This is a genomic window from Geodermatophilus sp. SYSU D00965 (genome assembly GCF_054050075.1).
Genome location: NZ_JBJGYQ010000007.1, coordinates 115,344 through 173,014, shown reverse-complemented (window position 1 = coordinate 173,014; position 57,671 = coordinate 115,344). Strand labels below are relative to the sequence as shown.

48 protein-coding genes (2 of these 48 cut by a window edge) are annotated in these 57,671 nt (G+C 74.3%); 15 read left to right on the top strand and 33 right to left on the bottom strand.

Annotated elements, in window-relative coordinates; genetic code table 11:
• The 6 genes from ACI789_RS08980 to ACI789_RS08955 form a co-directional block, all read right to left on the bottom strand.
• Window positions 1–1,235, bottom strand: the 5' portion of a protein-coding gene (locus tag ACI789_RS08980) for a CocE/NonD family hydrolase (RefSeq protein ID WP_457008161.1). It extends 520 nt beyond the left edge of the window; only the first 1,235 of its 1,755 coding nucleotides appear in the window; it begins with the start codon at window positions 1,233–1,235; its stop codon lies beyond the left edge, outside the window.
• 55 nt (window positions 1,236–1,290) lie between these two features.
• Window positions 1,291–2,124 carry an ABC transporter ATP-binding protein gene (locus ACI789_RS08975; protein ID WP_457008159.1) on the bottom strand — a complete coding sequence of 278 codons (834 nt, stop codon included), beginning with the start codon at window positions 2,122–2,124 and terminating at the stop codon, window positions 1,291–1,293.
• A gap of 26 nt (window positions 2,125–2,150) precedes the next feature.
• Window positions 2,151–3,914 (bottom strand): CocE/NonD family hydrolase, encoded by a 1,764-nt coding sequence (locus ACI789_RS08970; protein ID WP_457008157.1) that lies wholly within the window; start codon window positions 3,912–3,914, stop codon window positions 2,151–2,153.
• 83 nt (window positions 3,915–3,997) lie between these two features.
• Entirely contained in the window at window positions 3,998–4,903 is a 906-nt protein-coding gene (locus ACI789_RS08965) for an ABC transporter permease (protein ID WP_457008155.1), read from the bottom strand.
• The gene (locus ACI789_RS08960; RefSeq protein WP_456917582.1) at window positions 4,900–5,661 is read right to left on the bottom strand and encodes an ABC transporter permease; all 762 of its coding nucleotides are present in this window, start codon (window positions 5,659–5,661) and stop codon (window positions 4,900–4,902) included. Before ACI789_RS08960 ends, ACI789_RS08965 begins: the two co-directional genes overlap by 4 nt.
• Window positions 5,662–5,691: 30 nt before the next feature.
• Window positions 5,692–6,729 (bottom strand): ABC transporter substrate-binding protein, encoded by a 1,038-nt coding sequence (locus ACI789_RS08955; RefSeq protein ID WP_457008153.1) that lies wholly within the window; start codon window positions 6,727–6,729, stop codon window positions 5,692–5,694.
• 274 nt (window positions 6,730–7,003) lie between these two features.
• Here ACI789_RS08955 and ACI789_RS08950 point away from each other — a divergent pair, with 274 nt between their 5' ends.
• Together ACI789_RS08950 and ACI789_RS08945 are read left to right on the top strand one after the other, a co-directional pair.
• Window positions 7,004–7,756: an SDR family oxidoreductase gene (locus ACI789_RS08950; protein WP_457008151.1), complete on the top strand. Its 753-nt coding sequence runs from the start codon at window positions 7,004–7,006 to the stop codon at window positions 7,754–7,756.
• Window positions 7,753–9,654 (top strand): oxidoreductase, encoded by a 1,902-nt coding sequence (locus tag ACI789_RS08945; RefSeq protein WP_457008149.1) that lies wholly within the window; start codon window positions 7,753–7,755, stop codon window positions 9,652–9,654. Before ACI789_RS08950 ends, ACI789_RS08945 begins: the two co-directional genes overlap by 4 nt.
• Before the next feature lie 98 nt (window positions 9,655–9,752).
• Here the strand turns inward: ACI789_RS08945 and ACI789_RS08940 are convergent, their stop codons facing one another.
• The 3 genes from ACI789_RS08940 to ACI789_RS08930 are packed head-to-tail and all read right to left on the bottom strand — an operon-like array spanning window position 9,753 to window position 12,810.
• Window positions 9,753–10,514 (bottom strand): SDR family NAD(P)-dependent oxidoreductase, encoded by a 762-nt coding sequence (locus tag ACI789_RS08940; RefSeq protein WP_457008213.1) that lies wholly within the window; start codon window positions 10,512–10,514, stop codon window positions 9,753–9,755.
• 26 nt (window positions 10,515–10,540) lie between these two features.
• Window positions 10,541–11,524, bottom strand: a complete 984-nt coding sequence (locus tag ACI789_RS08935) for a cyclase family protein (RefSeq protein ID WP_457008147.1) — start codon at window positions 11,522–11,524, stop codon at window positions 10,541–10,543.
• 59 nt (window positions 11,525–11,583) lie between these two features.
• Entirely contained in the window at window positions 11,584–12,810 is a 1,227-nt protein-coding gene (locus tag ACI789_RS08930) for an FAD binding domain-containing protein (RefSeq protein ID WP_457008145.1), read from the bottom strand.
• Between the two features lie 131 nt (window positions 12,811–12,941).
• Between ACI789_RS08930 and ACI789_RS08925 the strand changes: the two genes are divergently transcribed.
• Entirely contained in the window at window positions 12,942–14,180 is a 1,239-nt protein-coding gene (locus ACI789_RS08925) for a PucR family transcriptional regulator (protein ID WP_457008143.1), read from the top strand.
• Between the two features lie 65 nt (window positions 14,181–14,245).
• Here ACI789_RS08925 and ACI789_RS08920 read toward each other — a convergent pair whose 3' ends face one another.
• From ACI789_RS08920 to ACI789_RS08905, 4 genes are read right to left on the bottom strand one after another with little or no spacing between them, the layout of a single operon-like run.
• Window positions 14,246–15,214, bottom strand: coding sequence for an NAD(P)-dependent oxidoreductase (locus ACI789_RS08920; protein WP_457008141.1), 969 nt, complete (start codon window positions 15,212–15,214; stop codon window positions 14,246–14,248).
• Complete coding sequence (locus tag ACI789_RS08915) at window positions 15,118–15,897, bottom strand: alpha/beta fold hydrolase (protein WP_457008139.1); 780 nt, start codon at window positions 15,895–15,897, stop codon at window positions 15,118–15,120. The genes ACI789_RS08920 and ACI789_RS08915 overlap by 97 nt, the downstream gene beginning before the upstream one ends.
• The gene (locus ACI789_RS08910; RefSeq protein ID WP_457008137.1) at window positions 15,894–16,475 is read right to left on the bottom strand and encodes a carboxymuconolactone decarboxylase family protein; all 582 of its coding nucleotides are present in this window, start codon (window positions 16,473–16,475) and stop codon (window positions 15,894–15,896) included. The genes ACI789_RS08915 and ACI789_RS08910 overlap by 4 nt, the downstream gene beginning before the upstream one ends.
• Complete coding sequence (locus ACI789_RS08905) at window positions 16,472–17,602, bottom strand: LLM class flavin-dependent oxidoreductase (protein ID WP_457008135.1); 1,131 nt, start codon at window positions 17,600–17,602, stop codon at window positions 16,472–16,474. The genes ACI789_RS08910 and ACI789_RS08905 overlap by 4 nt, the downstream gene beginning before the upstream one ends.
• Before the next feature lie 260 nt (window positions 17,603–17,862).
• Here ACI789_RS08905 and ACI789_RS08900 point away from each other — a divergent pair, with 260 nt between their 5' ends.
• Complete coding sequence (locus tag ACI789_RS08900; RefSeq protein WP_457008133.1) at window positions 17,863–19,011, top strand: flavin reductase; 1,149 nt, start codon at window positions 17,863–17,865, stop codon at window positions 19,009–19,011.
• 14 nt (window positions 19,012–19,025) lie between these two features.
• Here the strand turns inward: ACI789_RS08900 and ACI789_RS08895 are convergent, their stop codons facing one another.
• Window positions 19,026–20,063, bottom strand: a complete 1,038-nt coding sequence (locus ACI789_RS08895; RefSeq protein WP_457008131.1) for an asparaginase — start codon at window positions 20,061–20,063, stop codon at window positions 19,026–19,028.
• 80 nt (window positions 20,064–20,143) lie between these two features.
• Between ACI789_RS08895 and ACI789_RS08890 the strand changes: the two genes are divergently transcribed.
• The 4 genes from ACI789_RS08890 (at window position 20,144) to ACI789_RS08875 (ending at window position 24,580) form a co-directional block, all read left to right on the top strand.
• Entirely contained in the window at window positions 20,144–21,511 is a 1,368-nt protein-coding gene (locus tag ACI789_RS08890) for a dihydroorotase (RefSeq protein ID WP_457008129.1), read from the top strand.
• Window positions 21,512–21,604: 93 nt separating this feature from the next.
• The gene (locus tag ACI789_RS08885; RefSeq protein ID WP_457008127.1) at window positions 21,605–23,143 is read left to right on the top strand and encodes an aldehyde dehydrogenase; all 1,539 of its coding nucleotides are present in this window, start codon (window positions 21,605–21,607) and stop codon (window positions 23,141–23,143) included.
• Window positions 23,143–23,853, top strand: a complete 711-nt coding sequence (locus ACI789_RS08880) for an enoyl-CoA hydratase/isomerase family protein (protein ID WP_457008125.1) — start codon at window positions 23,143–23,145, stop codon at window positions 23,851–23,853. The genes ACI789_RS08885 and ACI789_RS08880 overlap by 1 nt, the downstream gene beginning before the upstream one ends.
• A 61-nt stretch (window positions 23,854–23,914) precedes the next feature.
• Window positions 23,915–24,580: a GntR family transcriptional regulator gene (locus ACI789_RS08875; RefSeq protein WP_457008123.1), complete on the top strand. Its 666-nt coding sequence runs from the start codon at window positions 23,915–23,917 to the stop codon at window positions 24,578–24,580.
• Between the two features lie 6 nt (window positions 24,581–24,586).
• Here the strand turns inward: ACI789_RS08875 and ACI789_RS08870 are convergent, their stop codons facing one another.
• From ACI789_RS08870 to serA, 5 genes are all read right to left on the bottom strand, one after another.
• On the bottom strand, window positions 24,587–27,052 hold the full coding sequence (locus tag ACI789_RS08870; protein WP_457008121.1) for a xanthine dehydrogenase family protein molybdopterin-binding subunit: 2,466 nt from the start codon (window positions 27,050–27,052) through the stop codon (window positions 24,587–24,589).
• Window positions 27,049–27,567 (bottom strand): (2Fe-2S)-binding protein, encoded by a 519-nt coding sequence (locus ACI789_RS08865; protein ID WP_457008119.1) that lies wholly within the window; start codon window positions 27,565–27,567, stop codon window positions 27,049–27,051. The genes ACI789_RS08870 and ACI789_RS08865 overlap by 4 nt, the downstream gene beginning before the upstream one ends.
• Before the next feature lie 8 nt (window positions 27,568–27,575).
• Window positions 27,576–28,445, bottom strand: a complete 870-nt coding sequence (locus tag ACI789_RS08860; RefSeq protein WP_457008117.1) for an FAD binding domain-containing protein — start codon at window positions 28,443–28,445, stop codon at window positions 27,576–27,578.
• Between the two features lie 216 nt (window positions 28,446–28,661).
• On the bottom strand, window positions 28,662–29,684 hold the full coding sequence (locus tag ACI789_RS08855; RefSeq protein WP_457008115.1) for a 3-isopropylmalate dehydrogenase: 1,023 nt from the start codon (window positions 29,682–29,684) through the stop codon (window positions 28,662–28,664).
• Window positions 29,685–29,700: 16 nt separating this feature from the next.
• On the bottom strand, window positions 29,701–31,302 hold the full coding sequence (gene serA / locus ACI789_RS08850; protein WP_457008113.1) for a phosphoglycerate dehydrogenase: 1,602 nt from the start codon (window positions 31,300–31,302) through the stop codon (window positions 29,701–29,703).
• Window positions 31,303–31,486: 184 nt separating this feature from the next.
• Here serA and ACI789_RS08845 point away from each other — a divergent pair, with 184 nt between their 5' ends.
• Both ACI789_RS08845 and ACI789_RS08840 read left to right on the top strand, forming a co-directional pair.
• Window positions 31,487–32,284 carry a hypothetical protein gene (locus ACI789_RS08845; protein ID WP_457008111.1) on the top strand — a complete coding sequence of 266 codons (798 nt, stop codon included), beginning with the start codon at window positions 31,487–31,489 and terminating at the stop codon, window positions 32,282–32,284.
• A gap of 88 nt (window positions 32,285–32,372) precedes the next feature.
• Window positions 32,373–32,780 (top strand): hypothetical protein, encoded by a 408-nt coding sequence (locus ACI789_RS08840; RefSeq protein ID WP_457008109.1) that lies wholly within the window; start codon window positions 32,373–32,375, stop codon window positions 32,778–32,780.
• A gap of 115 nt (window positions 32,781–32,895) precedes the next feature.
• Here ACI789_RS08840 and ilvC read toward each other — a convergent pair whose 3' ends face one another.
• From ilvC to ilvD, 6 genes are all read right to left on the bottom strand, one after another.
• On the bottom strand, window positions 32,896–33,924 hold the full coding sequence (gene ilvC / locus ACI789_RS08835; RefSeq protein WP_456918584.1) for a ketol-acid reductoisomerase: 1,029 nt from the start codon (window positions 33,922–33,924) through the stop codon (window positions 32,896–32,898).
• Between the two features lie 91 nt (window positions 33,925–34,015).
• Window positions 34,016–34,543, bottom strand: coding sequence for an acetolactate synthase small subunit (gene ilvN / locus ACI789_RS08830; protein WP_456918583.1), 528 nt, complete (start codon window positions 34,541–34,543; stop codon window positions 34,016–34,018).
• A 96-nt stretch (window positions 34,544–34,639) separates the two neighbouring features.
• The gene (locus ACI789_RS08825; protein ID WP_457008107.1) at window positions 34,640–36,511 is read right to left on the bottom strand and encodes an acetolactate synthase large subunit; all 1,872 of its coding nucleotides are present in this window, start codon (window positions 36,509–36,511) and stop codon (window positions 34,640–34,642) included.
• Between the two features lie 283 nt (window positions 36,512–36,794).
• A complete protein-coding gene (locus ACI789_RS08820; protein ID WP_457008105.1) occupies window positions 36,795–39,497 on the bottom strand; it encodes a putative bifunctional diguanylate cyclase/phosphodiesterase in 2,703 nt (900 codons plus the stop codon).
• Window positions 39,497–42,121, bottom strand: coding sequence for a putative bifunctional diguanylate cyclase/phosphodiesterase (locus tag ACI789_RS08815; protein WP_457008103.1), 2,625 nt, complete (start codon window positions 42,119–42,121; stop codon window positions 39,497–39,499). The genes ACI789_RS08820 and ACI789_RS08815 overlap by 1 nt, the downstream gene beginning before the upstream one ends.
• Before the next feature lie 171 nt (window positions 42,122–42,292).
• Window positions 42,293–44,020 carry a dihydroxy-acid dehydratase gene (gene ilvD, locus ACI789_RS08810; RefSeq protein WP_457008101.1) on the bottom strand — a complete coding sequence of 576 codons (1,728 nt, stop codon included), beginning with the start codon at window positions 44,018–44,020 and terminating at the stop codon, window positions 42,293–42,295.
• 90 nt (window positions 44,021–44,110) lie between these two features.
• Between ilvD and ACI789_RS08805 the strand changes: the two genes are divergently transcribed.
• Genes ACI789_RS08805 through argG form a run of 3 tightly spaced genes read left to right on the top strand, consistent with a single transcriptional unit; the run spans window position 44,111 to window position 46,789 of the window.
• A complete protein-coding gene (locus tag ACI789_RS08805; RefSeq protein ID WP_457008099.1) occupies window positions 44,111–44,950 on the top strand; it encodes a helix-turn-helix transcriptional regulator in 840 nt (279 codons plus the stop codon).
• A gap of 6 nt (window positions 44,951–44,956) precedes the next feature.
• Complete coding sequence (locus tag ACI789_RS08800) at window positions 44,957–45,325, top strand: PH domain-containing protein (protein ID WP_457008097.1); 369 nt, start codon at window positions 44,957–44,959, stop codon at window positions 45,323–45,325.
• A 48-nt stretch (window positions 45,326–45,373) separates the two neighbouring features.
• A complete protein-coding gene (gene argG / locus ACI789_RS08795) occupies window positions 45,374–46,789 on the top strand; it encodes an argininosuccinate synthase (protein ID WP_457008095.1) in 1,416 nt (471 codons plus the stop codon).
• Window positions 46,790–46,793: 4 nt separating this feature from the next.
• Here argG and ACI789_RS08790 read toward each other — a convergent pair whose 3' ends face one another.
• The gene (locus ACI789_RS08790) at window positions 46,794–47,750 is read right to left on the bottom strand and encodes a 2-hydroxyacid dehydrogenase (protein WP_457008093.1); all 957 of its coding nucleotides are present in this window, start codon (window positions 47,748–47,750) and stop codon (window positions 46,794–46,796) included.
• A gap of 198 nt (window positions 47,751–47,948) precedes the next feature.
• Here ACI789_RS08790 and ACI789_RS08785 point away from each other — a divergent pair, with 198 nt between their 5' ends.
• Window positions 47,949–49,091 carry a PQQ-dependent sugar dehydrogenase gene (locus ACI789_RS08785; RefSeq protein WP_457008091.1) on the top strand — a complete coding sequence of 381 codons (1,143 nt, stop codon included), beginning with the start codon at window positions 47,949–47,951 and terminating at the stop codon, window positions 49,089–49,091.
• Window positions 49,092–49,376: 285 nt separating this feature from the next.
• Here the strand turns inward: ACI789_RS08785 and gatB are convergent, their stop codons facing one another.
• From gatB to gatC, 4 genes are read right to left on the bottom strand one after another with little or no spacing between them, the layout of a single operon-like run.
• Window positions 49,377–50,885 (bottom strand): Asp-tRNA(Asn)/Glu-tRNA(Gln) amidotransferase subunit GatB, encoded by a 1,509-nt coding sequence (gatB, locus tag ACI789_RS08780; RefSeq protein WP_457008089.1) that lies wholly within the window; start codon window positions 50,883–50,885, stop codon window positions 49,377–49,379.
• A complete protein-coding gene (locus tag ACI789_RS08775) occupies window positions 50,882–51,064 on the bottom strand; it encodes a hypothetical protein (protein WP_456918572.1) in 183 nt (60 codons plus the stop codon). Before ACI789_RS08775 ends, gatB begins: the two co-directional genes overlap by 4 nt.
• A complete protein-coding gene (gatA, locus tag ACI789_RS08770) occupies window positions 51,061–52,587 on the bottom strand; it encodes an Asp-tRNA(Asn)/Glu-tRNA(Gln) amidotransferase subunit GatA (protein ID WP_457008087.1) in 1,527 nt (508 codons plus the stop codon). The genes ACI789_RS08775 and gatA overlap by 4 nt, the downstream gene beginning before the upstream one ends.
• Window positions 52,588–52,589: 2 nt before the next feature.
• On the bottom strand, window positions 52,590–52,976 hold the full coding sequence (gene gatC / locus ACI789_RS08765; RefSeq protein ID WP_457008085.1) for an Asp-tRNA(Asn)/Glu-tRNA(Gln) amidotransferase subunit GatC: 387 nt from the start codon (window positions 52,974–52,976) through the stop codon (window positions 52,590–52,592).
• A gap of 206 nt (window positions 52,977–53,182) precedes the next feature.
• Here gatC and ACI789_RS08760 point away from each other — a divergent pair, with 206 nt between their 5' ends.
• Entirely contained in the window at window positions 53,183–53,854 is a 672-nt protein-coding gene (locus ACI789_RS08760; protein WP_457008083.1) for an ACT domain-containing protein, read from the top strand.
• 91 nt (window positions 53,855–53,945) lie between these two features.
• Here the strand turns inward: ACI789_RS08760 and ligA are convergent, their stop codons facing one another.
• The 3 genes from ligA to mnmA all read right to left on the bottom strand — a co-directional run.
• Entirely contained in the window at window positions 53,946–56,108 is a 2,163-nt protein-coding gene (gene ligA, locus ACI789_RS08755) for an NAD-dependent DNA ligase LigA (RefSeq protein WP_457008081.1), read from the bottom strand.
• Window positions 56,109–56,166: 58 nt separating this feature from the next.
• The gene (locus ACI789_RS08750) at window positions 56,167–57,204 is read right to left on the bottom strand and encodes a methionine synthase (protein ID WP_457008079.1); all 1,038 of its coding nucleotides are present in this window, start codon (window positions 57,202–57,204) and stop codon (window positions 56,167–56,169) included.
• A gap of 159 nt (window positions 57,205–57,363) precedes the next feature.
• Window positions 57,364–57,671, bottom strand: partial view of a tRNA 2-thiouridine(34) synthase MnmA gene (gene mnmA / locus ACI789_RS08745; RefSeq protein ID WP_457008078.1) — the end only. 781 nt of this gene lie beyond the right edge of the window; the window shows 308 of its 1,089 coding nt (coding positions 782–1,089); its start codon lies beyond the right edge, outside the window; it ends in the stop codon at window positions 57,364–57,366.

The window sequence follows — 57,671 nt, the reverse complement described above, 5'->3', positions numbered from 1 at the left end:
TCGGTCTCCTCCTGCACCGGCGGCAGCAGGAAGGTCACACCGTCGCCCATCCCGGCGTAGGTGACCGAGCCGGCCGCCTCCGGCGCCTCGGTCGAGAGGGTGAGGTCCCGGGCGTCGAGGTGGTACTCGGTCCACTGCGTCCGGGCCAGCGGCCACTCCTGCTCCCGCCGCTCGACGAACCGCTCCCCCGGGTGCCGCACCTGCAGCAGCACCGGCGGCTGGTCGGCCCAGCCGGTGTCCTCGCCCTTGAGGAAGTGGCCGAAGAACTTCTTCTGCAGGGCGACGCCGTAGTCGGTGTAGAACTCCGTCCAGTGCTCCAGCCCGTGCACCTCCAGCCACTTCTGCGAGCTGGCCGAGCGCACGAAGCCCTCGAAGTTGCCCCGCGGGTGCAGGCCCTGGCCGCCCCAGTTGGCCGAGGAGAGCAGCGGCGTCTCCACCTTGCTCCAGTCGGGCATGCGCGACTGCCAGTACTCGGCGGTGTCGAGCTTGTTGGCCAGACAGTCCTCGTAGAAGTCCCGCCGGTTGGCACCGAGCTGCTCGGGGGTCAGCGTCTCCGGCCCGGAGACCCAGTCACCGGTCAGCCGGCTGCGGTAGCCGTTGGTGCCCTTGCCGTTCTGGACGCTCCAGACCTGCGCCTCCGACCACGCCTTGGTGAACCCGTTGCAGAAGATCCCGCCGTGGTGGGCCATGTCCCGGTAGAAGTCGGCCGCGCCCTCCCAGGTGCAGATGGCGGCCAGGTGCTCCGGCTGCAGGGCCGCGGTCTGCCACTGGTTCTCCGCGAAGTAGGAGATGCCGTTGAGCCCGACCTTGCCGTTGGACCACGGCTGCACGCCGGCCCAGTCGACGCAGATCGCGAGGTCCTGGGCCTCCCGCAGCGACCAGATGTCGATGACGCCCTCGGAGGTGCCCGCACCCCGGCTGTCCACGCGGATGACGACGTAGCCGTCGGGCACCCACTTCTCCGGGTCGACGACCTCCCACACCTGGTACTTGTTCGTCGACCCCGTCGGCACGTCGGGGTGCTCGGCGCACATCAGGTGCCACTGGAAGGCGTAGCCGTCCTCGAAGTGCAGCTGCTTGCCGTAGGGCCCGAGGGTCATGATCACGGGGTAGCGGCCCTCGGCGGGCGGCCGGTAGATGTCGCACCGCAGCACGACCCCGTCGTCCATCACGATCGGCATGTCCCAGTCGATGAGCATGCCGTCGCGCAGTTCGGTCTTCTCCCGGTGGCGCATGGATCTCCCTCGTCGTCGGATGCGGGCCGCAGGGCGGCGGACCTGGTGGTGGGGCTCAGCCGACCTCGCGCTCGGCGGCGATCACGTCCTGCATGAGCAGGTCCCAGACGTGTGCGGTGACCTCCTGGAACCGCGCGGTCTTGAGCGTCGCGCGGGTGCGGGGGTGCGGGATGCCCACGTCGATGACCTCGTGGATGTGGCTGGGCCGGCCCTTGAGCACCACCACGCGGTCCCCCATGAGGACCGCCTCCTCGATCGAGTGGGTCACGAACATCATCGCGATCGGGCGGGTCTCCCAGATGCGCAGCATCTCGAACTGCAGGATCTCGCGCGTCTGGGCGTCGATGGCGCTGAAGGGCTCGTCCATGAGCAGGACGCGGGGTTCGACGGCCAGCGCCCGGGCCAGGCCCGCGCGCTGCTGCATGCCGCCGGAGAGCTGGTGCGGGAAGGCCTTCTCGAAGCCGGCGAGGCCGACCATCTTGATGTACTCCGGGACCACCTCGGCGATGCGCTCCTTGGGCGCCTTCGCCAGCTTCAACCCGTAGGCGACGTTGTTGTAGACGTTCTTCCACGGGAAGAGGCCGAAGTGCTGGAAGACCATGCTCACCCCGGGCGTCGGCCCGTCGACCGGCTTCCCGTCGATGGTCACCGAGCCCGAGTCGAGCCGGGTCAGCCCGTCGACGCTGCGCAGCAGGGTGGTCTTGCCGCAGCCGGACGGGCCCACGATCGAGACGATCTCGCGGTCCTGGATGGTCAGGTCGATGCCGTCGAAGACGGTCAGGTCGCCGTAGCGCACCGCCGCCCCCGAGACGACGACGCGGGGGGCGGTCGAGGGCCCGGTCGCGGCGCCGCCCGGGGCAGCGCCGGGGCCGGTGGTGGATCGGGTCATCGCTGCGCTCCTCGTCCTCGGGTCCCTCAGGCGCCCGGGATGATCGGGAGCAGGAGGGAGGACTGCCGCTCCCCGCCGGTGTGGACGGTGACCGTGCCCTCGAACAGCTCGGCGGGCCGGTCGACGGGGTCGTCGTGCACGAACGGGCCGCACCCGGTCATCGGGTTCTTCATGTTCGACAGGTGCTCGGCCGGGCCGGGGTAGACGTAGTCCTTGCCGCGGACGTCGAGCTGCAGGGTGTAGCCGGCCGGGATCACCAGGCAGGTCGGCCAGATCTCGACGTCGAGCTCGTACACCGTGCCCGGCTCGAGCGGCTGGATCTCGTCGTGGGAGTGGTAGGGCCGGTAGGGCCGGGACAGCTCCTCGTCGAGCTTGCGGTGCGAGGCCCGCAGCCAGCCCTGGGCGACCGGCGTGTGCGGGTCGAGGGCCCCGTGGAACACGACCTCCTCCCCCTCCGGCGAGAAGACGCGGACGACGAGGAACAGGTCGGCGTCGGCGGTGCTGGACTCCACGAAGAGCTTCGCGGCCAGCGGGCCGGTGATCTCGGTCTGCTCGGGGAACGGGCCGAAGGAGAACGTCGCGCCGTCGCCCGTGGTGTCGTAGGCGACAGAGGCCGCGGCGGCCGGCTGCTCCTCGCTGAGGGTCCCGGCGTCGGCGTCCAGGTACAGGCGCGTCCACCGGGTCCGCTCCAGCGGCCAGGACTGCTCGTGGCGCACCGCGAAGGTGCTGTCGACGTGCCGGATGTTCAGCTGCACCGGCGGCTGGTCGGTCCAGCCGTTGTCCTCGCCCTTGAGGAAGTGGTCGAAGAAGCGCAGCTGCAGCTCGCGCCCGTAGTCGGTGTAGAAGTGGCTCCAGTGCTCGAGGCCGTGCATCTCCAGCCACTTCTGCGACGCCGCCGACCGGCCGTAGCCCTCGACGTTGCCGCGCAGGTGCAGCCCCTGTCCGCCCCAGTTGCCGGTGGACAGCAGCGGCACCGTGATCTTCGAGAAGTCCGGCGTCCGCTCCCGGTAGACCTCGTCGTCGAGCGGGTGGCTGCGGTACCGCTCGTCGAGGTCGGTCAGGTTCTCGGCGAGCTCCTCCTTGCTGAGCTTCTCGTCGCCGCAGACCAGCAGGCCGGAGTTCGGGTCACGGGGGCCGTCCTCGCCGCGGCCGTACTGCACGGTGGTGACCTGCATGGGGATCCAGTTGGCGACGAAGGTGCAGAGGATCCCGCCGTGGTGGCTCATGTCCCGGTACCAGTCCGACGCGCCCTCCCACACGCAGATCGCCGCCAGGTGCGGAGGCTGCAGCGCGGCCACCTGCCACTGGTTCATGGCGTAGTAGGAGATGCCGTCGAGGCCGACCTTGCCGTTGCTGTACGGCAGGGTGCCCGCCCACTCGATGCAGTCGTAGAAGTCGCGGGTCTCGCGGGCCGACCAGAGGTCCATCTTGCCCGGCGAGCGGCCGGCGCCGCGGGAGTCGACCCGGATGCAGACGTAGTCGCGGGGCACCCACTTCTCCGGGTCGACGACCTCCCAGTTCTGGAAGCGGTTCGTCGAGCCGGCCGTGACGTCGGGGTGGTTCCTGGCCATGATCTCCCAGGAGGTCCGGTAGCCCTCCTGGAACGGCAGCCCCTTCCCGTACGGGCCGTAGGTGATCAGCACCGGGAAGCGGCCCTCCCGGGCGGGCCGGTAGACGTCGGCGCGCAGCAGCAAGCCGTCGTCCATCTCGATGGGCACGTCCCACTCGATGAAGATGTCCTCGGGCGTGGTCTCGCGGTGGTGTGCGCCGGGGGTCTCGGTCAGGGCCACGGGGGAACTCCTCCTCGACGGGGCCGCCGCGTCGCGGCGGGTGGGACGGGGGCGCACCGGCGGCGCACCCCGGGACGGAACGGTCAGCGGCCGTACCAGGGCAGGAACCGCCGCCGGGCCAGCGTCAGCAGGGCCCGGGCGGCGACGACGAAGAGGGTCAGCACGATGACCCCGACAAAGGCCTGGTTCTGCTGGAAGCTGCGGCTCTGCTGCAGGATCGAGTAGCCCAGGCCGGGGACGCCGGCGAGGAACTCGACGGCGACGGCGGTGACCAGCGCACGGGCGATGGCCAGCTGCAGACCGGCGATGAGGTACGGGATCGCGTTGCGCAGGGCGATCCCGAACCAGATGTTGTGCAGACGCGCCCGGAAGGTGCGGGCCACGTCCAGGTACTCCTTGGGGATGGCCCGCGACCCGTCGGCCGTCGTCACCACGATGGGCAGGAACGCCGACAGGGCGACGGCGACCAGCCGGGTCTCGGCCGTGTAGCCGAGCCAGATGGTCATCAGCGGGACCACCGCGACCATGGGCAGGGTGTAGAGGGCGCTCACGTAGGACGTGAAGAACCAGCGCACGAGTTTGATCCGGCCCATCGCCAGCCCCAGGACCAGCCCCGCGGCGGCGCCGATGAGGACGCCGTAGACGACCGAGCCGATGGTGGCCCAGGCGTCCTCCCAGAACTGCTCGCTGGCGAACACCTCCGGGACGGCCTGCGCCACACCCAGCGGGCGGGCGATGAACGGCGACTCCAGCATCCGCGCACCCAGGTCCCAGAGGACCAGGATCAGCACGCCGGTGATCACCCGGAGCAACCAGTTCGGCGGCCGACGGCGTTCCCGCCGCCGTCCCGGCGGGACCGCCTGGGGCGTGCCCGAGGGCTCGCCGGGCAGGGGTACCGCCTCGGTGGCCGTCGAGCCCTGACCCGCGGGTGCGCTCACCGGCCGGCCCGCGGCGGCCGGCTCCCTGGTGCCGGTTCGCTTCGTGGTCATCCGGACAGCCCCTCCCGCCAGCCGGCGAAGCGCCGCTCGACGACCCCGCTCACCCCCATCAGGCTCACCGCGATGACGGAGATGACCAGGGTCACCGCGAGCGCGCCGGCGGAGTCGAAGTTGGTCGACGCGCGGATGAGCAGGTCCCCGACGCCGGTGGCGTTGAGGAAGAGCTCGGCGATGATCGTGCCGACCAGCGCCCCCGCGATGCCCTGCTTGATGCCGGTCACCGCGTACGGGACCGTGTAGGGGATCACCACGTCGGCCCACAGCTGCCGCTCGGTGGAGCCGTAGGAGTGGGCGACGTCGAGCAGCCGGCCGGGGACGCTGCGGGCGCCCTCCATCGCGCTGATCAGGATGGGGAAGATCGCCGTCAGGACGACGACCAGGACCTTCGCCCGGAAGTCGAACCCGATGCCGGCCAGGATGAACGGCACCAGCGTGATCACCGGGATGGCGTAGAGCCCGTACACGTACGTCTCCACCGCCGCGGTGACCAGCGGGAACCGCGCGAAGACCAGCCCGAGCGGGAGCCCCAGCACGATCGACAGCACCAGGCCGGTGAGGAAGATCTTGCCGGAGGACACCAGTGCCGCCGGCAGCTCGCCGTTGCTGATGAGCTCACCCAGGCGCGCCATCGTCTCGGTGAAGCTCGCCAGCAGCAGCCCGCTCCCGGCGGCCGCGAGCTGCCACACGACCGCGAGCACCACCAGGCTGAGGGCGTAGACGCCCCAGCGCGCCCATCTCTCCGTCGCCATCCCGATCGCTCCCCCTCGGTGGCGTGCCGGTCAGTTGCTCGACTCGACCAGCTGCTGGGCCTCGTCGTAGATGCTGGGATCGATGAGGTCCTCGTAGGTCGGCGCGTTGGCCTCGGTGATGGCGCCGGCGTCGATCTGCTCCTGGATGACGCCCTCGACCTTCTCCTGGACCAGGCCCGAACCCTCCGGCCAGAACTCGAAGTCGAGGAAGAGGTCGACCGCCTCCTGGGCCACCTCGACCGGCTGCTGGTTGTACTTCGAGGCGATCTCGGCGAAGCGCTCGGAGTTGGCCGGGTCGCGGACGAACTCGTTGGCCTCGATGTAGGCCGCGGTCAGCCGGACGACGGCGTCCCGGTTCTGCTCGATGTAGTCGGTCGTCGCCACCTGGAGCACGTAGTGCGTGTTCGGGTTGACGTCCTTGACGAGGCTGATGACCTCCTCGACGTTGGTGTCGGTGGTCGCCTCGATGAACGCCTCCTCGTCGTAGTGCAGGTTGGCGATGGTCACCTGGCCCTGCACCAGGGCCTGGATGACCGGCGGCCCGGCGAAGTTGACGAACTCGACGTCGTCCACGGTCAGGCCGCAGGAGGCGAGCATCGTGACGGTGGAGTTGTAGCGGGCACCGCCGGTCTGGTCGACCGCGATGGTCTGGCCCCGGAGGTCCTCGCAGCTGGTGATGGCCGGGTCGGTGGTCCCGAGGTAGTAGTCGGGCTTGTCCATGCCGACCATGCCCTTGACCGGCGCGCCCTCGGCGACGACGTTCACCAGGCTCGACGTGGACGTCAGGGCGGCGTCGATCTGCCCGCCGATGACGGCGCGCACGGAGTCGGCACCGTTGGCGAAGTTCTGGAAGGTGACGTCCAGGCCGTACTTGTCGAGCATCCCCTCCTCGTCGGCCACGTGCATCATCAGGCTGCCGTAGACCACCGGCGTCCCGGCGGTGCCGAAGGTCAGGGCGATGGTGTCCCCTCCGCCTCCGCCACTGCCGCCTCCGGCGGACCCGGAGTCCGCGTCGTCCCCACCGCAGGCGGTGGCGGCCAGCAGCACGGCGAGGCAGGCGCCTGCCATCCGCGAGCGTCGAGTGGTGCGTCCAAGAGCGGTCACGGGCTTGCCTCCGGGCGTGGGAGGGACTGCGGACAGCGATCCGGTCACGCCCGGCACGTCCACGCAACCGTGGCTTGCGCCGGGCTCGGGCGACGAAGTTAGCGGCGATGTGACGCGCAGCACTCCACGATCCGGACAGATCGACGGCCGGGTTTTTGGGCCGCCACACAAAGCCCCCGGCTTGTGGCCGAACACAATGCAAAGACCGAGCCGACGGCAGCCGACGGGGGATGCGCCCATGGACGACCTGGACGGGCGGATCGCCGTCGTCACCGGTGGAGGGACCGGGATCGGCCGGGCGACGGCCGTGGCCCTCGCCGTCCGGGGGGCCCGGGTGGTCGTCGTCGGCCGGCGGCCCGAGCCGCTGGAGGAGACCGTCGACGCGGTGTCCGCCGCGGGCGGGTCCGCGACCGCCGCGACGGCCGACGTCGGGGACGCCGAGGCGGTGGAGCGACTGGTCGCGGACGTGACCGGCCGGCACGGCCGCCTGGACCTGCTGGTCAACAACGCCGGCGTGAACGTCGCGCGGCGCAGCCTGGCGGCCCTGTCGGTGGCCGATTGGAACGCGATCGTGCAGGTCAACCTGACCGGCACGTTCCTCATGACGCACGCGGCGCTGCCGACCATGCGGGCCCAGCGGTCGGGCACGGTGGTCAACGTGTCGTCGATGGCCGGCTACCGCGCCAGCGCGCTGACCGGACCGGCGTACAACGCCGCCAAGGCGGGGGTGAACTCCTTGACCGAGTCGGTCAACCTCGCCGAGCGGGTCAACGGCATCCGGGCCTGTGCGATCTGCCCGGGCGAGGTGGCCACCCCGATCCTGGAGAACCGGCCGGTGCCCCCGACGCCGGAGGCGCGGGCGACCATGCTGCAGCCGGAGGACATCGCGGACACCGTCGTGTTCGTGGCCGCGCTGCCCCAGCGGGCCAACGTCGAGCTGCTCACGATCTACCCGACCCAGCAGCGGGACTGGACCACGGAGCTGGGGTGACGCCGTCGCCGCCCGAGCGGTACCCGACCGTGCGCAGGCCCCTGACGATCGGGGGCATGCGGCTCCCCAACCGCCTGGTCATGTCGCCGCTGACGACCTACGGGCTCCCCGACCCCGACGGCTCCTCCAACGCCCGCCACCTCGCGTTCTACGAGCGCCGGGCGCGCAGCGGGCTCGGGCTGGTGCACGTGGAGTCCGCGCTGGTGCACCCGTCGGGCCAGTGCTGGCCGAACCACCTGGCCATCCACGACGACCGGTTCGTCCCGCGGCTGGCCGAGCTGGCGCGGGCCATCCAGCGGCACGGACCGCCGGCGGTCCTGCAGCTGCACCACGGCGGGCGGGTCGCCGTGGAGGCGCTCAGCGGCTGGCCGGTGCTCGCCCCCTCGCCGCTGCCCGCCCCGGGCCGCCCGGTGCCCAAGGAGATGACCCTCGACGAGATCGACCTGCTGGTCGAGGCCTTCGCCCAGGGCGCCCGGCGGGCGCGGGAGGCCGGGTTCGACGGCGTCGAGCTGCACATGGGCACCGCCTACCTGCTGCTGGGCTTCCTCTCCCCCGCGCAGAACCAGCGGCAGGACGAGTACGGCGGAGACCTCGCCGGCCGGATGCGGTTCCCGCTGCGGATCATCGAGCGGATCCGGGAGCTGGTGGGCGAGGACTACCCGGTCGGCGCCCGCATCGTCGGATCGGACTACCACGACGGCGGCGTGGACCTCGACGTCTGCCGTCGGGTGGCGGTCGGGCTGGAGCGGGCCGGGATCGCCTACCTCGACGTGTCGGCCGGGGTGGGCCCCAACGCCGTCCGGGACTCGCCGCTGGTGATGGGCGGCGGGTCGGCGGTCTTCGCCGGGTTCGCCGCCGCGGTCCGGGAGGTCGTCTCCGTCCCGGTGGTCTCCGTCGGCCGCTACTACACGATGGCCGCGGCCGAGCGGGCCGTCGCCGAGGGCAGCGCCGACCTGGTCGCGCTGGGCCGCGCACTGATCGCCGACCCGGACTTCGTGACCAAGTCGCTGTCGGGCCGGGAGGACGAGGTCGTCCCCTGCATCGCCTGCCAGGCCTGCCACGGCGGCATCACCACGGCCCTGGGCGTGTCCTGCCTGCTGCACCCGGAGACCGGCCGCGAACTGGACCTGCCGGTGGTGCCGGCCGGGCGGCCGCGCCGGGTCCTCGTGGCCGGCAGCGGCGTCGCGGGCCTGGAGCTGGCCCGGGTCGCCGCCCTGCGCGGCCACGACGTCACCGTGGCCACCGGCGCGCTCCCCTTCGGCGGGCTGCTGGCGCTGCGGGCGCGGGTGCCCGGCGCGGCCGAGGTCGGCGACGGCGTCAGGTACTTCCGGCGGGAGCTGGACCGGCTCGGGGTCCGGGTCGTGCCGGTCGCCGACCCGGCGCACCACGACGTGACCGTCGACGCGACGCCGGGCCCGCCGGTCCTGCCCGACCCGCCCGGCGACGGGAGCGTCCCGGTGGTCCCGGCGGACGACGTCCTGACCGGGCGCCTGGACCTCGACGCCGCCGGTGAGGTGGTGGCCGTGGTCGGCCCCGGCCTGCTCGCCGGGGAGACGGCGCTGCTCCTCGCCGCAGCGGGCAAGCAGGTCACGCTGGTCGTGCCCGGCGACCGGCCCATGGCCGACGCGCACCCGCTGGTCGCCGGGACCACGGCGCACCGGCTGGCCGGCCACGGCGGGCGGACGGTCACCGGGGTCGTCCCGGGCCGCGTCGCCGGCGCCCACCTCGGGCTCGGCGGCGCCGAGGGGCCCGGGTCGGTGGGTCCCCTGGACCTCGTGGTCTGGGCGGTCGGCTGGACGCCGGCAGAGCGGGGACCGCTGACCGTGGGCGACACCTGGGACGCGTTCGCCCAGCGCCTGCTGGTGCACGACGCCGCCCGGCTGGCCCGGCAGCTCTGAGCAGCGCCCGGTGGCGGGCCGTGCGGCACCGCCACCGGGCGACCCCCTCCCGGGTCCCGCCCCGAGCCTGCGAGGGGTGGGGAGGAGGGGGTCCTCTCTCAGTACATGACCAGCCCGTTGGACACGTTGAGGTCCTCCCCGGTGATCGCCGCGGCGCGGGGCGAGGCCAGGAAGGCGACCGCGTCGGCGACGTCCTGCGGGCTGACCAGCCGCTTGAGCGCCGCGCCGGACAGGAAGTCGGCCCGGGCCTCCTCCACGGTGATGCCCCGGGCGGCGGCCTGCTGCTCGAGCACCCACTCGATCCGGGCGCCCTCCACCGGGCCCGGCGAGATCAGGTTGACCCGCACCCCGGAGCCGCCCAGCTCGACGGCGAGGGTGCGGACCAGGCCGATCAGCGCGGTCTTCGACGCCGCGTAGGGCGTGCGGTTGACCAGCGGCCGCTTGCCGGTCATCGAGCCGATGACCACCACCGAGCCGGACCGGCGGGCGATCATGCCGGGCAGGAACGCCTTGCAGGCCAGCAGCGTGCCGGTCACGTTGACGCGGAAGGTGTCCTCCCACTCGTCGAGCGGCATCTCCACCAGCGGCGCGCTCGGCCCCCCGACCCCGCTGTTGTTGACCAGGACGTCCACCCGGCCGAACTCGGCGTCCGCGGCCTTGGCGGCGGCCGTGATCGAGTCCGGGTCGCGCAGGTCCATCGCGACCGGCAGCGCCCGCCGCCCGGCGGCCCGGATCTGCTCGGCGACCTCCTCCATCGCCTCCGTCGACCGCCCGGTCAGGACGACGTCGGCGCCCTCGGCGGCCAGCCGCAGGGAGATCGCCCGGCCGATGCCGGTCCCCGCCCCGGTCACCGCGGCCACCTGCCCCTCGAGGGGCGCGCCGGTCGTCACTTGACCGCGATCGCGTTCATCGGCGAGCCCGCCGCGCCGGTGATCGGCAGCGGGGCCGCGGAGAGCATGAACTCGTAGACGCCGTCCGCGGCGCAGTCCTCACCGATGGCCTGCAGGTCCCAGATCTCGCCGAAGAGGATCCCCATGTGCACCAGCGCGACGATGTGCAGCGGCTGGAAGAGGTCGACCTCGTTGGGCCGCACCTCGCAGCCCCACGTGTCGGTGGCGATGGCCGCGACGTCGTGCTCGTACAGCCACGGCGCGGTGTGCAGCGACAGGCCGGGTGCGTCCCCGCCGTTGTAGTCCCCCCAGTTGCCGCGGCGGGTCTCGGTCATACCCGTCCGCACGATGACCGCGTCGCCGGTGCGGACCTCCACGCCCTGGGCCGCGGCCGTGGCGTCGAGGTCCTCGACGGTGATCGCGTAGCCGGGCTCCAGGCACTCGACGCCCTTGTGCCGGGCGACGTCGAGCAGCACGCCCCGCATGACCAGCTTGTCCTTGGCGACCTGGATGCCGCAGGTCGCCGCGCCCTTGGCGGTGACGTTGCCGGCGTCGAAGCCGTTGTACATCTGCCCCTTCCAGAAGATGTGCGCCAGGCTGTCCCACTGGCTGCCCGACTGGTTGGGGGTGACCAGGACGTCGTCGGAGAAGCCGAACCCCTTCGACGGGCCGAACCCTCCCGGCAGCGGGTCCTGCTTGCCGGCCAGGTAGTCGGTGCCGGTCGCGGTCATCATGTTCAGCGGGTTGGCGCGGAAGCCGCCCGACTGCGGGCCGTTGAGGTCCAGCGGCAGCCCCATCGAGATGACCTGGCCCTGGCGGACCAGCCCGGCGGCCGCGACGACCTGCTCCGGGCCGACGTGGTTGAGGGCCCCGAGCTGGTCGTCGGCCCCCCAGCGGCCCCAGTTCGAGAACTTGCCGATGTAGTCGCGGATGACGTCGTCTCCCCGGAAGGGCACGTCATCGGCCGGCGAGCTGGCCATGGTTCCTCCTGACCTGGTGGGTGGACGCGCCCCGGGGCTGGGACGCGGGTCGGTTGGGGTCACCGCACGGGCATGTCCGCGGAGTCGCCCGGCGCGCGGAGACCGAAGGTGAGCGACGGGTCGCCCGGGACCCAGTCGCTGCGGAACTGCGCGCCCTCGCCCAGGTCGCGGGTGCGGGCGAGCAGCGCGCGGCCGAGGTCGAGCTGGGCGGGCTCCCACAGCCGCAGCGCCTCGGGGACGTCGCCGCCGGCGCGCAGCAGGGCCGCGGCGAGCGCCCACACGTCGTCGGCGCCCTTGGCGGTGGCCGCGGCCGCGTGGGGCCGGACGGCGAACGCGGCGTCGCCGACCAGCGCGACCCGGCCGAAGGCCATCCGGGGCACCTCGACGTCGACCATCACCTGCAGGAACGGGGCCGCCGCCCGGGCCGCGACCTCGGCCAGCGGCGGCGGCAGCTGGGCCTGCGCGGTGTCGCGGAAGTCGGCGAGGTGCTCGTCGCGCACCGCGCCGGGCGGGAGGGAGACGTCGCGCTGCCGGCCGGTGCGGTCGGTGAGCAGGTCGGCCAGCGCCGCGCCCTGGGCGACGTTGCGGTACCAGACCAGGTTCATCAGCCGGCGTCCCGGCTCGACCGCGCCGTCGTAGTTCGGGATCGGGTAGGTCAGCGCGTGGCTGTGCGGGCGGACGTAGTAGGTGAGCGAGTCGTCGAGCGCGGCGAACGTCGCCGGGCTCAGCTCGCGCTCGTCGACGACCCCGCGCCAGGCCACGTACCCGCCGTAGCGCGGCTGGACGTCGGGCAGCATCGTTCGGCGGGCGAACGAGGAGACGCCGTCGGCCCCGACCAGCAGGTCGCAGGTCGCGGTCCGGCCGTCGGCGAAGGCGATCTCCACCTCGTCGGGCGTCTGCCGGATGCCGGTCGCCTCGGAGTCGAGGTGGTAGCGGTCGCGGCCGAAGGCGCCCAGCAGCGTGCCGTAGAGCGTGTTGTAGCCGGTGAAGTGGTGCCGGCGGGCGTCCTCGCTGAGGACCGACCCGTCGTCGGCCAGGTAGCGGTGCCACCGCGCCGACGTGCTCACCGCCGACAGGTCCAGCAGCCGGTTGTCCAGCAGGTACCGAACCGTCGTGGGGTGCAGCACGATGCCCACCCCGCGGCCCTCCAGCGGTGCGCGGGAACGCTCGTAGACGTCGACGTCGCAGCCGATGTCGCGGAACACCAGCGCGGTGGTGAGCCCGATCAGCGAGCCGCCGAGCACGCCCACCCGCAGCGGCCGGTCGCCGGGCAGCACGCCGGTCACCGCGGCACCGGCCCGGTCGGCGTCCGCCCGGCGGCCCGCTCACCCGGGAGCGGGAGGCCACCCCCGCACGCTGGAACGTGCCCTGCGTCACGTGTAGCGTCGCGGCGGCCGTCGGCGGAGGGAGGGACCCGGTGCTCGACGCGGCCGACCCCGCGCTCACCGGTCGCGAGCCGCTGCCCGCCTGGGTGCGCGAGCTGGCCGCCGATGTCGACCTGGCCGCGCTGTGCGAGCGCGTGGTGGCCCGCGACGTCGCGGTGGCCTTCCCCGACCTCGCCGACGACGCCGGCTTCGCCGAGCACCTGCGGGCCAGCGTCCAGGAGAACCTGCGGCTGCTCCAGCAGGTCCTCTGCGGGCGGCTGCCGCTGGAGGCGGTCCGCCTGGAGCAGCCGCTGGTGTTCGCCCGCGTGCAGGCCGAGCTGCGGATCCCGCAGACCGCGCTGCAGCGCTCCTACCGCGTGGGGTTCGCCGAGATGTGGCAGGCCTGGGCCGACCGGCTGCAGGAGGTGGCCGAGGCCGCCGACGTCCCCCGCGCGGAGGCCGTGCGCGCCCTGGTCCGGCTGACCACCGCGATCTTCGACTACCAGGACCACGTCGCCTCCCTGGTCGCGGACAACCACGCGCGGGTGGACGAGGCGCTCAGCCGCACCCGAGCGCACGTCCGGCAGGGGCTGGTGCGCGAGATCCTGCGTGGCGACCGGACGTCGCTGGCTCCCTCGGACCTCATCACCCTCGACCACGACCTCGGCGGGGAGCACGTCGTCGTGCTGCTGCCCTCGGTCGCCGAGGGCGCGGCCGGCAGCCTGATGACCGGGGTGCGTGCCCGCACCGGCGTCCGGTCGACCCTGGTGCACCCCGTCGACCTGAGCCGGACGGCGGTCTGGCTGACCGTCCCCGGCTGGACGCCGGACGGACGGCGGCGCCTGCTCGCCGCGCTGGCCGACGCCGGGGTGGAGGCCTCCGTCTCCGAGCCGCTGGCGGGCCTGGTGGGCTTCCGCGAGGCCTACGCGCAGGCCCAGGACGTCGAGCGGGTGCGCGCCGCGTGGGGCCGCGCCGCCGCCCCGCGGGTGCTCGAGCACGCCGCCGTGGCTCTGGAGATCCTGCTCATGCGCGACCCCGAGCGGGCCCGCCGCTTCGTGCGCACCGAGCTCGGCCCGCTGGCCGAGGACACCGCCGAGGCCGCCCGGCTGCGCGAGACGCTGGAGGCCTCCTCCCGGCTCGGCAGCCACGTGGCCACCGCCGAGCACCTCCAGCTGCACGAGCACACCGTCCGCAACCGGCTGCACCGGGCCGAGGAGCACCTCGGGCACCCGCTGTCGGAGCGGCGCACCGAGCTGCAGGTCGCCCTGCGCCTGCAGCGGCTGCTCGCATAGCGGTACCGCAATCGGTGCTCCTGGTTCCCTCCCGCGCGGCGGAGCCGCCCGGACGGCAGAGCCGCTCACTGGCCGGCCAGCCGCTGGAGGACGCCGAACACGCAGGCGGTGTCCTCGGTGAGCCGGTCCTGCGCGACCGCGGCGTCGTAGAGCACCCGGGTGGCCGCGAACAGCGGCGTCGGGCTGGCCACCCCCTGCGCGAACTCGGCGATGAGCCCGTTGTCCTTCTGCATGGTCGCGACGGTGGCCGTGGCCGGCTGGTACCGCCCGGCGGCCATGAGCGGGCCGCGCACCTGCAGCATCCGCGAGCCGCCGGCGCCGTCCCCCACGGCGGAGAGCACCTGCTCCAGGTCCAGCCCGGCCCGCTGCGCGAGCAGCAGCGCCTCCGCGGCGGCGGCGTTGTGCACCGCCACCAGCAGGTTGGCCACCAGCTTCATGGCGGTGCCCTGGCCGAACGCGCCCAGGTCGTACTGGGCGCGGGTGAAGGTCTCGAGCACCGGCCGCGCCCGCGCCTTGGCCTGCTCGTCCCCGCTGAGGTAGGCGATCAGGTCGCCGTCGCGGGCCTGCTGGCCGGTGCCGCTCATCGGGCAGTCCAGCAGGGTGGCGCCGAACGCCCGCGCGCGCTCGGCCCCCTCCCGCTTGGTCTCCGGGGACAGCGTGCTGGTCTCCACCAGCACCAGCGTCTCGTGCACGCCGCCGGACAGCGCGTCCAGCACCGCGCGGAGGGCGGCGGCGCTGGGCAGCGAGGTCACCACGACCCCCGCGGCGCGGGCCACCTCGGCGGGGTCGGCGCAGACCGTGCCGCCGCGCTGCTCGTGCTCGGCCCGGCGGGCGGGGTCGGGGTCGAAGCCGAGGACGGGGTACCCGGCGGCGAGCAGGTGCCCGCTCATGGCCGAGCCCATGACGCCCAGGCCCAGGAACCCGACCGGCTCGCGGCTCACCGGGCCGCTCCGTCGCCGAGGAAGCCGGTGAGGGCGTCGACGAACGCGTCGCGCTGCTCCAGCACGCCGGCGTGCCGTGCCGGGGACAGCCACACCAGCCGGGCGTCGGGCAGCGTGGCGGCCAGCTCGCGGGCCGCCACGGTGAACGGCGGGGCGTCGTCCTCCCCGCAGACGAGCAGCGTGGGTGCGGTGATCCGCCCGACGAGGCCGGTCTGGTCCACCTCCTCCAGGGCGGCGCAGGCGGCCGCGTAGCCCCGGGGGTCGGCGTCGGCGACGGTGCGCCGGACCCGTTCGACGACCGGCCCCCCGGCGGCCAGCGTGTCCGCGGTGAACCACAGCGACAGCGTCGGGTCGACGAACGGCGCCATGCCCTGCGCGGGTGCGGCCGCCGCCCGGTCCCGCCACTGCTGCTTGAGCGGCGGCGGGTAGACCACGACGGCGTCGACCACGACCAGCCGGCGGACCAGCTCCGGGTGACAGGCGGCCAGCCGCTGCGCGACCAGCCCGCCGAGGGAGACGCCCACGACGTCGGCCGGGACGGCGCCGGCCTCGGTCAGCAGCGCCGCGGCCTGCTCGGTGAGGTCCTCGATCGTGTACGGCTGCTCGGGCACCGGCGTCGCCCCGTGGCCGGGGAAGTCGTAGGTGAGCACCTCGTGGCCGGACAGCGCCGGGACGACGTCGTCCCAGAAGCCGGCGTCGACGCCCAGCGGGTGCAGCAGCAGGACCGGCGAGCCCTCCCCGGTCCGGTGCAGGGCCGGGGTCGGCAGCGGGCTCACCGTCGCACCCCCTCGGCGCGCAGGTCGGGCAGGATCGAGCCGCCGGGCACCGGGGTGCGGGCCACGTTCATGACCATCGCCAGCGTCGTGTAGTAGCCGGCCGTGCCGACGACCTCGACCGCGCCGGCGTCCCCGAGGTGCTCCAGGGCCCGGGCCCAGGTGTCGTCGCCGACCCGCTTGGTCCGGTGCAGCTCGTCGAGCAGGTCCCAGACCGCCTCCGCGGCCGGGTCCATGCCCTCGGGTCGCCGTCCCTCGCCGATGGCGTCGGCGACCGCCGGGTCCAGGCCGGCCTCGAGGGCGAGCGGGTGGTGGTAGCTCCACTCGAAGTCCTGGTCCCACCAGCGGGAGACGAACAGGATGGTCATCTCGAACAGCCGGCGGTCCAGCGGGCTGGACCAGCGCAGGTGCTCGCCGACCTTCTGCAGCCGGGTCATCAGCTCGGGGCTGCGCAGCAGCGGCGCGAACGGGCCGATGACCGCGCCGCGCGGGCCCGAGCTGATCTCGGCGACCGCCGCCCGCTGGGCGTCGGTCAGCTGCTCGTCCGGGGGCAGCGGCAGCCGGTCCTCCTCCACCGTCACCGCCCCCCGTCGGCCGGGACGGGGCCGTCGTCGGCGCCCAGCGCCTCGTTGACCCGCGGCATGACCTTGGTGGCCATGAGCTCCATCGACCGCCGGGCCAACTCGGGGTCGACCCAGTCCAGACCGGCGTAGACCAGCTCGCCGAACTCCCCGGTCTGCTCGCGCAGCGCCAGGATCTGGTCGGCGACGGAGTCGGGGGTGCCGCAGATGACCAGGTCGCGCAGGACGCCCTCGAGGGTGACCTCCTCGTCGGGCTGCTCGCGGGAGGTCTTGAACAGCGCCAGGCGGCCCAGCGACCGCATCTTGCCGAGCATCTTCCCGTAGTAGTAGCGGTACGGGCTGCTCGCGTCGGCCCGCCCGTAGGCCTCGGCGACGTCGGCGTCGTCGGCGACGAAGACCGTGCGCGCGACCCGCCAGTCCGCCGGCGCCGCGGTGGCGCCGACCGACTCCTTGCCCTGCACGTAGTTGGGCCAGTGCGTGGCCACCCACTGCGGCAGCAGGAAGTTGGCCGACAGCGGGTGGAAGTCCTTGGCGCCCATGGCGACGACGCCCTTGGAGAACGGCGCGACGACGGTGCCGACGACCTCCGGGCGGGGCTGCTGCAGGGGCTTGCCGACGATCCCGACCCCGACGTCGCCGTCGAAGGTGTTGGCGGTGCTGACGGTGAACCGGTTGTCGGGGAAGTCGATGTCGTAGGGCGGCTCGCGCTCCCACAGCGCCGTGATGACGTCGATCGCCTCGGCGAAGATCTGGTTGCGGTCCTCCTTGAGGATGCCCAGCAGCTCGGCGTCCGACGGCAGCGCGCCCGGGCTGACGCCGAGGATGAACCGGCCGCCGGCGAGGTGGTCGAACATCGCGCTGTTCACCGCCACCAGCGCGGGGTGCATGTGCGAGAGGTTCGTCGTCCCGGTGCCGAGCCGGATGCGCTGGGTCTCCGGGATGAGGGTGGCGAGGAAGACCAGGCTGTTGGTGATGTTCTCGTGCCGGTCGGTGAGGTGCTCGCCGATGAACGCGTCGTGGAAGCCGAGGCGGTCGGCCAGGATGACCGCCTCGCGGTCCTCCTGCAGCGTCTCGGCCCACGTGCGCCCCTGCGGGTGCATCGGCATGGCGAAGTAGCCCAGTCTCACGACGTCTCCTCGGGGCTCGGCCGGTGGACGCCGCCAGTCAAGGCCCCGGACCGGTCCCCGGGCAGTGTCGGGACCGGACAAGTTGACCGCCGGCGGATGACAGCGGACGTGAGTCGGGACGCCGTGGTGACGGGCTCCGCCATCGCGGCGGCACCCGCATGACGCGCTCCGCCATCCCCCCGGGCCCGCGCCGCCGTTCTACTCGACGGACAGGACCGCGCCCGACCGGGGTGCGGCACGGCCTCCCGAGGAGGTCCCGCGTGACGACCCCCGAGCCGGCAGCTCCCCCGGCGTTCGACGCCCAGCGGTTCCGGCACGTCGTCGGCCACCTCGCCAGCGGGGTGACCCTGGTGACGACCCGCACCGCCGAGGGTGCGTTCGGCATGACGGCGAGCTCGGTGACCTCCCTGTCGCTGGACCCGCCGATGATGCTGGCCTGCCTGAACAGCTCCTCGGCCACCTGCGCCGCGGTGGCCGAGGCCGGCGCCTACGGCGTCAACGTGCTCGGCCAGGGCCAGGGCCACCTGGCGCAGCAGTTCGCGACGCCGTCGGCGGACAAGTTCGCCGGCGTCCAGGTCGCCGAGGGGGTCACCGGCGTGCCGCTGCTGACCGAGGCGCTGGCGCGGATCGAGTGCGAGGTCGTCGAGCAGGTCGACGCCGCCACCCACACGATCTTCCTCGGCCGGGTCCGCCAGGCCGAGGCCGACGAGGGCGCCCCGCTGACCTACTTCCGCGGCGGGTTCGGGCGCTTCGAGTTCGCCCGCGACGACGCCGTCTACCTGCGGGCCCGCCAGCAGGTGCTGGAGCGGCGGTACGCCGCCGACACCGTGCTGCTGCTCGACGACCTCGCCTACTCGCTGGACGTGGACAAGCCGGCGGCGTTCTACGCGCTCTCCCGGCTGGCCGCCGAGGGCCTGGTGCGCCGCGACCCGGAGCGCGGCTACGTCGTCGTCCCGTTCACGGCGCGGACGTCGGACGAGACCTTCGACGCCCGCTGCGCCATCGAGCTCGGCGTCATCGACATGGTGTGCGGCCGGGTGCCCGAGGCGGAGCTGGCCGGGCTGCGCACCCGGTTCGAGGCCATGGCCGCGCTCCTGGTGGGCGAGCGCTTCGTCGACTTCGACGGCTACCTCGACGCCAACTACGCCTTCCACGAGACGCTGGTCGCCCTGGCCCACAGCACCGCGCTGACCGCGGCCTTCAGCGAGCTGCACATCCGGTCGGTGATGACCCGCAGCTTCGGGGCGACGCCGGTGACCTCGCAGAGCTTCATCGAGGCGCAGCGCGGGATCACCGAGGGCCTGGAGCGCGGCGACGCGGAGACGGCCCGGGCTGCGGTCTACCGGTACACCGAGCTGGCCAAGCAGCGCGTGCGGGACATCCTCGAGCAGACCGGCGGCCGGCTCTGAGCCGCCGCCCCGGCCTAGGCGGGCCCGGCCTGGGCGGGCCCGCCCGGCGCCGCGCCGCGGGCGGTCACGGTGGCCCGCACGGTCGCCGCGTCGGCACCGGCGGCCAGGAGGGTCCACAGCAGCAGCCGCGCCTTGCGCGGGTCGAGCCACCCCGCGGGCAGGACGCCGCGGCCGAGCAGGTCCTCCTCGCTGCCGACGAACCCGTAGGTGGCCGACAGCACCGGGCCCCCGCCGGTGCGGGTCGCCAGCACGACGGGGCAGCGGCCCGCCACCGCACCGACCACCTCGGCCGCGGTCGCCGACACGTGCCCGGCGCCGAACCCGGCGACCACGACCCCGTCCCAGCCCGCCTCGGCGACCAGCGCCAGCAGCTCGCCGCGGTCCCCGAGGGCGGTCTCGAGGAGGGCCACCCGCGGGTCGCGGCCCTCCAGCGGGCGGGGCAGCGCCGGCCAGCGCGCCGCCCGCCCGGCGAAGGTCACCGCCTGCTCGTGCACCCGGCCGAGCGCGCCGAAGACGCCGGAGGTGAAGGCCTGCAGCGCGGTGCTGTCGGTCTTGCGCACCCGCGCCGCGGCGTGCACCTCGTCGGCGAACACCACCAGCGCGCCGCGGTCGCGCGCCCCGGGGTCGGCCGCGACCCGGACGGCGGCCAGCAGATTGGCCGGGCCGTCGGCGCCGGCCGACGACGGGTTGCGCATCGCGCCGGTGACGACGACCGGCTCGGGGCGGTCCCAGAGCAGGTCCAGCAGGTAGACCGTCTCCTCGATCGTGTCGGTGCCCTGGACCAGGACGACGCCGGCCGCGCCCGCCGCCACCTGCTCCCCGGCCCAGTCCGCGGCGGCGACCACGTCGGCCGGGGTGAGCCAGGCGCTCGGCACGGTCTGCAGCGTGGTGGCGGCGAGGTCGGCGACCTCGGCCAGCGCGGGGACGCCGGCGAGCAGGTCGGCCGCGGTCAGCGCCGGCTGCACCCCGCCGCCCGCCGCGGGTGCGGTCATCGTGATCGTGCCGCCGAGCGACCCCACGGCCACCCGCGGCCGCTGCGCCGAGCTCCCCATGCCCCTGCCCTCCCCTGCCCGGCCCCGGTCGGCGCCCGGCCGGCCCACCGTAGGGCCCACCCCGATCGAGAGGACCGCTGATGCCCGACCTGGACCTGCTCGTCGCGGGCGGCACCGTCGTCACGCCGTCCGGCCGCCGCCGCGCGCACGTCGGCGTGCGGGACGGCGTCGTCGTGCACGTCGGGCCGCCGGGCGCCGCGGACGCGCCGAGCGCCGCGCGCACGGTGGACGCCGCCGGCCTGGTCGTCCTGCCCGGCGGGATCGACACCCACGTGCACCTGATGGACCCCGGCAGCCCCGAGCGCGAGGACTTCCCGACCGGCACCGCGGCCGCCGCCGCCGCGGGGGTCACCACCATCGTCGAGCACACCCACGGCGCGCCGGTCCGCACCGTCGACGACCTCCGCGACAAGACGGCGTACCTGCGCGAGCGGTCCGAGGTCGACTTCGGGCTGGCCGCGCACGCCTGGCCGGGGGCGTCCGGGGAGGTCGGCGCGCTGTGGGCGGCGGGCGTGGCGTTCTTCAAGGTCTTCACCTGCACGACCCACGGCGTGCCCGGCCACGACCCGGCCCGGCTCAAGGAGCACCTGGAGGCTTCCGCTCGGGCGGGAGCGGTCAGCCTGCTGCACTGCGAGGACGAGTCGCTGACCGGCGCGGCGGAAGCGTTGCTGCGGGCCGGGGGCCGCACCGACGGCGGGTTGGTGCCCGAGTGGCGCAACCGGGACGCCGAGCTCGTGGCCGCCGCCGTCGCGGCGCTGCTCGTGCGGCGCACCGGCGCCCGGGCGACGATCGCCCACGTCAGCAACCCCGAGGTCGCCGCGTACCTGTCGGCCGAGCGCGCCCGCGGGGCGGGGCTGGCCGTGGAGGGCTGCCCGCAGTACTTCCTGCTCCGCGAGGACGAGGTGCTCGACGCCGGTGCGCTGCGCAAGTTCACCCCGCCGGCCCGGGCCCGCACCGACGCCGACGAGGCCGAGATGTGGCGGCTGCTGCGCTCCGGGGTGCTCACCCACATGTCCAGCGACCACGCACCGTCCACGCTCGAGCAGAAGCGCGCCGGCGACATCTGGAACGTCCACTTCGGCCTGCCCGGCCTGGACAGCACCATGCAGTTGCTCCTGGACGCCGTCGCCCGCGGCCACCTGGCCTACGAGGACGTCGCCCGCGTCTACGCCGAGCAGCCCGCCCGGACCTACGGCCTGTGGCCCCGCAAGGGCCGGATCGCCCCGGGCGCCGACGCCGACCTCGTGCTGGTCGACCCCGGCGGACGGCGGACGCTGCGCGACGCCGACGTCCTGTCCAAGGCCGGGTGGACGCCGTACGACGGACGGGCGGTGCAGGGGCGGGTGGTGCAGACCTGGCTGCGCGGGGAGCTGGTCGCCGAGGAGGGCCGCCCCGCCCGGGGCCGCTGCGGCCGCTTCCTCCCCGGCCCCGGTGCGTCCCCGGCCTGAGCCTTGCCAGGGCCGCGGAACCGCCCTAGGGTCGCCCGCAGCCCGTATACAGCCGCACACCTCCGGCATACGACCCCTCCCGGGAGGACACCCGTGACCCTGTCGAGCCCCGTCCCCGACGTCGTGGACCTGCCGGTCGCCTCGCTGCCGACCGGCCTGCGCATCGGCGGGGAGCTCTCCCCCGGCGGCGCCGAGCCGATCGAGGTGGTCAACCCCGCCACCGGCGAGGCCTTCGCCACCGTCGCCGCGGCCGACGCCGCCGACGTCGACCGCGCCGTGCGGGTGGCCGACGAGACGTTCCGCTCCGGGGTGTGGAGCCGGATGCCGATCCACGACCGGGCCGTGCTGCTGCACCGCTTCGCCGACGGCATCGAGGCCCGGATGGAGGACCTCTACAAGCTGGAGACGATGAACAACGGCCGGCCGATCACCGAGACGAAGGCGCAGATCACCCGCCTGTCGGAGTGGTACCGGTACAACGCCGCGCTGCTGCTGGCCGACCGCGACGCGGTGGTCCCGCTGCGCGGCGACTACCACGCCTACACCAGCCGCTTCCCGCTGGGCGTGGTCGGCATCCTGGCGCCGTTCAACCACCCGATGATGATCGCGTCGAAGAGCCTCGCGCCCGCGCTGGCGACCGGGAACAGCGTCGTCCTCAAGCCCTCGGAGCAGACCCCGCTCACCGCGATGCTCCTGGCCGACATCGCGGAGGCCGCGGGCATCCCCCCGGGTGTGCTCAACGTCATCAACGGCCTCGGGCACACCGCCGGGGCGGCGCTGACCGAGCACCCGCTGGTGAAGAAGGTGGTGTTCACCGGCGGGACCGAGGTGGGTCGCGCGATCTCGCTGGCCACCGCGGGACGGTTCGCCAAGGCGACCCTCGAGCTCGGCGGCAAGTCCCCCGTGCTGGTCTTCGACGACACCCCGGTCGACACCGCCGCCCGCGGCGCGGCCTTCGCCGGGTTCATCGGCGCCGGCCAGACCTGTATCGCCGGCAGCCGGCTCCTCGTCCAGCGCGGCATCTACGACGACGTCGTCGAGGGCCTCGCCACCCAGGCGCGGCAGATCCGCACCGGCGACCCGACGCTGCCGGAGACGCAGCTCGGTCCGGTGATCTCCGAGCGGGCCCGCACCCGCATCCTGCGGCACGTCGAGAGCGGGATCGCCGAGGGCGCCCGGCTGGTCACCGGCGGCCGGCCCGCCGACGTGCCGGACCTGCCCGGGGGCTTCTTCGTCGAGCCGACCGTGCTGGCCGACGTCCGCAACGACATGCGGATCGCCCAGGAGGAGGTCTTCGGGCCGGTCGTGGTCGTCATCCCCTTCGACGACGAGGACGAGGCGATCCGGCTGGCCAACGACTCCCCGTTCGCGCTGGGCTCGGCGATCTGGACCCGCGACGTCGCCCGCGCCCACCGCGTGGCGCAGCAGCTGGAGATGGGCATGGTCTGGGTCAACGACCACCACCGCCTCGACCCCTCCTCGCCGTGGGGCGGCCTCAAGGAGAGCGGCACCGGTCGCGAGGGCGGCTGGGAGTCCTTCCACGACTTCACCCACGTCCGCGCGATCACCGTCCGGACCGCGCCCGACGACGTCGACTGGTACGGCGGCCGCGCGACGGGACGGCTGAACTGATGGCCGGGCTGACGGTCTCGCCGGTCACCGACGGCGTCGTCGTCGCGGAGGTGGACCGGCCCGACGGCCTCTGGGCGCTGGCCGACCTGCGCGAGCTGACCGCGCTGCTGACGGACCCGCCCGAGGGCGCGCACGTGCTGCGGATCCGCTCGGCGGCCGAGGCGTTCTGCCTGGGCCGCGAGCGCGGCGGCACCAACGCCGCGCCGGGGGTGGTCCGCGGCGAGGCGGAGACGCTGGCCGCCACCACGCGGGCGTTCCGCCGGACCCGGCTGGTCACCGTCGCCGAGGTGCACGGCGACGCCGCCGGCTTCGGCGTCGGGGTGGTCGCGGCCTGCGACGTGTCGGTCGCCGTGGCCGACGCCCTCTTCTCCTTCCCGGAGGTCGGCATCGGCCTGGCCCCCGCGCTGGTGCTGGCCTGGCTGCCGCGCAAGGTCGGCGAGCGGCAGGCGTTCTGGCTGACCGCGACCGGCGAGCAGGTGCCGGCCTCGCGCGCCCTGGAGCTCGGCCTGCTCAACGCCGTCGTCGCCTCCCCCGAGGAGCTGCGCAAGGACGTCGACGACCGGGTGGCCGCGCTGCGCACGCGCAGCCCGCGCGTGCACGCCGAGATCAAGGACATGCTGCGGGCCTTCGGCGCGGTCGGCGACGACGCGGCCCTCGACATGAGCGTCGACCGGCTGGTGGTCGGCTCACTCCGCCGGGGCGAGAGCTGAGGCGGACGGCGGTGCCACGATGGACCGACCGGGAGCCGGACCCAGCCGAGGGAGGTCGCCGATGAGCGAGGAGTCAGCGGGCAGCCGCGTCGCGCGAGGGCTGCGCGACCGGCTGCGCACCGGCGCGATCCCCCCGGGGACGGTGCTGTCCCAGTCCGACATCGCCGCCGAGTACGGGGTCAGCCGCATCCCCGTCCGGGACGCGCTGCACGTGCTGTCCACCGAGGGCCTGGTCGACCTCGCGGTCACCGGGGCGGTCGTCACCGGGCTGTCCATCCCGGAGCTGCAGGAGCTCTACGAGCTGCGGGAGGCCGTCGAACCGGTGGTCACCGCGATCGCGGTGCCCAACGTCGGCCGTGCCGAGGTGGCCCGGATGGCGGCCCTGGCCGAGCGGATGGAGTCCGGCGAGATGACCCCGGGCGAGTGGCTGGAGGCCAACGCGCGCTTCCACGCGCTGGTCTACGAGCGCGCCGACCGCCCGCGGATGGTCGCCCTCACCGAGCAGCTGCGCCGGCTGACCGACCGCTACGTCTACCTGCACCTCGACGTCATCGGCGACGTCGAGCACCTGCACGAGGAGCACCGGCAGATCCTGGCCGCGGTGCGCCGCGGGGACCCGCGGGAGGTCGCCGAGCTGACCCGCCTGCACCTGGAGACGTCGCACGACTTCATCCTGCGGTACCTGCTGCGGACGGCGGCCGTCGAGGAGGGCGCCGCCACCGGCTGACCGCGGTCAGCGGGGGCGGGGCACCGCCCCCGCTGCCGCCGCGCGGATCGCCGCGCGCAGCCGGTCGGGCGTCATGGGCAGCTCGGTGACCCGCACCCCGAGCGGCGCCAGGGCGTCGTTGACCGCCGCGTTGAGCGCGGCCGGCGCCATCATCCGGCCGCCCTCGCCGCCGCCCTTGATGCCGTGCGGGGTGTACGGGGACGGCGTCTCGACGTGGCCGATCCGCAGCTCCGGTACCTCCATGGCGGTCGGGATCGAGTAGTCGAGGAAGCTGCTGGTGACCAGCTGCCCCTGCTCGTCGTAGACGAACTCCTCGTACAGCGCGGTGCCGATGCCCTGGGCGGTCCCGCCCACGATGTGGCCGGCCAGCGAGCGCGGGTTGACCAGCGTGCCGCAGTCGTGGACCGCCGCGTAGGCGAGGATCCGCACCTCCCCGGTGGCCCCGTCGACCTCCACCACGGGGACGTGGCAGGCGTTGCCCATGAACGGGTAGAAGACGCCGAGGTCGCTGCGGTCCTGCGCGGGCATCGTCGTGTAGGGGTGGTCGTAGACCTTCGACTCCTCCAGGCCCGACTCCAGGTCCTCGGGGAAGCTGTGCTTGAACATGTGCAGCATGGCCGCGACCTCGTCGAGGCCCTTGCGCTGGTCGGGCACGCCCTTGACCTGGAAGCCGCCGTCGGCCCACTCGAGGTCGTCGGGGTCGACCTCCATCAGGTGCGCCGCGGCCCGCCGCGCCTTGGCCTTGATCTTGGCCGAGGCGCCCTCGACGGCGCCGGCGAGCATCACCGTCGTCCGCGAGCCACCGGGGCCGGTCGCCGGCAGCCCGCCCGACAGGCCGTGGTAGATGATCGAGACGTCGTGCGGGTCGCAGTCGAACTCCTCCGCGACCAGTTGCGCGACCATCGTCTCCGGGCTGTTGCCCCAGAAGGCGCACGAGTACAGCGTCGCGGTGATCGTGCCGGTCGCGTCCACGCCCAGGGTCACGCTCTCCGGGCTGCTGGTGACCGGGGCGTTGGGCTCGTCGAACCAGAACCAGAACTCGGTCGCGGAGAAGACGCTGCGCTCCTGCGCGGAGATCACCCCGATGCCGATGTACCGCCCCTGCTCACGGGCGCGGGCCTGCTCGGCCCGCCAGCGGTCGTACTCCCCCAGCCGCAGGGCCTCGTCGAGGACGGCGGCGTAGTTGCCGCTGTCGTAGACGTTGCCGCTGGGGATGAAGTACGGGAAGGACTCCGGCGGGATGAAGTTCCGCCGCCGGATCTCGACCGGGTCCATCCCGATCTCCCGGGCGGCCAGGTCGACCATCTGCTCGAGCATCCAGTTGTTGACCTCGGAGCCGAAGCCCCGGTAGGCGCCCTGCTGGTTCTTGTTGGTCATCGCGGCCCGCACGCGGTACTGCACGCTGCCGATGGTGTACGGGCCGGTGACCTGGGCCAGGGCGTTGCCGTGGTGGCCGACGCCGAACTGGATGTAGGCCCCGTAGTCGTCGACGGTGTCGATCTTGATGCTGCGCAGCGTCCCGTCGCGCATGAGCGCCAGCTCGACGTCGTAGACCCGGTCGGAGCCGTGGTGGTCGCAGTTCGACATGTTGTCGACGCGGTCCTCCAGGTAGACGACCGGCCGGCCCAGGGCGCGCGAGCACATGCCGGCGATCACCGTCGGCTTGGTGACGAACAGCTTCGAGCCGAAGCTGCCGCCGGCGGGCACCTGGTGGACGTCGAACTTGTTCATGGGGATCCCGAGCGCCCCGGCCGCCATGAACATGTAGCTGGTGAAGCTCAGCGAGTTGGTGTGCACCGTGAGCTTCCCGGTCGCCGGGTCGAAGTCGGCGATCGCGCCGACCGTCTCCAGCGGCTGCCCGCCCGAGCGGTGCCAGCGCAGCCGGTCGCGGACGACGACGTCGGCCGCGGCGAAGTCGCGGTCGACGTCGCCGAAGGTGAACTGCCGCTCGTAGGCGCAGTTGCCCTCGAGCGCCTCGTGCACCAGGGCCGCACCCGGCTGCAGCGCCGCCTCGGGGTCGGTGACCGCGGGCAGCGGGTCGTAGTCGACCTCGATCAGCTCGAGGGCGTCCTCGGCCAGGTAGCGGCTGTCGGCGACGACGACGGCCACGCCCTCCCCGACGTAGCGGACCTTGTCCACGGCCAGGCAGCGCCACGTGTGCTTGGTCGGGTCGGGGCCGAAGTCGGGCAGCGGGCCGGTCACCTCGGCGGCCTGCGCGCCGGTCATGACCAGGTGCACGCCGGGGGCGGCCTCCGCGGCCGAGGTGTCGATCGAGACGATCCGGGCGTGCGGCATCGGGCTGCGCAGCACGGCCGCGTGCAGGGTGCCCGGCCGGACCAGGTCGGCGACGTAGCCGCCGCGACCGCGCAGGAACTTGGGGTCCTCGACCTTGCGGATGCTCTTGCCGACCCAGTTGCGGTCCGCCTTGTGGGTGCGGACCGGCGGCGGGGCGGGACGCTCGACGATGGTCATGCCTGGGCTCCCGTCGCGGGCTGGGGGGCGGTGGCGTCGGCCTGCCGCACGCGCGGCGCCGCGGCCATCACCGCCTCGACGATGAACTGGTAGCCGGTGCAGCGGCACAGGTTGCTGGCTATCCCCTCGCGCACCCGTTCGGGCGTCGGGTCGGGGTCCTCCTCCAGGATCTCCAGCGCCCGCATGAGCATGCCCGGGGTGCAGTAGCCGCACTGCAGGCCCTGCTTCTCCCAGAACGCCTCCTGCAGCGGGTGCAGCCCCGCTCCGTTGCTGAGCCCCTCCACCGTGCGGATCGCCCGCCCGTCGGCCTGGACCGCCAGGGTGGTGCAGGACCGGGTGCTGGCGCCGTCGACGAGCACGGTGCACGTGCCGCAGACGCCGTGCTCGCAGCCGATGTGCGTCCCGACCAGGCCGAGGTCGTCGCGCAGCACGTCGACGAGCAGCCGGCGGGGCTCGACCGCCAGGGTGTAGTCGCGTCCGTTGACGGTGAGGGTGATGTCCTGCAGCTGGGTCATCTCTCCGGCTACCTCCGGTCCCGGGCTCGGTCCAGTGCGCGCCTGATCCCCTCGCGCAGGCACGCCCGCGCGACGTCGATGCGGGTCGCGGCGCTGGCGTGCACGTCACCGGCCGGGTCCAGGCCGGACGTGCCCGCGTCGACCGCGGCCTCCACGGCGGCCTCGTCACCGGCCGTCCCCACGAGCGCGGCCTCCGCGGCGGTCAGCCGCACGGGGGTGGGCGCGACGCCGCTGGCCGTGAGGGCCGCGCGGGTGACCCGCCCGTCGGCGACCGCGACGAGGGCGGCCACGCCGACGACGGCGAAGTTCCCGTGCGTGCGGGCGAACTCCACGAACGCGTGCCCGCCGGGGAAGGACGGGAAGCGGACCTCGGTGAGGATCTCGTCGGCGGCCAGCGCCGTGGTGAACGGGCCCTGGAAGAACTCGGCGGCGGGGATGCGCCGTTCGCCCCGCGGCCCCACGGCGGTCATCTCGGCGTCCAGGGCGAGCGCGACCGCCGGCAGCTCGGCGGCCGGGTCGGCGTGCGCGATGCTGCCGACGACGGTGCCGCTGTGCCGCACCGGCGGGTGCGCCACGTGCCCGAGGGCCTCGGCGAGCACGGGCGCGGCGACCGCGACCTCGGGACTGCGCTCGGCGGTGGCCTGCCGCACCATCGCGCCGACCACGAGGTCCTCCCCGTCGAGGCGGAGGGTGTCGAGCCCCGCGACGCGGCGCAGGTCGACGAGGTGACCGGGGTGGGCCAGCCGGAAGTTCATCAGCGGCACCAGGCTCTGCCCCCCGGCGAGGACCCGCGGCTCCTCCTCGGCGTGCTCGACGAGCAGCGCCACGGCGTCGGAGACGGTCGTCGGGACCGAGTAGGTGAACGGCGGCGGTTTCAACGGCGGCCTCCTCGCGACGGGCTCGCGCAAGCGTGCCGCGATCCTGCCGGGGAACCGAGACGGGCACCATGGGTTCGGCCCCAGGAAGTGCGCCGTTCCTCGGTGACCGGGCACAGGCCCGGCCACCGAGGGTGGCCCCTCTGCAGGCTCCCGTCGCCGGCCCCGTCCCGGGCACCGCCCTGAGCCTGCGAAGGGCGGGGAGGACGGGGTCCTCTCTCAGCCCCCGGCGAGCGCGGCGAGCCGGTCGCCGACCTCCGCGGTGCGCAGGGTGCTCTGCCGGTCGCGCGTGGACAGGTCGAAGGCGACGGCCGCGTTGACCTTCTTCGCCTGGTCGCTGCGCCCCAGGTGCTCGAGCAGCAGGCCGACCGACAGCACGGTGGCGGTCGGGTCGGCGATGCCCTGGCCGGCGATGTCGGGCGCCGAGCCGTGCACCGGCTCGAACATGCTCGGGTGCGTGCCGGAGGTGTCGAGGTTGCCGCTGGCGGCCATCCCGATGCCGCCGGTCACCGCCGCGGCGACGTCGGTGACGATGTCGCCGAACAGGTTGTCGGTGACGATGACGTCGTAGCGGGCCGGATCGGTGATGAAGAACATCGACGCCGCGTCGACGTGCTGGTAGGCGACGGTGACCTCCGGGAACTCCGCCGAGACCTCCTCCACCGTCCGCGACCAGAGCCCGCCGGCGTGGGTGAGCACGTTGGTCTTGTGGATGAGGGTCAGGTGCCGGCGCGGCCGGGCGACGGCCCGCTCGAAGGCGTACCGGACCACCCGCTCGACGCCGAAGGCGGTGTTGAGGCTCACCTCGGTGGCGATCTCCTGGGGCGTGTCCCGGCGGATCACGCCGCCGTTGCCGGCGTAGAGACCCTCGGTGCCCTCCCGCACGCAGAGCATGTCGATCTCGCCCGGCTCGGCCAGCGGGCTGCGGACGCCCTCGTAGAGCCGCGCCGGTCGCAGGTTGACGTGGTGGTCGAGCTCGAAGCGCAGGCGCAGCAGCAGCCCCCGCTCGAGGATGCCGCTGGGCACGCCGGGGTCGCCGATGGCGCCGAGCAGGATCGCGTCGTGCTGGCGGAGCTCGTCGAGCACGCTGTCGGGCAGCAGTTCCCCGGTCCGCTGCCACCGCGCGGCCCCGAGGTCGTAGGGGGTGGTCTCCACGTCGGGGGCCACCTCGCGGAGGACCTTGAGGCCCTCGGCCACCACCTCCGGACCGATGCCGTCTCCAGGGATCACTGCCAGGCGCATGGGACCAGACCCTAGGTCAGCGGGGGGTGAGGTCCGCCGAGCGGGCCTCACGCGCGCCGATCCGGCCCGCGATGTCCCCGAGCAGCTCGGCGGGCACCGGGCTGTCGACGGTGACGGCCATGAGCGCCTCGCCGCCGCGGTTGGTGCGGCTGACCTGTGCGCCGGCGATGTTGATGCCGGCCTCGCCGAGCGCGGCGCCGATGGCGCCGACGACGCCGGGCCGGTCGGAGTAGACGAAGAACAGCAGGTAGCCCGACAGGTCCAGGTCCATGTCGAACCCGCTGATCTCGACCAGCTTGGGCACCTGGTTCTTGCCGAAGAGCGTGCCCGAGACGGTGACCTCGGTGCCGTCGGCCATCGCGCCGCGGACGCTGATCAGGTTGCGGTAGTCGGGGCTCTCCACGTCGCTGGTCATCGCGACGTCCAGGCCGCGCTGCTCGGCGAACAGCGGGGCGTTGACGTAGGTGACCTGCTCCTCGACGACGTCGGAGAACACGCCCTTGAGCACGGCCAGCTGCACCACCGAGACGTCGAACTCGGCGATCTTGCCGCGCACCTCGACGTTCACCGACTGGGCCAGCCCGCCGGCGACGGCGGTGAAGACCCGGCCGAGCTTCTCGGCCAGCGGCAGGCCCGGCCGCACGTCCTCGGCGACGACGCCACCGGCCTGGACGTTCACCGCGTCCGGCACGAACTCGCCCTGCAGCGCCAGCCGCACCGAGTGCGCCACGGCCGTGCCGGCCTTGTCCTGCGCCTCCGTGGTCGAGGCGCCCAGGTGCGGGGTGACCACGGTGTTGGGCAGCTGGAACAGGGGGCTGTCGGTGCACGGCTCGGTGGCGTAGACGTCGATGCCCGCCGCGCCGACCTGGCCGGACTTCAGCGCGTCGGCGAGGGCAGCCTCGTCGACCAGCCCGCCCCGGGCGGCGTTGACGATGATGACCCCGCGCTTGGTGGTGGTCAGCTCCGCGGCGCCGATCAGGCCGAGGGTCTCCGGCGTCTTGGGCAGGTGGATGGTGATGAAGTCCGCCTCGCGGAGCAGTTCCTCCAGCGACACCATCCGGACGCCGAGCTGCGCGGCCCGACCCGGCTGGATGTAGGGGTCGTAGGCGATCAGCGTGACCCCGAAGGCCGCCAGCCGCTGGGCGACCAGCTGGCCGATCCGGCCCAGGCCGACGACGCCGACGACCTTGTCGGTGACCTCGACGCCGGTGAACTTCGACCGCTTCCAGGTGCCCTCGCGCAGCGACGCGTCGGCGGCGGGGATGTGCCGGGCGGCGGCCAGCAGCAGCGCCACGGCGTGCTCGGCGGCGCTGACGATGTTGGAGGTCGGTGCGTTGACCACCATGACGCCGCGCTCGGTGGCCGCCGTGACGTCGACGTTGTCCAGGCCGATGCCGGCCCGGGCGACCACCTTGAGGTTGGGTGCGGCGGCCAGCGCCTCGGCGTCGATCTGCGTGGCGCTGCGGATCATCACCGCGGAGGCCTCGGCCAGTGCGGGCAGCAGTGCGGCGCGGTCGGCGCCGTCGACGTGACGGATCTCCACCTCGCTCCCGAGCACCTGCAGCACGCTGGGGGCGAGTTCTTCGGCGATGAGGACGACGGGCGCAGGCGTGGTCACAGGAGGAGAGCCTAGGGAACCCGGCCCTCCTCTCCCCTCGTCAGCCCCTTCCCGCACGCACCGTCACGTCACGGATGCGGCACGACACCTCCGCCGGAGGGGGGAGTGTGCTTGCTCCCGTCGCTCCCCGGCGGACATCCTGGCCGGGACGAGTCGGCGAGTGCCGGCGCCGACGGAGGAGACCATGAGCACCCACGACAACGAGCCCGGCTCGAACGCCGGTTCTCCGCAGTACGGCCAGCCCGGCCACGGGCAGGACGCCGGCTCGCAGGGGTACGGCCAGCAGGGCTACGGACAGCAGTACGGACAGTCGTCCTCCCCCTCCTACGGCCAGCAGTACGGGCAGCCCTCCCCCTCCTACGGCCAGGAGTACGGGCAGCCCTCGCCGTCCTACGGCCAGCAGTACGGGCAGTCGCCCTACGGCCAGGCCCAGCCCTACGGACAGCAGGGGTACCCCGAGCAGTACGGCCAGCAGGGCAACTACGCCCAGCAGTACGGCCAGTACGGCCAGTCGGCGGTCCCCGCCAAGCCCGGTGGCGTCGTCACGGCGGCGGTCCTCGGGTTCGTCTTCGGTGCCATCGGCATCCTCATCAGCCTCGCCCTGATCTTCGCGGGCGCGTTCTTCGGCGGCGCCGCCGGCGACACCGAGATCCCCGGGCTCGGGGAGGTCGCGGGCGCCGTGGCCGGCATCGCGCTGGTCTTCGGCCTGCTGGCGCTGGTCTGGACCGTCGTCATGATCTGGGGCTCGGTGTGGGCCCTGAGCGGGCGCAGCCGGGTGATGCTGCTGGTCGGCGGCTCCATCGCGCTGGCCTTCACCGCGATCAACGTCGTCGGCAGCCTCGCCGACACCGGGAGCAGCGGCGCCGGCGGCGTCGTCATGAGCCTGTTGTTCTTCCTGGCCGCGCTGGCGATCGTCGTCCTGCTGGCGATGAAGCCGGCCGCGGCCTTCTTCGCCGCGCACCGCGCACGCCGCGGGCGCTGACCCGCCGGACCGAGCAGCTCACCTCAGCCCCTGTCCGCGCCGCCGACGGCGCGGACAGGGGCTGCCGCTCTCTCAGGAGGACTCCCCCGTGACCGATCCCGACCGGACCCCGCCGGGCCGGCGCCCCCCTCAGGTGCTCGCCGCGGCTGGGATCGGCTTCGTCCTGGCCTTCTACGTCCTGATGTACGCCCTGCTGCTCCTGGGGGCCACCCGGGTCCTGGGCGCAGCCAGTGCGGCCTTCGGCACCGTGTACCTGGCCGTCGCCGTTGCCAACATCTGGGGCGGCGTCCTGGCGTTGAAGGGCAAGAGCAGCAGGGTCCTCGAGGTCGCCGGCCTGGTGATCGCCGGCATGGCCGCGCTCGGGCTCGTCGTGTCCCTGTTCGGCGGCGGCTTCAGCATCTGGTCGATCGTGCTGATCCTCGCCGGCGTGGGGGTCTTCGTCCTGCTCCGGCAGCCGCCCTCCCGCCAGTACTGCGCCGACCGCCGCGCCCGGTAGGCCCCACGGACGACAGGGGCCCCCGCTGCCGGCCGGCAGCGGGGGCCCCTGTCGTCAGGCCCCGTCCAGAGGCTCGGCGCGAGCCTGCGAGCGGTGAGGAGGACGGGGTCCGTGTTCAGTTGCGGGCGGCGGTCCCGGTGTAGTCGTCGGACGCCGACACCCAGCTCATCAGCCCGCGCAGCTTGCGGCCGGTCTCCTCGATCGGGTGCGCCTCGGCCTCGGCGCGGCGCCGCTTGAAGTCCGGCGCGCCGGCGTCCTGGTCGGCGATGAACGCCGCGGCCCACGAGCCGTCCTTGATCGCGGCGAGGACCTCCTTCATCGTCGCCTTGACGTGCTCGTCGACGATCTTCGGGCCGGTCGTGTAGTCGCCGTACTCCGCGGTGTCCGACACCGACCAGCGCTGCTTGGCGATGCCGCCCTCGTACATGAGGTCGACGATCAGCTTGAGCTCGTGGAGGCACTCGAAGTAGGCGATCTCGGGCTGGTACCCGGCCTCGATGAGGGTCTCGAAGCCCGCGGCCACGAGCGCCGACATGCCGCCGCAGAGCACGGCCTGCTCACCGAACAGGTCGGTCTCGGTCTCCTCGGCGAAGGTCGTCTTGATGACGCCGGCCCGCGCGCCGCCGATGGCCTTGGCGTAGGACAGCGCCAGCTGCAGCGCCTGCCCGCTGGCGTCCTGCTCGACGGCGACCAGGCAGGGCACGCCCTTGCCGTTCTCGAACTCGCGGCGGACCAGGTGGCCCGGGCCCTTGGGGGCGACCATCGCGACGTCGACGCCGGCCGGGGGCTTGATGTAGCCGAACCGGATGTTGAAGCCGTGGCCGAAGAACAGCGCGTCGCCGTCCTGCAGGTTGGGCTCCACCGACTCCTTGTACAGGTTCCGCTGCACGTGGTCGGGGGCGAGGATCATGATCAGGTCGGCCTCGGCGGCCGCCTCGGCGGGCGTGACGACGCGCAGGCCCTCGGCCTCGGCCTTGGCGCGGCTCTTGCTGCCCTCGGGCAGCCCGACGCGGACGTCGACGCCCGAGTCACGCAGCGACAGCGCGTGCGCGTGGCCCTGGCTGCCGTAGCCCAGGACGGCGACGGTGCGCCCCTGGATGATCGACAGGTCGGCGTCGTCGTCGTAGAAGATCTCGGCGGCCATGTGCTGTGCGGTTCCCTTCGAGTAAGGACCCTCCTGCCCCCCGCTGCTCGCAAGCTCGCAACGGGACCCTGCAGGAGGGCCGATCAGTGTGCTAGGCGGTGCGCTCGACCGGGCGCAACGTACCGGCGCCGGACATGGAGCGCGGACCCCGGCCCAGGGCCACGGTGCCCGACTGCGCCATCTCCTTGATCCCCAGAGGGGCGAGGACGGCGAGCAGGGCCTGGAGCTTGTCCGGCGTGCCGGTGGCCTCCAGGGTCACGGTGTCGGTGTTGACGTCGACGACGCGGGCCCGGAAGAGCTCGGCGGTCTGCAGCACCTGGGTGCGGTCGGCCATCGGCGCGCGGACCTTGACCAGCAGCAGCTCGCGCTGGACGGCGGCCGTCGACTCGAGCTCGACGATCTTGATGACCTCGATCAGCTTGTTCAGCTGCTTGGTGATCTGCTCCAGCGGCGCGGTGTCGGCGTCGACGACGATCGTCATCCGGGAGAGCTCGGGGTTCTCCGTCGGCCCGACGGCCAGGGACTCGATGTTGAAGCCGCGCCGGCTGAACAGCGCCGAGACACGAGCGAGGACGCCGGACTTGTTCTCGACGAGGACCGACAACGTATGGCGGGTCATTACCCGAGGTTCCTTTCAGGACCGAGTGGCAGGGCTGGCCCCGTCCAGAGGCTCGCCCCGAGCCTGCGAGGGGTGAGGAGGACGGGGTCCTTCGACTTAGACCTGGCCGTCGCCGAAGACCGGGCGGACGTCGCGCGCGGCCATGATGTCGTCGTTGCTGGCACCCGCGGCGACCATCGGCCACACCTGGGCGTCGTGGCCGACCACGAAGTCGATGACCACCGGGGCGTCGTCGATCGCCATCGCCTTCTCGATCACCGCGTCGACGTCGTCCTTGCTCTCGCAGCGCAGCCCGACGCAGCCCATCGCCTCGGCCAGGAGGACGAAGTCGGGGATGCGCACCGGCTTGGGGGTGCCGTCCTCGTTGAGCGCGTGCAGCTTGGTGTTCGAGTAGCGGCCCTCGTAGAAGAGGGTCTGCCACTGGCGGACCATCCCGAGGTTGCCGTTGTTGATGATCGCGATCTTGACGGGGATGCCCTCGATCGCGCAGGTGGCCAGTTCCTGGTTGGTCATCTGGAAGCAGCCGTCGCCGTCGATCGCCCACACGGTGGTGTCGGGGCGGCCGTACTTGGCGCCCATCGCGGCCGGGACGGCGTAGCCCATCGTCCCCAGGCCGCCGCTGTTGAGCCAGGTGCCCGGCTTCTCGTACCGGATGAACTGCGCGGCCCACATCTGGTGCTGGCCGACACCGGCGGCGTAGATCGCGTCCGGCCCGGCGATCGCGCCCAGCCGCTCGATGACGTACTGCGGGGACAGCGCGCCGTCCTCGGGCCAGTCGTAGCCCAGCGGGTAGGTCTGCCGCCACGCGTCGAGCTGGGCCCACCAGGCCGCCAGGTCGGGGGTGCGCCCGGCCTCGTGCTCGGCGCGCAGGGCGGTGACCAGCTCGGCGATGGTCTCCCGCGCGTCGCCGACGATCGGGACGTCGGCCTTGCGGTTCTTGCCGATCTCGGCCGGGTCGATGTCGGCGTGGACGACGAGCGCGTCGGGCGCGAAGGAGGACAGCTGTCCGGTGACCCGGTCGTCGAAGCGGGCCCCGAGGGCGACGATGAGGTCGGACTTCTGCAGGGCGGTGACCGCGGCGACGGTGCCGTGCATGCCGGGCATGCCCAGGTGCTGCGGGCTGCTGTCGGGGAAGGCGCCGCGGGCCATCAGGGTGGTGACGACCGGGGCTCCGGTCAGCTCGGCGAGCTCGGCGAGCTCCGCGGTGGCCTGCGCCTTGAGCACGCCGCCGCCGACGTAGAGGACCGGGCGGCGGGCCTTGGCGACCAGCGCGGCGGCCTCGCGGACCTGCTTGCCGTGCGGGCGGGTGGTCGGCTTGTAGCCGGGCAGGTCCAGCCGCGGCGGCCACGCGAAGTCCGTGGTCGCCTGCAGGGCGTCCTTGGCGATGTCGACCAGGACCGGGCCCGGCCGGCCGGTGGCGGCCAGGTGGAACGCCTCGGCGATCTTCTGCGGGATCTCGTCGGCGTCGGTCACCAGGAAGTTGTGCTTGGTGATCGGCATCGTGATGCCGCGGATGTCGGCCTCCTGGAAGGCGTCGGTGCCGATCGCGGCGCTGGGCACCTGACCGGTGATCGCGACGATCGGGACCGAGTCCATGTGCGCGTCGGCCAGCGGGGTCACCAGGTTGGTCGCCCCGGGGCCGGAGGTGGCCATGCAGACGCCGACCCGGCCGGTGGCCTGGGCGTACCCGGTGGCCGCGTGCCCGGCGCCCTGCTCGTGGCGCACCAGCACGTGCCGGACCGACGAGTCGAACAGCGGGTCGTAGGCGGGCAGGATCGCCCCGCCCGGGATCCCGAAGACGACCTCCACGCCGACCGCCTCGAGCGACCGGACGAGGCTCTGGGCCCCGGTGATGCCGGTGAGCGGCTCGGGGGCGGCCGCCGCGACCGAGCGGGCGGTCGTCTCGACACCGGTGAGCGACGCGGCCGCCTCGCGGCTGGCGGACTCGCCCGGGGTGGTGCTGTTCATGGCGTCTCCTGGCAGTGTCCCGGTCGGGGGACGTCGGTTCGGGGGCCGTGCGTGTGCGGCCGGCCGCCTGCGGGCGCGGGCCGGCCGCTGTCCGGGGACGGTCAGGAGGCCCGCAAACGAAAAACCCCTCGTGCCGCAGGCACAGAGGGGTGTAGCGCGTCGGTCGGGCGACCGACGCGCTAGGCGACTACGAGGAGCAGGCTGGCCGGGCGCACCCGCTCACTGTGCGCCTCGGAGCGCGACCCGTCAACCATCCCGTCCCACTGTGTGGACGGGCGTGTCCTCACGAGTGGGACGGGACACCGGTCACGCCGAGGACCGCCGGGTCGAACGCCTCGAGCAGGTGGGGCAGCACCTCGGCGGGCACCGGGCGGCCGAGCAGGTGGCCCTGGAGGAAACCGCAGCCGAGCGCGGTCAGCGTGGCGAGCTGGCCGGACGTCTCGACCCCCTCGGCGACGACGTCCATGCCCAGGGTCCGGCCGAGCTCCACGACGCTGCCGACGAGAGCGGCGGTGCGCGGGTCGTCCTCGATGTGGGCCACGAAGGCGCGGTCCATCTTGAGCACGTCGACCGGCAGGCGCGCCAGCCGCGCGAGCGTGGAGTGGCCCTTGCCGAAGTCGTCCAGCGAGATCACGCAGCCCATCTCCCGCAGCGCGGTCAGGTCGCCGTCCACCCGGTCCTCCACGCCGAGGAGCACCGACTCGGTGATCTCGAGCATCAGCCGGTGCGCGGGCACCCCGGACTCGGCGAGCGCGCGGGTGACGTCGGGCACGAGGCAGCCGGCCTGCAGGTGCCGGACGGACACGTTCACGCCCAGCTGCAGGTCCAGGCCGCGGGCCAGCAGCGGCGCGAGGGCGGCCGTGGCGGCGCCGAGCACCCAGCGCTGGAGCGGCACGACCAGGCCGTCGTCCTCGGCGAGGGCGACGAACTCGTCCGGCGGGACGGCGCCGAACTCCGGGTGCTGCCAGCGCACGAGGGCCTCCAGCCCGAGGACCCGCCGCTCCCGCACCCCGACCACCGGCTGGAAGACCAGCGACAGGCCGCCACCGGCGATCGCACCGGGCAGGTCGCGCGCCAGCCGGGCGCGCCGGTCGACCACGCGGTCCAGGGCCTCCCCCGAGGTGCGGACGCAGTTCTTGCCGGCGGCCTTGGCCATGCGCAGCGCCAGGTCGGCGCGGCGCACCGACTCGGCGGCGTCGTCCTCCGGCCGCAGCTCGGCCACGCCGACGCTGCCGGAGACGGCGAAGACCGGCCCGGTGCCGGCGCTGCCGTCGTGGGCCACCGGCCGGTGGTCCCGGTCGAGCACCTCGACCAGCCGCTCGGCCAGCGCCGTGGCCTCGGCCCGGCCGGCGCGCACCAGGACGGCGAACTCGTCACCGCCCAGGCGCGCGACCAGGTCCTCCTCCCGGGCGGCGGTGCGCAGCTGGTCGGCGACCTCGCACAGCAGCCGGTCCCCCGCATCGTGGCCGGCGACGTCGTTGACCGCCTTGAACCCGTCGAGGTCGACCAGCAGCACGCAGCCCGGCTCGCCGGCGTTCCGCGTCGCGTCGAGCGCGGCCATGAACCGGGCCCGGTTGGGCAGACCGGTGAGGAAGTCGGTGTAGGCCAGCCGCTCGAGCTCGCGCTGGGTGCTGCGCCGGTCGGTGACGTCGCGCAGGTGCAGCACCAGCCCGTCGCGGCTGCGGCTGCCCGCCCCCGCCCGCGCGGCCCCGGAGACCTCGACGTCCCGCCAGGCACCGTCCCGGGTCCGCAGCCGCACCGTCGCGGGCAGCCCGTCGGCGCCGGTCCGGTTGCCGACCGCGGCACGGACCCGGTCGACGAGGTCGCGGTCGTCGGGGTGCAGCAGGTCGGTCAGCGCGGTGCCGGCGAGGTCCGCCTCGGACCAGCCCAGCTGCGCCACGACCGGTCCGGAGGCCCAGCCGATCCGTCCGGTGGGGTCCAGCACGGCGGTGACGGCATCGCCGCTCTGCACCAGCGCGCGGAAGTAGCCCTCGGCGCGCTGCAGTCGTGAGGTGAGCCGGTGCCCGTCCCGGGTGAGCAGGACGGTGCGGACGGCGGTCAGGACGACCAGCAGCGATCCCCCGGCCGCCTCCACCGCGGGCGCGGTCCGCCCGGCGAGCTCCCCGGCGAGCAGCATGAGCAGCACGCCGAAGGCCGCGGCGTAGGCGACCGCGATGCCGCGCACCGGCAGCGTCAGCGGGTCGTCGTCGCCGGTGGCGGGCTCGCCCGGGTCGGCGACCACGCCGCGCACACCGGCGGCGAGCATGGCCAGCCAGGCGAGCTCGGTGACCACGGCGTACCCCGTGCCGCCGGACGTGCGGCCGAGGGCGCCGCCCACGGCGACCACGGCCATCGCGGTGAAGGACACCAGCAGCCAGGTGGCCGCCTGGCGCCGGGGCCCGGACACCGCGGTCACGGTGACCAGCCCGATGCCGCACAGCAGGGCGCCGATCGTCGGGTAGCCCAGTGAGATCAGCCCGTCGGCCGCGCCCTGCACGCCGGCCAGCCGCCGGCCCAGGAGCACGTGCACCAGCACCGCGACCGCGACGGTGACGACCGCGCCGTCGATCAGCACCCGCGAGCCCAGCCGCCGGCCCCGGCGCGGCGGGAGCAGCCAGGCGGCGGCGGTCATCGCCACGGGCACCGCGAGGAGCGTGGGGACGTCCTCCACGCCGCCGGAGGACAGGTCGCTCGCGGCGCGCAGGACGGCCAGGCACTGCCCGACGGCCAGCAGCGCGGCGGCGAGGGCGAGGCCGCGCCACGGCCGGCCCGACCGCCCGGGCAGCCGGGCGGCAGCCCGCTCGACGGCGACCGCGGCCGCGGCGGACCCCACCGCCAGGCAGGCCGGCACGAGCCGGGAGGAGAGCGCGGAGCCGGTCACCTCCAGGAGGGCGGTGACCGTGCCCAGGACGCCCAGCAGGGCGACGACCGGCGTCGCGGCCCGGTCCCGTCCGCCGTCGCGGGACGGCGCGGCTGCGGTCGGCATCAGCGGGAGCCGACCAGGCCCGGCCACAACTGGCCGGCGCGATCGGTGAGCAGGTCGGCGAGGTCGGCCAGCCGCAGCGGGCGGGCGAGCAGGAAGCCCTGCGCGAAGCCGCAACCGAGACCGCGCAGCGCGCCGAGCTGGGCGGGGGTCTCCACGCCCTCGGCCACCACGTCCAGGCCCAGCGCCCGGCCGACGGTGACCACCGACTCGCACAGGGCCCGGCTCTTCGGGTCCCGGTCGACCCGGGCGACCAGGGAGCGGTCGAGCTTGAGCACGTCGATGGGCAGCCGGGTCAGGTCGGCCAGCGACGAGCGGCCGGCGCCGAAGTCGTCCAGGGCGACGTGCACGCCCATGAGCCGCAGCGCCTCGATGTCGACGGCCACGTGCTCGCCCTCGGCCAGCACGGTGGCCTCGGTGATCTCCAGGATCAGCCGCTCCGGCGCCAGGCCGGTGGCGTGCAGCACCGCGGCGACGTCACCGACCAGGGTCCGGTTCGCGACGTGGGAGGCGGAGATGTTGACGCCCAGCCGCAGCGGGGCCCCGGTCTCCGGGAGCCCGGCCACCACGGTCGCGGCGTGCTCGAGCGCCCAGCGCTGCAGGTCGCCGATGGCCCCGGCGCGCTCGGCGATCGGCACGAACTCCGCCGGCGGGACCTCCCCCAGCTCGGGGTGCCGCCAGCGCAGCAGCGCCTCGACGCCGGTGACCCGCTGGTCCAGGAGGCAGACGACCGGCTGGAAGAGCACGGAGAACTCGCCGCGCGTCCACGCGCCGGGCAGGTCGTCGCGCAGCCGGGCGCGGCGGTCGGCGGCGCTGCCGAGCGCGGGCCGGTAGCGCAGCGCGCTGCCGGGGCCGGACGCCGCGGCCGCGCGGACGGCGAGATCGGCGCGGGCCAGCAGTTCGGCGACCGACTGACCGGGCCCGATCTCGACGATGCCCACGCTGGCGCTGAGGTCGAAGATCCCCGCCGGGGTGTCGACGGGCTGCTCGATGAGCGACAGGCAGCGGTCCGCGAGCAGGTCGACGGCGTGCGGCAGGCCCTCGACGAGGACGGCGAACTGCCCCACCCCGAGCCGGGCGACCACGTCGGAGGCGCGCACGGTGGCCCGCAGCCGGCGACCGACCTCGACCAGGACGTCGCTGACCACGTCGCGGCCGGCGTCCTCGCGGACCTCGTCGAGGCCCGCCAGCTCGATGAGCAGCACGCTGGTGCACGGCGCCTCGGGGGCACCCGCGACGGCCAGCCGCTCCTCGGCCACCCGCGCGCAGCCGGCCCGGTTGAGCAGCCCCGTGACCGGGTCGGTGAAGGCGACCTGCTCCAGCGCGTGCTCCCGCTCGACGCGCTCGGTGGTGTCCCGGCAGTGCAGCACCACCGCGCCCACGGCGGCGTCGGCGCGCAGGTCGGAGACCCGGGCCTCCAGGTGCCGCCAGGACCCGTCGGCGTGCCGCATCCGCAGCGTGAGCAGCCCGCCCGACGTCGCGCCCTCGGGCTGCAGCGCCCGGGCCACCGCGACGGCGTCCTCGGGGTGCACCAGCTCGAGCAGGTCCCGCCCGGCGGCGGGACGCCCGGTGACGCCCAGGACGGTCGCCAGCGCCGGAGAGGCCCAGGTGACCCGCAGGTCCCGGTCGAGGATGACCACGGCGTCGCCGCTGGCCGAGACCAGCGAGCGGAAGTACGCCTCGCTGCGCCGCAGCCGGGCCCCCATGCGCTGCTCGTCGCGGGCGGTCACCCAGCGGTGGACGACGGCGAGGACCGCGCACACGACGACGCCGCCGATCATGACGGAGCTGGGTCGGCCGCCCACGACGCCGGCAGTGACCAGCCCCAGCAGCGCCGCGAGCATCGCCAGGTGCGGGAGCAGCTGGCCGATCTGGGTGGAGCGACCGCTGCGCGGCCGGGCCTCGGGCTCCTCGGCGCACGGCCCGGGGTCGGCGAGGCCGGCCGCGGCGAACACGGACAGCCCGACGACGACGAGGAGCCGGCTGATGTCGAGCGCGCCGGAACTGCCCGAGAGCACGGCGGCGGTGCCGAGCGCCCGGCCGGCGGTCAGGAGGATCGTGGCGGCCAGCACCCACAGGGCCATCCGCTGGCGACCACTGTCGATGACGCCCAGCAGCACGAGTGCGGCGGTCACCGTGGCCGAGGTGGCCAGGACCGCAGCAGCCAGCACCGCGGCCTCCTCGGGGCGCAGATCCAGCCAGCTGCGGTGCGGGCCCAGCGCGAGGAGCTGCACGACCAGCACGCACGCGGTGCCGAAGAGGGTCAGCTCGACGGCGGCGCGGGAGCCGCGGCGCAGCCGCCGCCGGTCGACGAGGGTGAGGACGCCGAGGACGACGAGCACGTAGGCGGGCACGGTGGGCAACCAGCGGAGCACCAGCCGCTGCATCGGGTCGATCGGCGAGACGACCAACCCGGCGAGGACGCCGCTCACAGGCAGGAGCGCGGCGACGGAGATCAACCGCCACCCACGAGCGCCGCTGCGCTGCGAGCGCGCGACCTGCCAGGTCACGGCGCCCGCCACCACGCCCATGCAGGAGACCGCCACGTCACTGGCGAGTCCGGTGCCGGGGGTCACGGCGGACACCGCGCAGGCGATCGCCGCCAGCACGGCGCTCCCGAGGAGCACCCACCTCAGCCTGTCCACACGTGCTGTCTCGGCACGTGCTCCAGGCCGCAACAGCGCAGCGGGGCGGGCCTCACCCCAACGGGGGGCCCGCCCCGACTCCCCGCCCCACGGCACCTGGCCCCGTCCAGAGGCTCGCCGCGAGCCTGCGAGCGGTGAGGACGGGGTCCTTCCTCAGCCGCAGATGGCGCCCTGCGCGGCCGACCCGACCAGCTTGGCGTACTTGCCGAGCACCCCGGTGGTGTAGCGCGGGGGCAGCGGGGTCCACGCGGCGCGGCGCCGGTCCAGCTCGTCGTCGTCCACCAGGAGGTCCAGCGTCCGGGTGGTCAGGTCCAGCCGGATCCGGTCGCCGTCCTGCACCAGCGCGATCGGGCCGCCGTCGGTGGCCTCGGGCGCGACGTGGCCGACGCACAGACCCGTCGTCCCGCCGGAGAACCGGCCGTCGGTGAGCAGCAGGACGTCCTTGCCCAGGCCCGCGCCCTTGATGGCGCCGGTGACGGCGAGCATCTCGCGCATGCCCGGGCCGCCCCGGGGGCCCTCGTACCGGATGACGACGACGTCGCCGGCCTTCAGCGTGCCGTCGGTGACGGCGTCCATGGCGCCCTGCTCGCCGTCGAAGACGCGGGCGGTGCCCTCGAAGACGTCGGCGTCGAAGCCCGCCGACTTCACGACCGCGCCCTCCGGGGAGAGCGAGCCGCGCAGGATGGTCAGCCCGCCGGTCTTGTGGATCGGGTTGTTCATCGCGTGGACGATCGTGCCGTCGAGGTCCGGCGGGGCGATCTCCGCGAGGTTCTCGGCCATGGTCTTGCCCGTGACGGTGAGCACGTCGCCGTGCAGCAGTCCGGCGTCGAGCAGCGCGCGCAGCACGACCGGGACGCCGCCGACGCGGTCGATGTCGGTCATGACGAACCGGCCGAAGGGCTTCACGTCGGCCAGGTGCGGGGTGCGGTCGCCGATCCGGTTGAAGTCGTCGAGGGTGAGGTCGACCTGCGCCTCGTGCGCGATGGCCAGCAGGTGCAGGACGGCGTTGGTCGAGCCGCCGAGCGCCATGACCACGGTGATCGCGTTCTCGAAGGCCTTCTTGGTCATGATCTGGCGGGCGGTGATGCCCCGGCGCAGCAGGTTGACCACGGCCTCGCCGGAGGCGACCGCGACGGCGTCGCGGCGGCTGTCGGGGGCGGGCGGCGCGGCGCTGCCGGGCAGGGCCATCCCCAGCGCCTCGGCGACGCTGGCCATCGTGTTGGCCGTGTACATGCCGCCGCAGGAGCCCTCCCCGGGGCAGGCCGCCTTCTCGATGGCGTCGAGCTCCTCGCGGGTGATCAGGCCGCGGGCGCAGGCGCCGACGCCCTCGAAGACGTCGATGATCGTCAGGTTGTCCCGGTCGCCGAGCCGTCCGGGCAGGATCGAGCCGGAGTAGACGAAGACGCTGGCCAGGTCCAGGCGCGCGGCGGCCATGAGCATGCCGGGCAGGGACTTGTCGCAGCCGGCCAGCAGCACCGAGCCGTCGAGCCGCTCGGCGAACATGACGGTCTCCACCGAGTCGGCGATGACCTCGCGGGAGACCAGCGAGGCGCGCATGCCCTCGTGGCCCATCGAGATGCCGTCGGAGACCGAGATCGTGCCGAACTCCAGCGGGTAGCCGCCGGCGGCGTGCACGCCCTCCTTGGCCCGCTTGGCCAGCCGGTCCAGGGAGAGGTTGCAGGGGGTGATCTCGTTCCACGACGACGCGACGCCGATCTGCGGCTTGTCCCAGTCGTCGTCGCCCATGCCGACCGCGCGGAGCATCGCCCGCGCCGGGGCCTTGGCGATGCCGTCGGTCACCTCGTAGCTGCGCGGCTTCAAGGGGCTGTGCGTCCCGCTGTGGGACTCGTGTCCGGGGATGAGGTCCTCGCCGATGCTCACGTCCGCAGAGCGTAGGCCGGTCGCGGACCCGCGCCGAGAGAGCGCCGATACTGGTACCGACACCACCACCGAGCCGCCCCGGGAGGCACCGTGCCGCCGTCCGCCCGCCGGGAGCTGGCCGAGTTCCTCCGCTCCCGCCGTCGCCAGGTCGACCCCCGCGAGGCCGGCCTGCCCGCCGGCGGAGCCCGTCGCACCCCGGGGCTGCGGCGTGAGGAGGTCGCGCTGCTGTCGGGGGTGAGCCACACCTGGTACACGTGGCTGGAGCAGGGCCGCGACATCCGCCCCTCCCGGCAGGTCGTCGACGCGCTCGCCCGCACGCTGCGGATGTCGCCGGCCGAGCACGAGTACGTCCGGCGCCTGGCCGGGCACGGCGGCACTCCCCCGGCGACCGACCCCGAGGGCATGCCCGCCCACGTGCAGCGGCTGCTGGACGCCCTCGGCCCCTCCCCCGCCTACGTCATCACGCCGAGCTGGTCGATCGTCGGCTGGAACCTCGCCTACGAGCGGCTCTACCCCGGCGTCGCCGCCGTCCCGCCGGCCGACCGCAACCTGCTCTGGCTGGTCTTCACCGACCCGGCCGTGCGCGAGCTGCTCGGCGACTGGACCACCGACAGCCGCCGGTTCCTCACCCAGTTCCGCGCCGAGGTCGGGCCGCGGCTGGCCGACCGGGAGGTCGTCGACCTCGTCGCCCGGCTGGAGGCGGCCAGTCCGCACTTCCGGGCCGGCTGGGCCAGTCACGACGTCGACCGGTTCAGCTCCTCGGAGCGGCGCTTCGAGCACCCGGTCGTCGGCACGCTGCTGCTCGAGCACCACCAGCTGACCCCCGCGGACGCGCCGGGCCTGCAGATGGTCGTCTACACCGCCGCCGAGGGCAGCGACGCCCCGGAGAAGCTGACCCGGCTGGCCGGCGCCGACCGTCTGGGAGGATGAGCAGCCGTGGTCGCTCCCGCCCGGTTGCGGATGAGCCGGACGGCGATGCTCCCGGTCGCCTTCCTCTTCATCTGCGCCGTCCCACTCGCCTTCGCCGCGCCCTGGACGCCGGTGTTCCTGCTGGTGCCCGTCCTCGTCGCGCTGTGGGTGCTCCGCGTCGGCGTCGACATCGGGGACGACGGCATCACGGTGCGCTCCCTCGCCGGCCGGTGCCGGGTGCCCTGGGCGGAGCTGGCGGGCATCCGGGTCGCCGACCGCGGCGAGCTGTGGCTCGTGACCACCCGCGGCACGCAGGTGCGCCTCCCGGTGCTGCGGGCCGCCGACCTGCCCCGGCTGGCCGCGCTGTCCGGCGGACGGATCCCGGATCCCGCCTGAGCCGGGGGCTTTTTGCATGACCATTCACGGCCGTGCATACTCTTACCCGTGTCCAAGGTGCTCACGTCCCTGCCCGTCGGCGAGCGCGTCGGGATCGCCTTCTCCGGCGGCCTCGACACCTCCGTAGCGGTCGCGTGGATGCGCGACAAGGGGGCGGAGCCGTGCACCTACACCGCGGACATCGGCCAGTACGACGAGCCCGACATCGGCTCGGTGCCCGGCCGCGCCACCGCCTACGGCGCGGAGGTCGCCCGGCTGGTCGACTGCCGGGCGGCGCTGGTCGAGGAGGGCCTGGCCGCGCTGACCTGCGGGGCGTTCCACATCCGCTCCGGCGGCCGCGCGTACTTCAACACCACCCCGCTCGGCCGGGCGGTCACCGGCACCCTGCTGGTCCGGGCCATGCTCGAGGACGACGTCCAGATCTGGGGTGACGGCTCGACCTTCAAGGGCAACGACATCGAGCGGTTCTACCGCTACGGCCTGCTGGCCAACCCGTCCCTGCGGATCTACAAGCCCTGGCTGGACGCCGACTTCGTCAACGAACTCGGCGGCCGCAAGGAGATGTCGGAGTGGCTGGTCGCCCACGGCCTGCCGTACCGGGACAGCGCGGAGAAGGCCTACTCCACCGACGCCAACATCTGGGGCGCCACCCACGAGGCCAAGACCCTCGAGCACCTCGACACCGGCATCGAGACCGTCGAGCCGATCATGGGCGTGCGGTTCTGGGACCCCGACGTCGACATCGCCCCCGAGGACGTCACGATCGGCTTCGCGCAGGGCCGGCCGGTGACGATCAACGGCAAGGAGTTCGCCTCCCCGGTCGACCTGGTGCTCGAGGCCAACGCCATCGGCGGCCGGCACGGCCTGGGCATGTCCGACCAGATCGAGAACCGCATCATCGAGGCCAAGAGCCGGGGCATCTACGAGGCGCCGGGCATGGCGCTGCTGCACACGGCCTACGAGCGGCTGGTCAACGCCATCCACAACGAGGACACCCTCGCCACGTACCACAGCGAGGGACGGCGGCTGGGCCGGCTGCTCTACGAGGGCCGCTGGCTGGACCCCCAGGCGCTGATGCTGCGGGAGTCGCTGCAGCGCTGGGTCGGGACGGCGATCACCGGCGAGGTCACCCTGCGGCTGCGGCGCGGCGAGGACTACTCGGTCCTCGACACCGCAGGCCCGGCGTTCAGCTACCACCCGGACAAGCTGTCCATGGAGCGGACCGAGGACTCCGCCTTCGGGCCGGTGGACCGGATCGGCCAGCTGACCATGCGCAACCTGGACATCGCCGACTCCCGCGCCAAGCTCGAGCAGTACGCGGCGATCGGCATGGTGGACAGCTCGCACGCGGCGCTGGTCGGCCCGCTGCGCGAGGGCGGCGCCGAGGCGATCGCCTCCCGCGGCGCGGTCTCCGCCGAGGACGAGCTGCTCGACCGCGCCGCGATGGAGTCCGGGACCGACTGATCCGCTAGTACGACGCGACGACGTTCACCAGCGGCTCGCCGGCCAGCACCCGCGCCAGCTGGTCGGTGACCGCGGCCGCGGCGCGCTCGTTGGTCCCCGGCACGTTGCCCGCGACGTGCGGGGTGAGCAGCAGGCCCGGAGCCGACCACAGCGGGTGGCCGTCCGGCAGGGGCTCGGGGTCGGTGACGTCGAGGGCCGCCCGCAGCCGCCCCGACCGCAGCTCGGCCAGCAGCGCGGCGGTGTCCACGACCACCCCGCGGGCGGCGTTGACCAGCAGCGCGCCGTCCCGCATGGCGGCAAGGAACGCGGCGTCGACCAGGCCGGTGGTCTCCTCGGTCACCGGCACGAGGACCGCCACGACGTCGGCCTCCGGCAGCAGCCGCGGCAGCTCGTCGGTGCCGTGCACGCCCTCCCGGGCGGTGCGGGCCACGTAGGTCAGCTCGGCGTCGAACCCGGCCAGCACCCGGCCGACGGTGCGGCCGATGTCCCCGGCGCCGACCACCAGCACCCGCGCGCCGACGACGCTGCCGTGCGTCCGCGGGGCCCAGCGGCCGGCGTCCTGCGCGCGGACGAACTCCGGGATGCCGCGCTGGGCGGCCAGGATCGCGGTGACCACCCACTCCGCCGTGGACGGCGTGTGCGCGCCGCGGGCGTTGCAGAGGACGACGCCCTCGGGCAGCCGGCCGGCGAAGCGCTCCGCGCCGGCGCTGAGCAGCTGCACCAGCCGCAGGCGCGGCAGCGCGGCCAGGAAGCCGTCGGGGACGCCGGTCCCGCCGCCGGGGACCCACACCTGCGCCTGCGCCGCCTCCCCGGTCGGCGGGCCGTCCGCCGGGGTCACCCGGTGGGCGCGGACCCGCGGCGACACCTCCTCCACGGCAGCGGCGAGGGCCGAGGAGGGGACGAGCACGTGCAGGGTCTCGTCCGGGCCGACGATGTGGGGAGCGGCGGTCTGGGAGGTCACGGCCCCCGACCCTAGGAGGACGCCCTCGCCCCCCACCGTGGGAGGACCCCGTCCTCCTCACCCCTCGCACGCTCGGGGTGAGCCTCGGGCGGGGCCGGCGGCGGGACCCTGCAGGGGGCCGACCACCGCGGGCGGCGGGCCCGGGACGGGCCCAGCCGCCGCACGTACTGTTCTGGTGTGGGTCAGCGCAGCAGACGGGTGGGCGGTCTCGTCGGCGCGGCCCTGCTGAGCGTCGTCCTGGCCGGGTGCGGCAGCGGCGGCTACGAGCCGTCGGGCCCGTTCCGGCCGCTGCCGGAGGGTCCCCCGCCGCAGGTCGGGCCGCCGACCGAGTCGACCCAGCCGCCCTCGCCCGGCGACCCCGCCGAACCGAACTCCGGCGAGGAGGGCGGCGACCCCAACGTCGTGGCCTCGGGGCTGACCGTCCCCACCGGCCTGGTCGTGCTGCCCGACGGCAGCGCCGTCGTCGGCGAACGCGAGACCGGGCGGCTGCTGCACGTCTTCCCGGACCGCTCCCCCGCCGAGGAGCTCATGACCGTCAGCGGCATCGACACCGCCGGCGACGGCGGGCTGCTCGGCCTGGCCCTCTCCCCGACCTTCGCCGAGGACGGCCTGCTCTACGCCTACGTCTCCACCGCGACCGACAACCGCGTGGTCCGCTTCCCGATCGGCGGCACGCCCAACCCGGTGCTCACCGGCATCCCGCGCGGTGAGACGCACAACGGCGGCGGGCTGCTGTTCGGCCTCGACGGCACGCTCTACGTGGGCACCGGCGACACCGGCAACGCGGGCCTGGCCCAGGACCCCGCCTCGCTGGCGGGCAAGGTGCTGCACGTCGACGTGTTCGGCCAGCCGATCGCCGCCGACGGCCCGGTCTTCAGTCAGGGCCACCGGGACGTGACGGCGCTGTGCCTCGGCGGGGACGAGACCCTCTTCGCCACCGACGACGCGGCCGAGGGACCCGACGAGCTGAACGCGCTCACCGAGGACGCCGACTACGGCTGGCCCGAGGACCGGCCCGGCAGCGCCCGCCCCGTCGTCGAGATCCCGGCCGCCGAGGGCGGACTGGGCGGCTGCGCGGTCTCCGGCCGCACGATCTTCCTCGGGGCGCTCGACGGCAAGCGCGTGCACGCCGTCGCACTGGACCCCACCGGCACCGCCGTCGAGGAGCCGACCGCGTTCCTCACCGACCGGTACGGGCGGCTGCGGACCGTCGTCCTCGACGCCGAGGGCGCGCTGTGGATCACCACGTCCAACCGCGACGGGATCGGCACGCCCGCCGAGGACGACGACAAGGTGCTGCGGATCCTCCCGCCCGGCGGCTCCTCCGACTCTCCCTTGTGAGGTGTCGTGCCCGAGTGGGCCCCGGAGGGGTCCGCGAAGGGCGCGACGAGTGGGCCCCGCTCCGCTCGACCGGGGGAACGGCGCCGGGCCGCGGTGGCCGAGAGGAGCGGGGCCCGCAGGGTCCCCGACGAACGGCCGGGTGGGCTCAGCTCACCCGGGGGAACGGCACCTGGCCGCGGTGGCCGAGAGGAGCGGGGCCCGCAGGGTCCCCGACGAACGGCCGGGTGGGCTCAGCTCACCGGGGGAACGGCACCTGGCCGCGGTGCGGTCCGGAGGACCGCAGTGTCACAGCAGGCGCTCCTCGAGCATGCGCTTCACCGTCGCGGCGTCGGCCTTGCCGCGGGTGGCCTTCATGACCGCGCCCACCAACGCGCCGAGCGCCTGCACCTTGCCGCCCTGCACCTTGGCGACGACGTCCGGCGCCCCGGCGATCGCCGCGTCGACGGCGGCCACGAGCTCGTCGGACTCCCCCATCACCGCCAGGCCGCGGGCCTGGACGACCTGCCCCGGGTCGCCCTCGCCGGCCAGCACGCCGTCCAGTGCCTGACGGGCGAGCTGGTCGTTGACCGTGCCCGCCGCGACCAGCGCGGTGAGCTCGGCGACCTGCCGCGGGGTGACGGCCAGCTCGGCGAGCTCGACGCCGGCGTCGTTGGCCCGGCGGGCCAGCTCGCCCAGCCACCACTTGCGGGCGTCGGCCGGGGTCGCGCCGGCGGCGACGGTGGCGTCGACCAGGTCGACCGCACCGGCGTTGGCGATCCAGGCCATCTCGGTGGCCGACAGGCCCCACTCCTCCTGCAGCCGCTTGCGCCGCGCGGCGGGCAGCTCGGGCAGCCCGGCGGCGATCTTCTCCACCCACTCGGCGTCCGGCGCGACCGGCACCAGGTCCGGCTCGGGGAAGTACCGGTAGTCGGTGGCCTCCTCCTTGCTCCGCCCCGGCGAGGTGCTGCCGGTGTCCTCGTGGAAGTGCCGGGTCTCCTGCAGCACCCGCCCGCCGCCGTCCAGGACGGCGGCCTGCCGGCGCATCTCGTAGCGGACCGCGCGCTCCACCGACCGCAGCGAGTTGACGTTCTTGGTCTCGGTGCGGGTACCCCACTCGAGGCTGCCGATCGGCGCCAGCGAGGTGTTCACGTCGCAGCGCAGGCTGCCCTGCTCCATGCGGACGTCGGAGGCGCCGAGGGTCTGGATGATGTCGCGCAATTCGGTGACGTAGGCGCGGGCCACCTCGGGGGCCTTGGCGCCGGCGCCCGGGATCGGCCGGGTGACGATCTCGACCAGCGGGATCCCGGCCCGGTTGAAGTCGACCAGCGAGTAGTCGGCCCCGTGGATCCGCCCCGTGGCCCCACCCACGTGCAGGTTCTTGCCGGTGTCCTCCTCGAGGTGCACCCGCTCGATCTCCACGCGGTAGGTCTCGCCGTCCACCTCGACGTCGAGGTGCCCGGCGGTGCACAGCGGCTCGTCGTACTGGCTGGTCTGGAAGCCCTTCGGGATGTCCGGGTAGAAGTAGTTCTTCCGGGCGAAGCGGCACCAGCCGGCGATCCGGCAGCCCAGGGCCAGCCCGATGCGGATGGTCGCCTCGATCGCCGCCGCGTTGGCCACCGGCAGCGAGCCGGGCAGGCCCAGGCACACCGGGCAGGTCTGCGTGTTCGGGTCGGCGCCGAAGGTGGTGGCGCAGCCGCAGAACATCTTCGACGCGGTGCCCAGCTCGACGTGGGTCTCCAGGCCGATGACCGGCTCGTAGCGGGTGAGGACCTCGTCGTAGTCGACCAGGCGCTCCCCGGTCTGGGTGGTGGTCACTTCCGGTTGCCCTCCTTCGGGCCGGTGCTGCGGCCGCTCAGCCACGCACCGAGGGCGGTCAGCAGGCCCAGGACGATGAAGACGGCGAAGAACGCCTCGCCGGTCGCGATCCAGCCGACCAGGCCCACGACGACGACGAACGCGGTGAGGGCCCAGGCTGCCTTGAGCGGCCCGTTCACGCGCGTGCCTCCTGCGTCGTCCGCCGTCCCAGCTCGTCGAGGAGCCGGTGCCCGCGGGCGGCGTCCAGCGCGGCCTCGACCGCGGCGGCGACCCGGTAGCAGCGGTCGTCGGCCAGCGCGGGGGCCATCACCTGGAAGCCGACCGGCAGGCCGTCGGACAGTCCGCACGGCACCGAGATCGCCGGGAGCCCGGCCAGGCTGGCCGGCAGGGTGCACAGGTCGGCGGCGTACATGGCCAGCGGGTCGTCGACGCGGGCGCCGATCGGCCACGCCACCGTCGGGCTGGTGGGGCTGACCAGGACGTCGACGTCGCCGAAGGCGGCGGTGAAGTCGCGGGTGATCAGCGTCCGGACCTTCTGCGCCTGCCCGTAGTAGGCGTCGTAGTAGCCGGCCGACAGCGCGTAGGTGCCGAGGATGATCCGGCGCTTGACCTCCGGGCCGAAGCCCTCGTCGCGGGTCAGCGACATGACCTCCTCGAGGGAGTGCCGGCCGTCGTCGGCGACCCGCAGCCCGAAGCGCATGCCGTCGAAGCGGGCCAGGTTGGACGACGCCTCGCTCGGCGCGATCAGGTAGTACGCCGGCAGGGCCAGGTCGAACGACGGGCAGGAGACCTCGCGGACCTCGGCGCCCATGCCCTCCAGCAGGGTGACGGTCTCCCGGACGCGGTCGAGCACCCCGGCCTCGTAGCCGTCGGTGTGCCCCTCGCCACCCAGCTCCCGGACGACGCCGACGCGCAGGCCGGCGAGCTCGCCGCGGGCCCCTTCCTGGGCGGCCTTCACCAGCACCGGCACCGGGGCGTCGATGCTCGTGGAGTCCCGCGGGTCGTGCCCGCCGATCGCCTCGTGCAGGACGGCGGCGTCGACGACGGTGCGCGCCATCGGCCCGGCCTGGTCGAGGCTGGAGGAGAAGGCGATCAGCCCGAAGCGCGAGACCGAGCCGTAGGTCGGCTTGTGCCCGACCAGCCCGGTGACCGCGGCCGGCTGGCGGATCGAGCCACCGGTGTCGGTGCCGAGCGCCCACGGGGCCAGGCCGCCGGCGACCGCCGCCGACGAGCCGCCGGAGGAGCCGCCGGGGATGCGGTCGGTGTCCCACGGGTTGCGGGTGGGCCGGTAGGCGGAGTTCTCGGTGGACGAGCCCATGGCGAACTCGTCCATGTTGGTCTTGCCCAGCAGCACCGTGCCGGCGTCCTTGAGCCGCGCGGCCACGGTGGCGTCGTACGGCGGCCGCCAGCCCTCGAGGATCTTCGAGCCGCTGGTGGTGGGTACGCCCGCAGTGACGAAGACGTCCTTGAGCGCGACGGGCAGGCCGGCCAGCGGGCCGAGCTCCTGCCCCGCGATGCGGGCGGCGTCGATCTCGCCGGCGCGGGCCAGCGCGGCCTCGGCGTCGACGTGCAGGTAGGCGCCGATGACGTCGTCCTCGGCGGCGATCCGGTCGAGGTAGGCGCGGGTCAGCTCGACGGAGCTGACCTCACCGGCGGCCAGCCGGCGGCCGAGCTCGGCCGCGTCGACGGTGGTGAGCTCCATCGTCACTCCTCCTCCCCGAGGATCTGCGGCACGCGGAAGCGGTCGTCCTCCGCCGCCGGCGCCTCGGCGAGGACGACGTCCCGCGGCAGGCTCGGCATCACGACGTCGGGCCGCGTGACGTTGGTCAGCGGGACCGCGTGGGTCATCGGCGGGACGTCCTCGACGTCGGCCTTGCCGACCTGGGCCACCGCGTCGAGCACCGCGCTCAGCTGACCGGCGAAGTGGTCGAGCTCCTCGTCGCTCAGCGCCAGCCGCGACAACCGCGCCAGGTGGGCGACGTCCTCACGCCCGAGGCCGGCGACGCCATCGCGCCCGGGGCCGGTGGCGCCCGGCGCCGGATCGGCGGCGTCCCGCGCGGCGGCGGTTTCCTTCGGAGAGGGGGTGCTCATGCTCTGGCGGAACTCCACTTCGGCGGCGTCTCGTCGGGCCGCTTGGGGACCGGGATCCAACCCCGCCACTGTACGTGGGGCCTCTGAGGGCCGGTCGGGTCCTTCCGTGCCGGAGGGGGCCTCTCGACCACCGGCCGGTCGATGCGGGAAGCTGACCGGGCCCGCGATCGACGGAGATCGGCCCGCACCCCCGCCACGGAGGAACCGTGTCCTATCTCCTGCGGCTGGTCGTCCCCGACCGTCCCGGCATCCTCGGCGCCGTCGCCACCGCGCTCGGCACCGCCGGGATCGACATCGTCTCCGTCGACGTGCTCGAGCGCGGCGGCGGCGTGGCCGTCGACGACATCGTGGTCGACCTGCCGCCCGACCGGCTCCCCGACAGCCTGATCACCGCCGCCCAGGCCGTGGACGGCGTGCAGGTGGAGTCGCTGCGGCCGTTCGCCGGGCCGCTGGACACCCACCGCGAGCTGGAGCTGCTCGAGTCGCTGGCCCGGGCCGCCGACGGCACCGCAGTGAAGCTGCTCGCCGCCGAACTCCCCCGCGTCTTCCACAGCGGCTGGGCCGCGGTGCTGTACGCCGACGCCGCGGGAACCGCCTGCGAGGTGCTGGCCGCCTCCGACGCCGCGCCGACCTTCGACGGGATGGCGTTGCCGTGGTTGCCGCTGCCCGCGCCGCGGCTGCTGCCCAGCGACGACGACTGGCTGCCCGAACGGTGGCAGGAGATGGCCATCGAGATGATGGCCGTCCCGTTCGGCAGCCCGGCGACGGCGGTGGTGCTCGGGCGGTCGGGTGGACCGGCCTATCGGCGGTCGGAGTTGCTCCGCCTGGTGCACCTCACCGGGATCGCGGCGAGCGTGGCGCACCTGCCGCCGGCCTGAAGAAGGACCCTCCTGCCCCCCGCCACTGGCAGGCTCGCGGCGGGCCCCTGCAGGAGGGCCATCGGTGAGGACACCGCCGCTCGGCCGGCGGTCAGGCCCCCGCGGGCTCGCTGCCGTCGCCGATCGTGGCCACCGCGCGAGCGGCGTCCGGCCCGTCGTCGAGCAGCACCTGGAAGCCGTCGTCGTCCAGGATCGGCGCCTTCACCTGCACCGCCTTGTCGTACTTGCTCCCCGGGTCGGCGCCCACGACGACGAAGCCGGTCTTCTTGCTGACCGAGCCGGTGACCTTGCCACCGCGCTCCTGGATCGCCGCGATCGCCTGGTCGCGGCTGTAGTCGCGCAGGGAGCCGGTGACGACGACGGTGATCCCGGTCAGCGGCCCGGGCCCGGCCGCCTCGCCCTCGTCGGCCATCCGGACACCGGCCGCCCGCCACTTCTCGACCACCTCGCGGTGCCAGTCCACGGCGAACCAGTCGCGAACCGACTGCGCGATCGTCGGGCCGACCCCGTCGGCGGCGGCGAGCTCCTCCTCGGAGGCCTCGGCGATCCGGTGCAGCGAGCGGAAGTCACGGGCCAGCGCCTGGGCGGCAGTCGGCCCGACGTGCCGGATCGACAGCGCGACCAGGACGCGCCACAGCGGGACGTCCTTGCGGGTCTGCAGGTTGGCCAACAGCTTGCGGCCGTTGGCCGAGAGCGTGCCGTCCTTCTTCGTGAAGAACGCCGTCCGCTCCAGCTTCTCCTCGTCGAGGGTGAAGACGTCGCCCTCGTCCTGCAGGAGGTGGCTGTCCAGCAGCGCGATCGCCGCCTCGTAGCCGAGCACCTCGATGTCAAACGCACCACGCCCGGCGACGTGGAACACCCGCTCCCGCAGCTGCGCCGGGCAGGAGCGGGCGTTGGGGCAGCGGATGTCGGCGTCACCCTCCTTCTCCGGCCGCAGCTCGGTGCCGCACTCCGGGCAGTGCGTCGGCATGACGAACTCGCGCTCCTCGCCGGTGCGCGCGGCCACCACCGGCCCGAGGACCTCGGGGATCACGTCGCCGGCCTTGCGGATGACGACGGTGTCGCCGATCAGCACGCCCTTGCGCTTGACCTCGCTCGCGTTGTGCAGCGTGGCCAGCTGCACCGTCGACCCGGCGACCTTGACCGGCTCCATGAACGCGAACGGTGTCACCCGCCCGGTCCGCCCGACGTTGACCCGGATGTCGAGCAGCTTGGTGGTCGCCTCCTCCGGCGGGTACTTGAAGGCGATCGCCCACCGCGGCGCGCGGGACGTCGACCCGAGCCGGCGCTGCAGCGCGATCTGGTCGACCTTGACGACGACGCCGTCGATCTCGTGCTCCACCGAGTGCCGCTGCTCCCGGTATCGCTCGATGTAGGCCCACACGCCCTCGAGGTCGTCGACCACCTCGTAGCGGGAGCTCACCGGCAGCCCGAGCTCCCGCAGCCGCTCGTAGGCGGCCGACTGGTACTCGGGGGCCAGGCCGTCGCGGGCGCCCAGCCCGTGCACGACCATCCGCAGCGGGCGGCTCGCGGTGATGCGGGGGTCCTTCTGCCGCAGGGAACCCGCGGCGGCGTTGCGCGGGTTGGCGAACGGCGCCTTGCCCTGCTCCACGATCGCGGCGTTGAGGTCGGCGAAGGCGGCGACCGGGAAGTAGATCTCACCCCGGACCTCGAGCAGCTCGGGCACGTCCGCCCCCGTCAGCTGCTGCGGGACGTCCTGCATCGTGCGGACGTTGGCCGTGACGTCCTCGCCGGTGACGCCGTCGCCCCGGGTGGCGGCGCGCACCAGCCGGCCCCGCTCGTAGAGCAGCGCCACCGCCAGGCCGTCCACCTTCAGCTCGCACAGGTAGCGGGCCGCCGTGCCCACCTCGCGATCGACGCGGGCGGCCCACGCCGACAGCTCGTCGCTGCTGAACGCGTTGTCCAGGCTCTGCATCCGCTCCAGGTGCTGGACCGGGGCGAACGTCGCGGTGAACCCGCCGTTGACCTTCTGGCTCGGCGAGTCGGGGGTGACCAGGGCCGGGTGCTCGGCCTCGATGGCCTTGAGCTCGGCCATCCGCTCGTCGTACTGGCCGTCGCTGACCAGCGGCGCGTCCTGCACGTAGTAGGCGAACGCGTACCGGTCGAGCTCCTCGGAGAGGTCGCGGTGGCGGGTGCGCGCCTCGTCGGGGACCTCGGTGAGGTCCTCCCGCTCGGCGGCGACGGCCACCTCCGGGGCGTCGACCGACTCGTCCAGCTCGGCTTCCGTGGTCACGGCGAAACGGTATCCGGCAGCTCCGACAGCCGACCCGTCGTTCCCCCAGGCGTGTGCGTCACTCCGGGAGCAGGTACCGCGCCGCCTCGCGCACGTGGGTCATCGCCGTCCGGGCGTAGGAGGGCGTCGCGCCGGCCAGCCCGCACGCGGGCGTGAGCGTGACCGCGGTGTGCAGCTGATCGGCCGGGAAGCCGAGTTCACGCCACCAGGCCTGCACCCGGGAGGCGGTCGCCCTCGGCGCCGGCAGGGTCGTGTCGGTGCCCGGGACGACGCCGGGCAGCAGGTAGGTGCCCGCGTCGACGGCGGTGCCGACGGCGTCGAGGTCCTGCACCAGGCCCAGGTCGAAGGACACCCCCGCAGCACCGGCGTTGCGGAACAGCTGCAGCGGCGCGCGGCTCGCGCAGCAGTGCACCACGACGGGCACCGGCAGCGCCGCGACGACGGCGGCCAGCTCCTGCTCGACCACGGGGGGCGCGACGGCGGGCAGCTTGCCGAAGCCGCTGACGGTGGGCAGCGCGCCCTGCAGCACGGCGGGCACCGAGGGCTCGTCCAGCTGCACCACGACGCGGGCCCGCGGCACCCGGGCGGCAACGGCGGCCACGTGGGCGGCCAGTCCCTCGGCGAGCGACTGCCCGAGGTCGCGGCGCGCGCCCGGGTCGACGACGGCGCGGTCACCCCGGGTCCGCTCCAGCGCGGCGGCGAGCGTCCACGGCCCGGCGGCCTGCACCTTGAACGGCCCGTCGTGGCCCTCGGCGACGTCGTGCAGGGCGTCGAGGTCGCGCGCGAGGAACTCCTGCGCCCTCCGCAGGTCGATCCCCGGACGCGGCACCAGCCGCCATCCCGCCGGGGTCAGCTCGACGGCGAGGTCGACCAGCAGCGCGGCGCTGCGCCCGACCAGGTCGGCACCGGCGCCGCGGCCGGGCAGCTCCGGCAGGTGCGGGAACTCCGGCAGCTCCCCGGTGACGACCCGCAGCGCCTCGGCGGGATCGGGGAAGGGCAGGGAGCCGACGCCGGTGGCGGGGCCCCACGTGGTCGGGGTCGCGGGATCGTCGGCGGTGGGGTCGCTGGGCGAGACGGGGTCGATCGGCGAGGCCACGACGTCGACGCTAGTCGCGCGGCCCCGGCGGGGGTCCGGCCCCCGGCAGGGTCCCGGCCCCGTCCCGGGCACCGCCCCGAGCTCGCGAGGGGTGGGGAGGACGGGGTCCTGCAACGAGCGGCCGGGCCGGGGTCCTACTTCAGGGGCCGGGGGGCTCCTTCAGGCGGGGACGGCGCGCGCGGTGGCGACCACCGTGCCCTGGCCCAGCACCAGGTCACCCCGGTGAGCGTCGGGCAGGTACAGCACCGCGGACTGCCCCGGCGCCACGCCGCGCTGCTCGGCGTCCAGCCGCAGCCGCAGGCCGCCGTCCTCCCCCGCGGTCGCCTCGCACGGCACCGGCGCGCCGTGGGCGCGCAGCTGCACCTCGGCGCGGAACGGCAGGTCCGGCGCCCGGCCGGTCCAGGTGGGGGCCGCCGTACGCACCTCGGTGACCCCGGTGAGGTCGGCGGTGCCGATGGTGACCGTGC

Coding starts and splice junctions, on each gene's coding strand:
- ACI789_RS08975 (WP_457008159.1), bottom strand. CDS start 2,124: ATGACCCGATCCACCACCGGCCCCGGCGCTGCCCCGGGCGGCGCCGCG.
- ACI789_RS08965 (WP_457008155.1), bottom strand. CDS start 4,903: ATGACCACGAAGCGAACCGGCACCAGGGAGCCGGCCGCCGCGGGCCGG.
- ACI789_RS08960 (WP_456917582.1), bottom strand. CDS start 5,661: ATGGCGACGGAGAGATGGGCGCGCTGGGGCGTCTACGCCCTCAGCCTG.
- ACI789_RS08955 (WP_457008153.1), bottom strand. CDS start 6,729: ATGGCAGGCGCCTGCCTCGCCGTGCTGCTGGCCGCCACCGCCTGCGGT.
- ACI789_RS08950 (WP_457008151.1), top strand. CDS start 7,004: ATGGACGACCTGGACGGGCGGATCGCCGTCGTCACCGGTGGAGGGACC.
- ACI789_RS08935 (WP_457008147.1), bottom strand. CDS start 11,524: ATGGCCAGCTCGCCGGCCGATGACGTGCCCTTCCGGGGAGACGACGTC.
- ACI789_RS08895 (WP_457008131.1), bottom strand. CDS start 20,063: ATGGGGAGCTCGGCGCAGCGGCCGCGGGTGGCCGTGGGGTCGCTCGGC.
- ACI789_RS08890 (WP_457008129.1), top strand. CDS start 20,144: ATGCCCGACCTGGACCTGCTCGTCGCGGGCGGCACCGTCGTCACGCCG.
- ACI789_RS08880 (WP_457008125.1), top strand. CDS start 23,143: ATGGCCGGGCTGACGGTCTCGCCGGTCACCGACGGCGTCGTCGTCGCG.
- ACI789_RS08875 (WP_457008123.1), top strand. CDS start 23,915: ATGAGCGAGGAGTCAGCGGGCAGCCGCGTCGCGCGAGGGCTGCGCGAC.
- ACI789_RS08870 (WP_457008121.1), bottom strand. CDS start 27,052: ATGACCATCGTCGAGCGTCCCGCCCCGCCGCCGGTCCGCACCCACAAG.
- ACI789_RS08865 (WP_457008119.1), bottom strand. CDS start 27,567: ATGACCCAGCTGCAGGACATCACCCTCACCGTCAACGGACGCGACTAC.
- ACI789_RS08855 (WP_457008115.1), bottom strand. CDS start 29,684: ATGCGCCTGGCAGTGATCCCTGGAGACGGCATCGGTCCGGAGGTGGTG.
- ACI789_RS08845 (WP_457008111.1), top strand. CDS start 31,487: ATGAGCACCCACGACAACGAGCCCGGCTCGAACGCCGGTTCTCCGCAG.
- ilvC (WP_456918584.1), bottom strand. CDS start 33,924: ATGGCCGCCGAGATCTTCTACGACGACGACGCCGACCTGTCGATCATC.
- ilvN (WP_456918583.1), bottom strand. CDS start 34,543: ATGACCCGCCATACGTTGTCGGTCCTCGTCGAGAACAAGTCCGGCGTC.
- ACI789_RS08825 (WP_457008107.1), bottom strand. CDS start 36,511: ATGAACAGCACCACCCCGGGCGAGTCCGCCAGCCGCGAGGCGGCCGCG.
- ACI789_RS08820 (WP_457008105.1), bottom strand. CDS start 39,497: ATGCCGACCGCAGCCGCGCCGTCCCGCGACGGCGGACGGGACCGGGCC.
- gatA (WP_457008087.1), bottom strand. CDS start 52,587: ATGGAGCTCACCACCGTCGACGCGGCCGAGCTCGGCCGCCGGCTGGCC.
- gatC (WP_457008085.1), bottom strand. CDS start 52,976: ATGAGCACCCCCTCTCCGAAGGAAACCGCCGCCGCGCGGGACGCCGCC.